This is a genomic window from Blastococcus sp. TF02A-30, assembly GCF_003319185.1.
Classification (GTDB): domain Bacteria; phylum Actinomycetota; class Actinomycetes; order Mycobacteriales; family Geodermatophilaceae; genus Blastococcus.
Window position 1 is genome coordinate 1 of sequence record NZ_QOHJ01000011.1, and the last position, 42,398, is coordinate 42,398.

General features: G+C 74.1%; 46 protein-coding genes, 1 tRNA gene and 1 riboswitch. Of the genes, 20 read left to right on the plus strand and 27 right to left on the minus strand.

Annotation, left to right across the window (positions count from 1 at the left end):
• The coding region (locus tag DQ241_RS21225) for a hypothetical protein (protein ID WP_233492589.1) at positions 1 to 223 on the plus strand (223 nt) is incomplete at its 5' end.
• A 90-nt stretch (positions 224 to 313) separates the two neighbouring features.
• On the opposite strand, the gene DQ241_RS19775 is transcribed toward DQ241_RS21225, so the two are convergent.
• Positions 314 to 1,450, minus strand: coding sequence for a diguanylate cyclase (locus DQ241_RS19775; protein WP_147252417.1), 1,137 nt, complete (start codon positions 1,448 to 1,450; stop codon positions 314 to 316).
• 120 nt (positions 1,451 to 1,570) lie between these two features.
• On the opposite strand from DQ241_RS19775, the gene DQ241_RS19780 reads away from it, so the two are divergent.
• Positions 1,571 to 2,464 (plus strand): maleylpyruvate isomerase N-terminal domain-containing protein, encoded by an 894-nt coding sequence (locus DQ241_RS19780; RefSeq protein WP_113831938.1) that lies wholly within the window; start codon positions 1,571 to 1,573, stop codon positions 2,462 to 2,464.
• Here DQ241_RS19780 and DQ241_RS19785 read toward each other — a convergent pair.
• Positions 2,451 to 3,116, minus strand: coding sequence for a TVP38/TMEM64 family protein (locus tag DQ241_RS19785; RefSeq protein WP_113831939.1), 666 nt, complete (start codon positions 3,114 to 3,116; stop codon positions 2,451 to 2,453). The two genes, DQ241_RS19780 and DQ241_RS19785, sit on opposite strands and share 14 nt — an antisense overlap.
• 33 nt (positions 3,117 to 3,149) lie before the next feature.
• On the minus strand, positions 3,150 to 4,358 hold the full coding sequence (locus DQ241_RS19790; protein WP_233492590.1) for a M23 family metallopeptidase: 1,209 nt from the start codon (positions 4,356 to 4,358) through the stop codon (positions 3,150 to 3,152).
• Positions 4,359 to 4,369: 11 nt separating this feature from the next.
• Positions 4,370 to 4,524: riboswitch (cyclic di-AMP (ydaO/yuaA leader) on the minus strand.
• A 170-nt stretch (positions 4,525 to 4,694) separates the two neighbouring features.
• On the opposite strand from DQ241_RS19790, the gene DQ241_RS19795 reads away from it, so the two are divergent.
• A tRNA-Ile gene (locus tag DQ241_RS19795) sits at positions 4,695 to 4,768 on the plus strand.
• Between the two features lie 18 nt (positions 4,769 to 4,786).
• Here DQ241_RS19795 and DQ241_RS19800 read toward each other — a convergent pair.
• Complete coding sequence (locus DQ241_RS19800; protein WP_113831940.1) at positions 4,787 to 5,122, minus strand: STAS domain-containing protein; 336 nt, start codon at positions 5,120 to 5,122, stop codon at positions 4,787 to 4,789.
• Between the two features lie 312 nt (positions 5,123 to 5,434).
• On the opposite strand from DQ241_RS19800, the gene DQ241_RS19805 reads away from it, so the two are divergent.
• The 4 genes from DQ241_RS19805 (at position 5,435) to fmdA (ending at position 8,363) form a co-directional block, all read left to right on the plus strand.
• Positions 5,435 to 5,851 carry a PaaI family thioesterase gene (locus DQ241_RS19805; protein ID WP_233492591.1) on the plus strand — a complete coding sequence of 139 codons (417 nt, stop codon included), beginning with the start codon at positions 5,435 to 5,437 and terminating at the stop codon, positions 5,849 to 5,851.
• Between the two features lie 207 nt (positions 5,852 to 6,058).
• Positions 6,059 to 6,343: a zinc ribbon domain-containing protein gene (locus tag DQ241_RS19810; protein ID WP_113831941.1), complete on the plus strand. Its 285-nt coding sequence runs from the start codon at positions 6,059 to 6,061 to the stop codon at positions 6,341 to 6,343.
• 27 nt (positions 6,344 to 6,370) lie between these two features.
• Positions 6,371 to 7,066 (plus strand): AmiS/UreI family transporter, encoded by a 696-nt coding sequence (locus DQ241_RS19815; RefSeq protein WP_113831942.1) that lies wholly within the window; start codon positions 6,371 to 6,373, stop codon positions 7,064 to 7,066.
• 43 nt (positions 7,067 to 7,109) lie between these two features.
• Positions 7,110 to 8,363 (plus strand): formamidase, encoded by a 1,254-nt coding sequence (gene fmdA, locus DQ241_RS19820; protein ID WP_113831943.1) that lies wholly within the window; start codon positions 7,110 to 7,112, stop codon positions 8,361 to 8,363.
• Between the two features lie 45 nt (positions 8,364 to 8,408).
• Here fmdA and DQ241_RS19825 read toward each other — a convergent pair whose 3' ends face one another.
• Complete coding sequence (locus DQ241_RS19825) at positions 8,409 to 9,683, minus strand: hydroxyacid-oxoacid transhydrogenase (RefSeq protein ID WP_113831944.1); 1,275 nt, start codon at positions 9,681 to 9,683, stop codon at positions 8,409 to 8,411.
• Between the two features lie 126 nt (positions 9,684 to 9,809).
• On the opposite strand from DQ241_RS19825, the gene DQ241_RS19830 reads away from it, so the two are divergent.
• Positions 9,810 to 10,778, plus strand: coding sequence for a cyclase family protein (locus DQ241_RS19830; protein WP_113831945.1), 969 nt, complete (start codon positions 9,810 to 9,812; stop codon positions 10,776 to 10,778).
• Between the two features lie 2 nt (positions 10,779 to 10,780).
• The gene (locus tag DQ241_RS19835; protein ID WP_113831946.1) at positions 10,781 to 12,433 is read left to right on the plus strand and encodes an AMP-binding protein; all 1,653 of its coding nucleotides are present in this window, start codon (positions 10,781 to 10,783) and stop codon (positions 12,431 to 12,433) included.
• A 20-nt stretch (positions 12,434 to 12,453) separates the two neighbouring features.
• Here DQ241_RS19835 and DQ241_RS19840 read toward each other — a convergent pair whose 3' ends face one another.
• Positions 12,454 to 12,879, minus strand: coding sequence for a hypothetical protein (locus DQ241_RS19840; protein ID WP_158545987.1), 426 nt, complete (start codon positions 12,877 to 12,879; stop codon positions 12,454 to 12,456).
• Positions 12,863 to 13,060, minus strand: a complete 198-nt coding sequence (locus DQ241_RS19845) for a helix-turn-helix transcriptional regulator (RefSeq protein ID WP_113831948.1) — start codon at positions 13,058 to 13,060, stop codon at positions 12,863 to 12,865. Before DQ241_RS19845 ends, DQ241_RS19840 begins: the two co-directional genes overlap by 17 nt.
• A gap of 108 nt (positions 13,061 to 13,168) precedes the next feature.
• Between DQ241_RS19845 and DQ241_RS19850 the strand changes: the two genes are divergently transcribed.
• Together DQ241_RS19850 and DQ241_RS20930 are read left to right on the plus strand one after the other, a co-directional pair.
• Positions 13,169 to 13,675 carry a DinB family protein gene (locus tag DQ241_RS19850; protein ID WP_113831949.1) on the plus strand — a complete coding sequence of 169 codons (507 nt, stop codon included), beginning with the start codon at positions 13,169 to 13,171 and terminating at the stop codon, positions 13,673 to 13,675.
• Between the two features lie 41 nt (positions 13,676 to 13,716).
• Positions 13,717 to 13,860 carry a hypothetical protein gene (locus tag DQ241_RS20930; protein WP_199584776.1) on the plus strand — a complete coding sequence of 48 codons (144 nt, stop codon included), beginning with the start codon at positions 13,717 to 13,719 and terminating at the stop codon, positions 13,858 to 13,860.
• Here DQ241_RS20930 and DQ241_RS19855 read toward each other — a convergent pair.
• On the minus strand, positions 13,857 to 14,966 hold the full coding sequence (locus DQ241_RS19855) for a glycerate kinase (RefSeq protein WP_199584777.1): 1,110 nt from the start codon (positions 14,964 to 14,966) through the stop codon (positions 13,857 to 13,859). The genes DQ241_RS20930 and DQ241_RS19855 overlap by 4 nt on opposite strands.
• Before the next feature lie 38 nt (positions 14,967 to 15,004).
• On the opposite strand from DQ241_RS19855, the gene DQ241_RS19860 reads away from it, so the two are divergent.
• A complete protein-coding gene (locus DQ241_RS19860) occupies positions 15,005 to 16,183 on the plus strand; it encodes an acyl-CoA dehydrogenase family protein (protein ID WP_113831951.1) in 1,179 nt (392 codons plus the stop codon).
• A gap of 56 nt (positions 16,184 to 16,239) precedes the next feature.
• On the opposite strand, the gene DQ241_RS19865 is transcribed toward DQ241_RS19860, so the two are convergent.
• Complete coding sequence (locus DQ241_RS19865) at positions 16,240 to 16,500, minus strand: hypothetical protein (protein WP_113831952.1); 261 nt, start codon at positions 16,498 to 16,500, stop codon at positions 16,240 to 16,242.
• 133 nt (positions 16,501 to 16,633) lie between these two features.
• On the opposite strand from DQ241_RS19865, the gene DQ241_RS19870 reads away from it, so the two are divergent.
• The 4 genes from DQ241_RS19870 to DQ241_RS19885 all read left to right on the plus strand — a co-directional run bounded on the left by DQ241_RS19870 (position 16,634) and on the right by DQ241_RS19885 (position 19,175).
• On the plus strand, positions 16,634 to 17,212 hold the full coding sequence (locus DQ241_RS19870) for a hemerythrin domain-containing protein (protein ID WP_113831953.1): 579 nt from the start codon (positions 16,634 to 16,636) through the stop codon (positions 17,210 to 17,212).
• 93 nt (positions 17,213 to 17,305) lie between these two features.
• Entirely contained in the window at positions 17,306 to 17,611 is a 306-nt protein-coding gene (locus DQ241_RS19875) for a hypothetical protein (protein ID WP_113831954.1), read from the plus strand.
• A 7-nt stretch (positions 17,612 to 17,618) separates the two neighbouring features.
• Positions 17,619 to 18,401 carry a triacylglycerol lipase gene (locus tag DQ241_RS19880; RefSeq protein ID WP_113831955.1) on the plus strand — a complete coding sequence of 261 codons (783 nt, stop codon included), beginning with the start codon at positions 17,619 to 17,621 and terminating at the stop codon, positions 18,399 to 18,401.
• A 75-nt stretch (positions 18,402 to 18,476) separates the two neighbouring features.
• The gene (locus tag DQ241_RS19885) at positions 18,477 to 19,175 is read left to right on the plus strand and encodes a DUF4383 domain-containing protein (protein ID WP_113831956.1); all 699 of its coding nucleotides are present in this window, start codon (positions 18,477 to 18,479) and stop codon (positions 19,173 to 19,175) included.
• Here DQ241_RS19885 and DQ241_RS19890 read toward each other — a convergent pair.
• The 11 genes from DQ241_RS19890 to DQ241_RS19940 form a co-directional block, all read right to left on the minus strand.
• On the minus strand, positions 19,172 to 19,801 hold the full coding sequence (locus DQ241_RS19890) for an ABC transporter ATP-binding protein (protein ID WP_113831957.1): 630 nt from the start codon (positions 19,799 to 19,801) through the stop codon (positions 19,172 to 19,174). The two genes, DQ241_RS19885 and DQ241_RS19890, sit on opposite strands and share 4 nt — an antisense overlap.
• Entirely contained in the window at positions 19,801 to 20,604 is an 804-nt protein-coding gene (locus DQ241_RS19895; RefSeq protein WP_199584778.1) for an ATP-binding cassette domain-containing protein, read from the minus strand. Before DQ241_RS19895 ends, DQ241_RS19890 begins: the two co-directional genes overlap by 1 nt.
• Positions 20,601 to 21,455, minus strand: a complete 855-nt coding sequence (locus tag DQ241_RS19900) for an ABC transporter permease (RefSeq protein ID WP_199584780.1) — start codon at positions 21,453 to 21,455, stop codon at positions 20,601 to 20,603. Before DQ241_RS19900 ends, DQ241_RS19895 begins: the two co-directional genes overlap by 4 nt.
• Positions 21,452 to 22,567 (minus strand): ABC transporter permease, encoded by a 1,116-nt coding sequence (locus DQ241_RS19905; protein WP_199584781.1) that lies wholly within the window; start codon positions 22,565 to 22,567, stop codon positions 21,452 to 21,454. The genes DQ241_RS19900 and DQ241_RS19905 overlap by 4 nt, the downstream gene beginning before the upstream one ends.
• Complete coding sequence (locus DQ241_RS19910; RefSeq protein WP_113831958.1) at positions 22,549 to 24,162, minus strand: ABC transporter substrate-binding protein; 1,614 nt, start codon at positions 24,160 to 24,162, stop codon at positions 22,549 to 22,551. Before DQ241_RS19910 ends, DQ241_RS19905 begins: the two co-directional genes overlap by 19 nt.
• A 78-nt stretch (positions 24,163 to 24,240) precedes the next feature.
• Positions 24,241 to 25,836, minus strand: coding sequence for a GTPase (locus DQ241_RS19915; protein WP_113831959.1), 1,596 nt, complete (start codon positions 25,834 to 25,836; stop codon positions 24,241 to 24,243).
• The gene (locus DQ241_RS19920; RefSeq protein WP_113831960.1) at positions 25,833 to 27,536 is read right to left on the minus strand and encodes an ABC transporter; all 1,704 of its coding nucleotides are present in this window, start codon (positions 27,534 to 27,536) and stop codon (positions 25,833 to 25,835) included. The genes DQ241_RS19915 and DQ241_RS19920 overlap by 4 nt, the downstream gene beginning before the upstream one ends.
• Positions 27,537 to 27,543: 7 nt before the next feature.
• Positions 27,544 to 28,125 (minus strand): hypothetical protein, encoded by a 582-nt coding sequence (locus tag DQ241_RS19925; protein WP_113831961.1) that lies wholly within the window; start codon positions 28,123 to 28,125, stop codon positions 27,544 to 27,546.
• Positions 28,126 to 28,138: 13 nt separating this feature from the next.
• A complete protein-coding gene (locus DQ241_RS19930) occupies positions 28,139 to 29,278 on the minus strand; it encodes a zinc-dependent alcohol dehydrogenase (RefSeq protein ID WP_233492594.1) in 1,140 nt (379 codons plus the stop codon).
• Between the two features lie 92 nt (positions 29,279 to 29,370).
• Positions 29,371 to 29,916 (minus strand): bifunctional adenosylcobinamide kinase/adenosylcobinamide-phosphate guanylyltransferase, encoded by a 546-nt coding sequence (locus DQ241_RS19935; RefSeq protein WP_233492592.1) that lies wholly within the window; start codon positions 29,914 to 29,916, stop codon positions 29,371 to 29,373.
• A gap of 52 nt (positions 29,917 to 29,968) precedes the next feature.
• Positions 29,969 to 30,337 carry a VOC family protein gene (locus tag DQ241_RS19940; protein WP_113831963.1) on the minus strand — a complete coding sequence of 123 codons (369 nt, stop codon included), beginning with the start codon at positions 30,335 to 30,337 and terminating at the stop codon, positions 29,969 to 29,971.
• A gap of 117 nt (positions 30,338 to 30,454) precedes the next feature.
• Between DQ241_RS19940 and aztD the strand changes: the two genes are divergently transcribed.
• From aztD to DQ241_RS19960, 4 genes are all read left to right on the plus strand, one after another.
• Positions 30,455 to 31,735 carry a zinc metallochaperone AztD gene (gene aztD / locus DQ241_RS19945; RefSeq protein WP_113831964.1) on the plus strand — a complete coding sequence of 427 codons (1,281 nt, stop codon included), beginning with the start codon at positions 30,455 to 30,457 and terminating at the stop codon, positions 31,733 to 31,735.
• Positions 31,732 to 32,604, plus strand: a complete 873-nt coding sequence (locus DQ241_RS19950) for a metal ABC transporter substrate-binding protein (RefSeq protein ID WP_113831965.1) — start codon at positions 31,732 to 31,734, stop codon at positions 32,602 to 32,604. The genes aztD and DQ241_RS19950 overlap by 4 nt, the downstream gene beginning before the upstream one ends.
• Positions 32,605 to 33,320: 716 nt before the next feature.
• Positions 33,321 to 33,632 carry a hypothetical protein gene (locus tag DQ241_RS19955; RefSeq protein ID WP_113831966.1) on the plus strand — a complete coding sequence of 104 codons (312 nt, stop codon included), beginning with the start codon at positions 33,321 to 33,323 and terminating at the stop codon, positions 33,630 to 33,632.
• The gene (locus DQ241_RS19960; RefSeq protein WP_113831968.1) at positions 33,629 to 34,693 is read left to right on the plus strand and encodes a helix-turn-helix domain-containing protein; all 1,065 of its coding nucleotides are present in this window, start codon (positions 33,629 to 33,631) and stop codon (positions 34,691 to 34,693) included. The genes DQ241_RS19955 and DQ241_RS19960 overlap by 4 nt, the downstream gene beginning before the upstream one ends.
• A 93-nt stretch (positions 34,694 to 34,786) precedes the next feature.
• Here the strand turns inward: DQ241_RS19960 and DQ241_RS19965 are convergent, their stop codons facing one another.
• From DQ241_RS19965 to DQ241_RS20725, 7 genes are read right to left on the minus strand one after another with little or no spacing between them, the layout of a single operon-like run.
• On the minus strand, positions 34,787 to 36,247 hold the full coding sequence (locus DQ241_RS19965; RefSeq protein WP_113831988.1) for an NADH-quinone oxidoreductase subunit N: 1,461 nt from the start codon (positions 36,245 to 36,247) through the stop codon (positions 34,787 to 34,789).
• 5 nt (positions 36,248 to 36,252) lie between these two features.
• Positions 36,253 to 37,851, minus strand: coding sequence for a NuoM family protein (locus DQ241_RS19970; RefSeq protein WP_199522329.1), 1,599 nt, complete (start codon positions 37,849 to 37,851; stop codon positions 36,253 to 36,255).
• A gap of 2 nt (positions 37,852 to 37,853) precedes the next feature.
• Complete coding sequence (locus tag DQ241_RS19975; RefSeq protein ID WP_113831970.1) at positions 37,854 to 39,791, minus strand: proton-conducting transporter membrane subunit; 1,938 nt, start codon at positions 39,789 to 39,791, stop codon at positions 37,854 to 37,856.
• A complete protein-coding gene (locus DQ241_RS19980) occupies positions 39,788 to 40,105 on the minus strand; it encodes an NADH-quinone oxidoreductase subunit K (protein ID WP_113800564.1) in 318 nt (105 codons plus the stop codon). Before DQ241_RS19980 ends, DQ241_RS19975 begins: the two co-directional genes overlap by 4 nt.
• Positions 40,102 to 40,683 carry an NADH-quinone oxidoreductase subunit J gene (locus tag DQ241_RS19985; RefSeq protein WP_113831972.1) on the minus strand — a complete coding sequence of 194 codons (582 nt, stop codon included), beginning with the start codon at positions 40,681 to 40,683 and terminating at the stop codon, positions 40,102 to 40,104. The genes DQ241_RS19980 and DQ241_RS19985 overlap by 4 nt, the downstream gene beginning before the upstream one ends.
• Positions 40,684 to 40,693: 10 nt before the next feature.
• Positions 40,694 to 41,632, minus strand: a complete 939-nt coding sequence (locus tag DQ241_RS19990) for an NADH-quinone oxidoreductase subunit H (protein ID WP_113831974.1) — start codon at positions 41,630 to 41,632, stop codon at positions 40,694 to 40,696.
• Positions 41,625 to 42,269, minus strand: a complete 645-nt coding sequence (locus DQ241_RS20725) for a hypothetical protein (protein WP_233492593.1) — start codon at positions 42,267 to 42,269, stop codon at positions 41,625 to 41,627. Before DQ241_RS20725 ends, DQ241_RS19990 begins: the two co-directional genes overlap by 8 nt.
• Positions 42,270 to 42,398 lie beyond the last annotated feature (129 nt).

Consider the following 42,398-nt stretch of genomic DNA (forward strand, 5'->3'; position numbering starts at 1 on the left):
GTCTGCACGATGGATGCGGGTTCGCGCCAGTGCGGATGCGACGGATGCGCCAGATGTGACGGATGAGTCCGCGCGCCGCGTCAAATCGCTGGTCAACGGCATTACCACGAGCGATGGCGACCCGTCTACAGCAGCGGGGTCGTTCCGGCGCGTGATCGCCACCACGCGGCGCCGGCCCGCGGGAGCCGTGCCGGTCAGGACCACGATCGCCGCCGGTTCGTGACTCACAGTAGCCAGCGACGAGAACGCCACGCGGACGCGACACGCGTCCGCGGCGGTCGGCGCAGGACCGGTGCTGACCCTGCGCGACCGGTCAGGAGGTCAGCGCGCCGACCCGGTCCCCGCCGGCGGCCTTGGCCCGGTACATGGCGGCGTCGGCCCGGTGCATGAGCTCGGCGACGCCGTCGCCGGGCTCGACCTCGGTGACGCCCACGCTCGCGGTGACGCCACCGCGGCTGCCGACCAGGGCGACCGCCTGGCGCAGGCGCTCGGCGAGCATGTCGCCGGAGAAGGCGGCGTGGACGTCGGCCAGGACGGCGAACTCGTCGCCACCGAGCCGGGCCACGGTGTCGGTCTCGCGCACCGCACCACCGAGGATGGAGGCGACCGCCTTGAGCATCGCGTCGCCCGCGGCGTGACCGGCGCGGTCGTTGACCCCCTTGAAGCCGTCGAGGTCGACGATGCAGACCACCGCCTGGTGCCCCCAGCCGGCCGACTCGACGGCCCGCTCCACCCGCTCCAGGAAGGTGCGCCGGTTCGGGATGCCGGTGAGCGGATCGGTGGCCGCCAGCGTCTCCTGCGTGCGGATGAGCAGCGTCTGCCGGTCGTAGGCGGCCCACGAGTTGGACGAGGCCATCGCGCAGATGAGCGTGAGCGCGGCCATCACGGTGAGGAAGAAGCCGCCGGAGGTGGTGAGCCCCGGCATCTCGACGAAGACGAAGTAGCTGCCGGTCATCGCCCCGCCCACGACGACCACGCCGACCGGCGAGTACGCGACGGCCATGAATGTCAGCGTCAGGAAGAGCAGCGCGTCCAGCGGGCTGGCCGGACCGCCGTCACGCCGGGTGCCGACGATGATCAGCACCGCGGTGCCCAGCGACCAGAGGTAGAACAGCGTGGGCCCGCGCCAGTCGCGCATCATCCGCGGCAGCGGCAGGAGCAGCAGCAAGGGGCACCCGGCGACCACGAGGCCCGCCATGCCGAGGATGACCGGGTCGTGCCGGCCGGGGCTGTCGGTCACCAGCGCGTAGACCAGGACGGCGACGGCGGAGACCTCGCTGAGCAGGACGCCGTGCCGCACGTGCCGGACCCAGTAGGCGACCCGTTCCTCGTCGCGCGCCAGCGGGCGGTAGAGGCCGGCCACGAGGGCGGTGAGCGCACGGCGCACCGGCCCGCGGTCGGCGGGCTGCGCACCGCCGGCGCGGCGGTCCCCGGGCACTCCTGCGCTCACACCCGAGCGATCGTCGCCCGGCGCGCTGTGCTTGATGCCACCCTCACCCCGAAGGGGCAGGGCCGCACCATGCCCGATGTCATGCCTGGCCGGGGGCGGGACGGGGTACGGGCGCCTTCCGTGGACCGACACCAGGGCATGGCCGACGCCGGCCGCGAACAGGTCAGCAGCATGGTGCTGGGCGCGTGGGACACCTTCCTCGCCCGGGCCGAGACCGTGGACCTCGAGCGCTCCTCCCGCCTCCCGGGCTGGCGGGCGCACGAGATCTGCGTCCACCTGGGCTGCTGGGACGACCACACGGCCCTGGCCGACCTGATCGAGTCGGCCCGCACCGGCGCGCACGGCACTCCCCCAGATCCCGACGCGGTCAACGCCCGGGTCACGGCCGCCCACCGCGACGCGTCCCGCGAGGAGGTGCTGGCCGCGCTGCGCCGCAACCGCGACGCGACCGCGCGCTACCTGGCCGAGGAGCCGGTCGAGCTCGACACCGCCCCGGCCGTCTCCGTCGTCGGCCAGGTGCCGCTGCTCAGCGTCGTGCTGGGGCAGGCCTACGAGCTCGCCGTCCACGGGCTGGACCTGGTGTCCTGCGGGGCCGAGCCGCCGCCGGCGGACGTGCTCCAGTCGGGGCTGGCCGCGCTGGTGGACGTGACCGGTGGCCTGGCCGCCGACCTCGGCATCGTCGGGCGGGTCACGCTGGCGACGCCGGACGGCGGGTGGGGCTTCGACTCCGACGCCCGCGGGTGGCGGGTGCGGCGGGTGCCGGCCGGCGAGCACGAGGGGCCGGCGGTCGAGGCGTCGGCGGACCTGCTCCTGGAGGCTGCGTCCGGGCGGATCAACCCGGTGCCGGCCGTGGCGATGCGCAAGCTCAAGGTGCACGACGTCGGTGGGCTGCTCACCCTGGCGCCGATCGTGCAGAAGGTGCCGGGCATCCCCGGCGGGCCGATCCTGCAGCTGGCCGCGCGGACCGTCGGTGGCGCGGGCGGCGTGCTGGGCCGGCTGTTCAGGAAGGGGTGAGCCGCGCCCGCCGGCGCCACACCGCGACGGGGACGACGACGGCGAGCGCCAGCAGCCCCGCCAGGAGCAGCGCCGTCCGCCCGGGGACGACGGCCGCGACGGAGGCCCCGACGCCGACCTGCACCAGCGTGCTGGGTACCAGGCCGACGGCGGTGGCGGCGGCATAGGGGGCGAACCGCATGCCGGTCAGCCCGGCGCCGTAGCTGACGACGACGAACGGGACGACCGGGACCAGCCGCCCGGTCAGCACCGCCGCGAAGCCGCGCCCGACGACCGCGTCGTCGAACCGGGTCAGCCGGGGGCCGGACAACCGCGCCACGGCCGCCCGGCCCAGCGATCGGCTGAGCCCGAAGGCGGCGAGGCCGGCCAGGATCCCTCCGGCGAAGGCGACGGCGAGCCCGGCCCAGAAGCCGACGACGACGGCGACGAGCACCGAGACGGCCGACCGGGGCACCGGCGCGAGAAGCACCAGCGCCACCCCGGCGACCAGCGCCGTCCAGCCGAGCGGTCCGGCGCCGGCCAGCGCGTCGCGGACGTCACCGACGGTGGGCAGCTCCAGCGTGAGGGCCAGGACCGCGGCGACGGCGAGCAGCACCGCCAGCGCGGCAGCGCGCACCCACACCGCCGTCGTCCCCGTCCGCACGCCGTCCATGGTCGGTCATGCCGCCGCCGGGACGGCGGAGGGTCAGCAGCCGCCGAGGGAGATGCCGCGCTGGGTCAGCCACGGCACCGGGTTGGTGCGGTCGGCGTAGAGGCCGCCGCGGTGCACCTCGAAGTGCAGGTGCGGCCCGGTGGACTGGCCGCGGTTGCCCACCTCGGCGATCTGCTCGCCGGCAGCGACGGCCTGGCCCGGCGTCACGAAGAACTGGTTGACGTGGCCGTAGAGGGTGATCGTCCCGTCGCCGTGCTGGACGGCGACGGCGAGCCCGAAGCCGCTGGCGGGGCCGGCCTGCAGCACGACGCCGCCCTCGGGCGTGAACACCGGGGTGCCGATCGGCGCGGCGATGTCGACGCCGGCGTGCAACGTGCCCCACCGGGCGCCGTAGCAGGACGTGACCCGGCCGTGGGTGGGTGCCACCGCTCCCCCGGCGGAGCTCAGCGTCGTGGCGGCCAGGCGGGCGGTCTGCTGGCCGGCCCAGGCGCGCTCGGCGTCCTCCTGGCCCTGCAGCTCCAGCAGCCGGATCTCCGCCGCCTTCAGCTGCTCGTCCAGGCGCGTCTTCTCGGCCGCGAGCGCGTCGAAGTCGGCCTGGGCGCCGGCGAGCTGGGCGTCGGCGGCGGCGCGCTTCTCGTCCGCCTCGCGGGCGAGCCGGTCGCGGTCCTCGACCGCAGCCCGGGCGTTGCGGTCGGCCTGCCGCTGCCGCTGCTCGTCGGCCTCGAAGGCGGCCAGGGTCCGGGAGCGCTCGTCGCCGAGGTGGTCGAGGGTGGCGGCCTGCTGGAGCAGCTCGCCGGGACCGTCGGCGTCGAGGATCAGCTGGACCTCGCCCAGCTCCTGCCCGCCGCTCATGTACGCCTGCCGGCTGATCTCGACGACCTCGTCGCGACCGCGCTCGACCGTGGCCCGGGCCTCGGCCAGCTCGGCGGCCGCGCGCTCGGCGTCCTGGTGGGCGGCGTCGAGGGCGGCCTGCGCCGCGAGCGCCTCACCGCTGGCGGCCTCGGCCTCCACGGTCATGCGCTGCAGGTTGTCCTCGGCCTCGGTGACCCGGGCGGCGATGGCCGCGACCTCGGCGGCGACGGCGTCGTGCGCGACGCGGGCGTCGTCCCGGGGCGCGGCGGCCGCCGGACCGGCACCGATGAGGACCCCGGCGAGCAGGCCGGCCGAGGTCAGCGAGATACCGAGACGGCGTCGGCGAGAAGTGCGGTGGGCAGGCGTGCGGGGGTGGTGCAGGGTCGCCAAGGCGACGGTTCTCCGTTTCCTCCGACCGCCTACCGGGTTAGCTGACGGGTTCGGGCGCGAAGGTGCCCTACCTGCCCGCACGCGTGCGGGCAGGACTCACCCCAGGACTGCGGTGGGTCCCCGGTCCTCCCGGCCGTCGGGCCGGGCGGTTCGGCGGGGTCCGGCCGAGGCCCTCGGTTGAGGGTCTAAGGCTCGGCTGGACCGCGGGCGACGCTACAAGCGGTTCGCCGGTATGTCACGGCCGGATAACGGAGCCGCCGGTCAGCGGGCTGCGTCCCGGCGCCGGCCGGGCGTGGCGCGGCCTCCCCACGGCGGTCTGGCAGGCTGTCGAGCACCGGGGCGGTAGCTCAGCCGGTCAGAGCATGGGACTCATAATCCCTGGGTCGTGGGTTCGAGCCCCACCCGCCCCACCGGCCCTCGAGGCGGCCTCAGCCCTGTCGCGGGAAGACGTCGCTCATGCCCGAGAGCATCAGCACCCGGTCCACCGGACGGGATGCCGCGCGCAGCACCGGACGGCGGCCCGCGCCGGCCGACGCCTCGACGGCGAGGATCATGACCGCGATCGCCGCGGAGCAGATGAACGACACCTCGCCGGCGTCGATGACGTCCACCACCACCGGCGCCCGCCCCTGCTCGACCTGGAACCTCGCGACGGTGGCCGAGTCGACGTCGCCCCGCAGCCACAGCACCCGCGGTCCGGCGGGTTCCTGCTCGACCACGAGCGATCCGGGAACGGGCGGCACCCCGCCCGCGTGGTCCGACATCGCTGCCTCCTCGCCTGCCGGGACCGGCGGCGGAGCGGGGCTCGGGACCGGTCGCACCCACCGCGGAGCCCCGTGATGCTCAACGCTACGCCGGGACCGACGGTGCCCGACAGGCCGCGCGACGCTCCCCGCGGGGGACCGGGTGGCGCGGACCGCAGGACGGTGCAAGGCTCCGTTGCGGGGCGGGGAACCCTGGCTTCAACCACTGGCTGGACGAGACCCCGCCCGCCAACGTCCGCCCCGGCCGATGCCCGGGCGGAGCCGGCGAGAGCACGTGCGAAGCTGCGGCCACCCCGACGAGAGGTGGCCGCCGTGCCCTCCCCCGACCAGCTGATGACCCGCGTGCAGGCCGTGCTGGACATCCCGCTGCACCGCTTCCTCGGCATGCAGCTGCGCGACCCCGCCGACCCGTCGGCCGGCGTCTGGTTCCCGGTCGACCACCCGGCGCAGAACCCGCACGGCATGCTGCACGGCGGCGTCGTCTACACGCTGGTCGACGTCGCGGCGTTCCTCGCCCTCCTCCCCCACCTGACCGACGACGAGCACGCCGTCACCCACGACCTCACCGTCTCGCTGCTCCGGCCGGTCAGTGCCGGCGCCCGCGTCGAGCTCACCGGCACCGTCCTCAGGAGGGGTCGCGCGGTCGCCTTCATGCGCACCGAGGTGACCGTCGACGGCGCGCTCGTCGCCACCGGACAGGTCACCAAGAGCGTCGTCGCCGCGGGCTGAGGGCTCGCCGCGCGGCCGCGTCCGCGTCGGCGCAGGCCACTCGCGGTCCGTTCTATGGCCGGACGTGGTCGTGACGGCGCGCCGGGCGCCCCGGGTACCGCGGCGGCGGGCGAACCCGGCGTGTTGACCGTGTCCGTGCAGGTGGAGGAGGCTCCGCCGTCTCCCGGGCGCACCCGCCCCCGGGCACGTCGCGCACGAGGATCGCCGATGGCCGTCTACGTGTACCGCTGTCCCGAGCACGGGGCCGTCGAGCTGGCGCGGCCGATCGGCACCGCCGGCGGCACCGAGCCGTGCCCGCTGTGCGGCTCCCCCGCCGGCCGCGTCTTCACCGCGCCCCGCCTGTCGTTCGGCGATCCCCGTCGCCGGGCGCTGATCGACCGCACCGAGCGCACCCGCGACGAACCGGCCGTGGTCGCGGCACCGCCCCCACGCCGCCCGCAGCCGCGTCCGGCAGCGATCGACCCTGCGTGGCGCCGGTTGCCGCGTCCCTGACCCACCCCGTCGGAAGGACGGTGCCCCATGGCCAGCGTCGGGCTCCTCTACGTCGGAGCAGTCCTCGTCCTCAACGGCCTCATGCTCCTGGGGCTGGTCGACGCCAGGGCCGCAGCACCGCTGAACTTCTTCGTCGGGGGGCTGCAGGTCGTCACCCCGACGTACCTGATCTTCACGTCCGGTGGAGACGCGGACGTGATCCTCGGCGCCTCCGGGCTCTACCTGTTCGGCTTCACCTACCTCTACGTCGGGTTCAACCTGCTGGGCGGGCTCGACGGCACCGGTCTCGGGTGGTTCTCCGCCTTCGTCGCCGGCTGCGCGCTCGTCTACGCGGGGCTGAACTTCGGCAGGCTGGATGATCCGGCCTTCGGCGTCATCTGGCTCTACTGGGCCGTGCTCTGGGGCCTGTTCTTCCTGGTCCTGGGGCTCAAGCGCGAGGAGCTGACCCGCTTCACCGGCGCCGTCGCCGTCGTCGCCGGGGTGATCACCGCCGCCATCCCCGCCTTCCTGCTGCTCACCGGCACCTGGGCCGAGCACACGACGCTCTGGGCGGTCCTCATCGCCGTCCTCTGCGTGGCCTCGCTGGCCCTCTACCCCCGCCTGCGGGAGCCCCAGGCCACTGCCGCCACCGCGCCTGCCCCGGAGCTGCGGGAGGAGGGGCCGCCGGCCCCGCGCCGTGGCCAGGCCGCCGGACGCCACGGGGGTGACGCCACCCCGCGATGACCGGACCCCGTTCCCCACCGACCCGCCGAGCAGGAGGCAAGCCATGCCCGATGTCGTGTTCCCGCTGGACTCCACGAAGAAGTTCACCGACCAGAAGTACGTCGGCCACAACCGCTGGCACCCGGACATCCCGGCGAACGTGACCGTCCGGCCCGGCGACTCCTTCCGCGTGCACTGCCGCGAGTGGTTCGACGGGGCCATCCACAACGACGACTCCGCCGACGACGTGCGCGACGCCCCGCTGTCGACGGTCCACGTGCTCAGCGGCCCCATCGCGGTCGAGGGAGCAGCACCCGGCGACCTCCTCGTGGTGGACATCCTCGACGTCGGGCCCATCCCGCAGGAGGACTCGGGGCCGCTCGCCGGCCAGGGCTGGGGCTACACCGGCATCTTCGCCACGCAGAACGGCGGTGGCTTCCTCACCGAGCAGTTCCCCGACGCGTACAAGGTCATCTGGGACTTCTCCGGCCAGACGGCGACCTCGCGGCACGTCCCCGGCGTCTCGTTCACCGGCATCGTGCACCCGGGGCTCATGGGCACCGCGCCGTCGGCGGACCTGCTCGCGCGCTGGAACCGCCGCGAGCAGGCCCTCATCGACACCGACCCGGACCGGGTCCCGCCGCTGGCCCTCCCCCCGCTGCCCCAGGACGCCATCCTCGGAACCCTCGCCGGAGCCGAGTTCGACCGCGCCGCAGCGGAGGCCGCGCGCACCGCGCCGCCGCGCGAGAACGGCGGCAACCAGGACATCAAGAACCTGACCAAGGGCAGCCGGGTCTTCTACCCGGTGTTCGTCGACGGCGCGAAGCTCTCCATGGGCGACCTGCACTTCTCGCAGGGGGACGGGGAGATCACCTTCTGCGGCGCCATCGAGATGGGCGGGTTCATGGACCTGCACGTCGACGTGATCAAGGGCGGGATGGAGACCTACGGCGTCGGCGAGAACGCGGTCTTCATGCCCGGGAACGTGGATCCGCGCTACGAACGCTGGCTGGCCTTCTCCGGCACGTCGGTGACGCTCGACGACGAGCAGCACTACCTCGACTCGCACCTGTCCTACCAGCGCGCCTGCCTGCACGCGATCGACTACCTGACCAAGTTCGGCTACACGCCGGAACAGGCGTACATGATCCTGGGCGCCGCCCCCATCGAGGGCCGGCTCTCCGGCGTCGTGGACATCCCGAACTCCTGCTCGACCGTCTACCTGCCGACCGCCATCTTCGACATGGACATCACGCCGTCCGCATCGGGCCCGGCCCGCATCGACCCCGGGATGGGCGTGCCGAGGTCCAGCTTCTGACCGCGCGGGCAGGGGCGACCGAGCCGCGCGGTCGCCCCTGCTCCCTCACCACAGCGACAGCGAGCGGGAGAAGATCCCGGCGAGGTCGTCCTCGGTGACCGCCTTCGGGCTGGTCGCCAGCAGCCGCTGCTGCTTCATCGCGCCCTCCACCAGGTCGGGGATGTCGCCCTCGGCGAACCCGACCGCGCCCACCCCGTTCGGGATGTCGATGTCGCGCATCAGGTCGGCCAGCACCATCGGCAGGAACTCCTCCGGCGCCGTGGGCATCCCGGCGTTCGGCGCCAGCAGCTGCGCGGCCCGCACGTGCCGCTCCGGCGAGGCGTCGAAGGTGAACCGGAAGGCCTCCGGCGCGGTCAGCGCCACCGACATCCCGTGCGGCACCATCGGCTCGTCGGCCGGGTAGTCCTTGGGGTGGAAGTCCTTCACCTGCCCGGCGATCGGGTAGGCGTTGGCGTGCGGGATGTGCACGCCGGCGTTGCCGAAGCCCATCCCGGCGAAGGTCGCCGCCATCGCCATGTCCGCCCGCGCCTGCGCGTCGTCGCCGTGCCGCACCGCCCGCCGGAACGAGCCGGCCAGCAACGACAGCGCCTTCTCCGACCACATGTCCGAGATCGGGTTGGACCCGCAGTAGGGCACCCGCTGCTCGGGCGTCTTGCGGTCGTAGGTCGTGTACCAGCGGGCGGTGTAGCTCTCCAGCGCGTGGCAGAGGATGTCCATCCCCGACGCGGCCGTCACCCCCGGCGGCTGGGTGAGCGTCAGGTCCGGGTCGATGACGGCGAGGGTCGGCCGCAGGCGGGCGTGGCTGATGCCGGTCTTCACCCGCGCCGCCAGCACGTCCATCACGCAGATCGTCGTGCTCTCCGACCCGGTGCCGGTCGTGGTGGGGACGGCGACCAGCGGCTTGAGCGGTTGCGACGGCGCCCGCCCCTGGCCCACCGGCACGTTGACGTAGTCCATCAGCTCACCGGGGTTCGTGGTGAGCAGGTTGATCGCCTTGGCGGTGTCGATGCTCGACCCGCCGCCCACCGCCACGAACGCGTCCCACGGCCCCGACGCCCGCGCCGCCTCGATCGCCTCGGTCAGGCTCACGTCGGTCGGCTCGACGTGCACGCCGTCGTACACCTGCGCCTCGATCCCGAACCGCCCCATCTGGTCGGCCACCCGCTGCGGGATCCCGGTCGCCGCCAGCCCCGGATCGGTCACCACCAGCACCCGGCGGACCCCGAACTGGCTGAGGTCGAAGCCGATCTCGTCGGAGGCGCCGGCGCCGAACTTCAGCTGCGGAGCGCCGTAGGTGAAGACGGACTCGGGTGTGGTCATCGCAGATCCCCCTCGGCGGAACGGTTGCCGGTTGCACCGAATGTTGCAGGTGGTTGTGAGAGCCACCACACGAGCGCAAGACTCGGGCCAGGTCAACCCCCGCCGACGACGCCTGGAGGAACACCCGTGACCGACACCCAGCCCACCGCCCCGGCCCTCGGCGAGCTGCTCAAGGACGCCCCGACCAACTGGGGCAAGTGGGGTCCGGACGACGAGGTCGGCGCGCTGAACTACCTCGGCCCGGAGGAGGTGCTGGCCGCGGTGCGCCTGGTCAGCCAGGGCAAGGTGTTCACCCTGCAGCGGCTGATCGGCGACCCGAAGGGCGACCCGGTCTGGCCCGGCCGCACCCCGGCCGTCCGCACGCAGGTGCTCGACGAGGGTGACTGGGACGAGGGCGGCAAGGGCCCGGCCTACCCCGGCGGCCTGCACTACGCCGACGACAAGATCGACGCCTACCTGCAGGGTTCCACGCAGTACGACGCCCTCGGCCACCTCTGGTACGACGGCAAGATCTGGAACGGCTACGACGCCCGCACCACCATCGGCGGCCTGGAGAAGGCCAGCGTCCAGCCCATCGCCGAGCGGGGCGTGGTCGGCCGGGGCGTGCTGCTCGACATGGCCCGCTTCCGCGGCAAGAACACCCTCGACAAGGGCGAGACGTTCACCCACGAGGACCTGCTGGAGTGCGCGAGGGCGCAGGGCGTGGAGATCCGGCCGCGCGACATCCTGATCATCCGCACGAACTTCCTGGCGCTCTTCCACGAGCAGGGCGAGGCATTCTACGAGGGCTTCAACGAGCCCGGCCTGGTCTACAGCCCCGCGCTGGTGCAGTGGTTCGCCGACATGGAGATCCCGAACCTGGTCACCGACACCATCGCCAACGAGGTGACGATGGACCCGAACAACGGCGTGGCCCTCGTCCTGCACAGCGCCCTGATGCGCAACCTCGGCGTGACCCTGACCGAGATCGCCGACCTCGAGCAGCTGGCCGCCGACTGCGCCGAGGACGGCCGGTACGACTTCCTCTACGTCGCCGCCCCGCTCAAGGTCGCCAAGGCCGCCGGCACCCCGGTCAACCCCGTCGTCATCAAGTAGCCGTGAGCGCGTACGACGACCGCCCCTGGCTGGCGCTCTACGGCGACCAGCCGGCGGACTACGGCATCGAGTTCGGCGACGCCCTGAGCATGTTCCGCGCCGGCGTGGCGAAGGACCCCGACGGCGTCGCGCTGCGCTACTTCGACGGCGTCGTCACCCGCCGGGAGCTCGACGAGCTCAGCGACGGCCTGGCCGCCGGCCTCCTGGCCAACGGGTTCACGCCCGGAGACCGGCTGGCGGTCTACCTGCAGAACGTGCCGCAGTTCGTCATCGCGATGGTCGCCACCTGGAAGGCCGGCGGCGTCATGGTGTCGATCAACCCGATGAGCCGGGTGCGGGAGCTCTCCTACCTGCTCAAGGACTCGGGCGCGACGGTGCTGCTCTCCCTCGAGGCGCTCTACGCCGAGGTCGCGCGGGAAGTCGTGCCGGAGACCGACGTGCGCCTGGTGCTCACCACCAGCGAGCTGGAGTTCCAGACGAGGGACGACCAGCGGCTGTTCGCCGGACTGTCCCGGCAACGGCACGAGGGGACGACCGACCTCGCCGAGTTCATCGCCGCGCACCGCGGCCGGGAGGTGCCACCGGCGCAGCTCGGCCCGGACGACGTCGCGTTCCTGACCTACACGTCGGGGACCACAGGGGTGCCCAAGGGCGCCATGAACACCCACCGCAACGTGGTCTTCACCGCGCAGGTCTACCGCGACTGGGTGCACGCCGGGGCGGACGGCGGGGCGATCTTCGGCATCGCGCCGCTGTTCCACATCACCGGCCTGATCGGGCACATCGCGGTGAGCATGCTGGTGCCCGCGCCGCTCGTGCTGGCCTACCGCTTCGAGCCGAACGTGGTGCTCGACGCCCTGCTCGAGCACCGGCCGACCTTCACCATCGGCGCGATCACCGCGTTCACGGCGCTGCTCAACTCACCGGCGTTCACGAAGGAGCACTTCGCCTCGTTCCGGTCGGTGTACTCCGGCGGCGCGGCCATCTCCCCCACCGCCGAGCAGCGGTTCCGCGACGCCACCGGCATCCAGGTGCACAACGCCTACGGCCTCACCGAGACGACGTCGCCGATGACGGTCACCCCGTTCGGCGCGCCGTCACCGGTCGACCCGACGTCGGGGGCGCTCTCGGTCGGGGTGCCGGCGCCGAGCACGATCGTCCGCATCCAGGACGACGACGGCGCCGACCTGCCCCTGGGCGAGATCGGCGAGATCGTCGCCGAGGGCCCGCAGGTCGTGGCCGGCTACTGGGGCAAGCCGGAGGAGACCGCGGCGAGCCTGCCCGGCGGGGCGCTGCACAGCGGCGACGTCGGCTTCATGAGCCCCGAGGGCTGGGTGTTCATCGTCGACCGCAAGAAGGACATGATCAACGCCTCGGGCTACAAGGTCTGGCCGCGCGAGGTCGAGGACGTGCTGGCCGAGCACCCGGCCGTGCGCGAGTCCGCCGTCGTCGGCGTCCCGGACGAGAAGCGCGGGGAGACGGTCAAGGCCTTCGTCAGCCTCGTGCCCGGGGCGACGGCCACCGCCGACGAGCTGATCGCGCACTGCAAGGAGCGCATGGCCGCCTACAAGTACCCCCGCAGCGTGGTGCTGGTCGACGAGCTGCCCAAGACGGTGACCGGCAAGATCCTGCGCCGCGAGCTGCGCGGCCGGTAGCGCCGGTCCGGCCCGGTCGGTCAGCTGCGCCGGGCGGCGTAGGAGTTCGCGGCCGCCCAGACCACGCACAGCAGCAGCAGCTGACCGATCGGGACCAGCTGGACCGCCGGCGGCCAGTCCCGCGCCGCGACGACGACGGCGATCACCACGAACTCCACCACGGAGAGCACCAGCGCGACGGCGCCCACGACCGAGAAACCGGCCCGGGCGATGCTCCGGTCGCGCTCGTCGCGGTACTCGATGGCGTTCACCCGGGTGATGTCGCGCGAGCCGGGGCGCCGGGCGTGCAGCGCCGAGCCGACGGCTGCGACGGACACCGCCGCGAGCAGCCAGGCCTCGAACCAGCGGCCGAGGACCCCGAGGGCCACGGCCCCGGCCACGACCACGGTCACGAGCACGGCGTTCGGGACCGACACGGGCAGCCGGCTCCTAGTGGGCGTCGACATCGAACATCTCCTCCACGGTGCTGTCGAAGTGGCGGGCGAGGTGCACGGCGAGCCGCAGCGACGGGTCGTACCGCCCCGTCTCGATGGCGTTGATGGTCTGCCGCGAGACCCCGACCGCTCTGGCCAGCGCCTCCTGCGACAGCCCCCTGGCCTGCCGCAGCTCGCGCACCCTGCTGTTCACGGTGACAAGCTTGCTTGACAACGGCCGGTGATGTCAAGCGGGCTTTACGTCAAGTCGGCTTTCCACGTCCGCCGGTGGAGCCAGGGCGCCGGCTGGGTAGGCTGCGGCATGAAGAGCTCCGAACTCCTCGCCTACGCCTACGCCCAGATCCACCAGACGCTGCGCCGCCAGCTCGACGGGCTCACCGTCGAGCAGCTGCACCAGCGCCCGGGCCCGGACGCCAACCCCATCGGCTGGCTGGCCTGGCACCTGCTGCGCGTGCAGGATGACCACGTCGCCGAGGTGGCCCGGCACGAGCAGGTGTGGACGGCGGAGGGCTGGGCCGACCGGTTCGGCCTCCCGTTCGAGCCGGGCGCCACCGGCTACGGGTTCGACGCAGACCAGGTCGCCGCGGTGCGGATCCCCTCGCTCGACCTGCTGACCGGTTACGCCGACGACGTCCACGCCCGCTCGGCGGAGTTCCTGCGCAGGCTCACCGACGCCGACCTCGACCGGGTCGTCGACCGGAACTGGGACCCGCCCGTCACGCTCGGCGTCCGGCTGGTCAGCGTGCTCTCCGACGACCTCCAGCACCTCGGGCAGATCGGTTACGCGCGCGGCCTCCTCCGCGGCTGATCCGACGCGCGCCGCGTCCCGCGGTCGGCGAAGGTGGGGCCATGACGACGCCGGATCCCGACGCCCCGCAGCCCCGCGACATCGCCCTCGAGCAGGAGACTCCCGAGATGGCGGCCGACCTGGAGGCGCAGAGCGAGCCCGACGACACCTCCGACGAGGCGATCGGCAGCGCCCACCCGTCCTAGACCAGCCCCGGGACCACGCGCGCCGCGAGCTCGGCCAGCAGCCGGGCCGGCTCGGCCAGGCACCGGGCGACATCGGGCTCGACCTCGGTCAGCGCGTGCGCGGCCGCGAAGCCGGCGTCGGCGAGTCGACTCGTCGACAGGTCGACCCGGCCGGCCAGCGCCAGGCACGGCACGCCCGCGACCCGTGCGCGGCCGGCCACCTCGGCCGGCGCCTTGCCGTGCAGGGTCTGCGCGTCCAGCGAGCCCTCCCCGGTGACCACCAGGGCCGCGCCGGCCAGCGCACCGTCCAACCCGACCAGGTCGCAGACCAGGGCTGCACCGGGCACCACGGAGGGGGCGAGGACGGCGGCGAGGCCCGCCGCCGTGCCCCCGGCCGCGCCCAGCGAGGCGGTCCCCAGGAGCTCCACCCCCAGGTCCCGCCGGACGACGGCGGCGAACCGGGCCAGGCCGGCGTCCAGCACCTCCACCTCCTCCGGCGAGGCGCCCTTCTGCGGCCCGAAGACGGCGGCCGCGCCGGTGGCGCCGGTGAGCGGGTTGTCGACGTCGGCGGCGACCACGATCGAGGTCGTGCGCAGCCGGGCGTCGAGCGCTCCCGCGTCGATCCGATCCAGCCGGTGCAGGCCGGCTCCCCCGGGCGGGATCTCGGCTCCGTCGGCGTCGAGCAGCCGCACCCCGAGTGCCTGGAGCAGGCCCGCCCCAGCGTCCGTGGTGGCGCTGCCGCCGAGCCCCAGCACGACGCGGCGCGCCCCGGTGTCGAGCGCGGCCAGCACCAGCTCCCCCACCCCGCGGGTCGTCGCCGTCATCGGCGCCGGCCGCTCCAGCCGGCCGAGCCCGGCGGCGGCGGCCAGCTCGAGCACCGCCGTCGTCCCGTCGACGGCGAACACCGCGTCCACCGGGCCGCCGTCGGGGCCGCTCACCCGCGCCGTCCGGGGCGTGCACCCGGCGCGCAGCGCCGCGGCGACCGTGCCCTCTCCCCCGTCCGCGACCGGGCGCAGCACCGGCTCGGCCGAGGGCAGCACCCGCACCACCCCGGCCGCGATCGCCTCCGCGGCGCGGTCCGCGGGCAGCGAACCCTTGAAGGAGTCGGGGGCGATCACGACGCGCACGCCGAGCAGCATGCCGCGCGGCGTCGTAGGTTCCGCCCGTGACCGCGCCGAGCACCGACTTCTACGCCGTCGAGGACCTGCTGACCCCCGAGGAGGTGGAGATCCGCGACCGGGTCCGGGCCTTCGGCGAGCGGGAGGTCCTGCCGCGCATCAACGAGTACTGGGAGCGGGCCGAGTTCCCCTTCGAGCTGGTGCCGGAGCTGGCCCGGCTCGGCGTCGTCGGCGGCACGATCGAGGGCTACGGCTGCCCGGGCATGAGCAACGTGGCCGCGGGCATCGTGGCTGCCGAGCTGGCCCGCGCCGACGGCAGCATCGGCACCTTCAACGGCGTGCACAGCTTCCTGGCCATGCAGTCGATCGCCCTGCTCGGCGACGAGGAGCAGCGCGAGCGCTGGCTGCCGGCCATGGCGCGGCTGGAGAAGATCGGCGCCTTCGGCCTGACCGAGCCGGCGCACGGCTCGGACGCCGTCGCCCTGGAGACCTCTGCCCGCCGCGACGGCGACTCCTACGTGCTGGACGGCCGGAAGAAGTGGATCGGCAACGGGTCGATCGCCGACCACGTCATCATCTGGGCTCGCGGCGAGGACGGCGCCGTCGGCGGCTACGTCGTGGACAAGGGCACCCCCGGCTACGAGGCCACCGTCATGACCGGGAAGACCGCCCTGCGCGCCGTCTGGCAGGCCGAGATCACGCTGACCGGGGTGCGGGTGCCGGTGGAGAACCGGCTGGCGAACTGCCGCTCGTTCAAGGACGTCTCCACGGTGCTCGACCGCACCCGGTACACCGTCGCCTGGCGGGCGCTGGGCCTGGCGACGGCGGCCTACGAGCTGGCCCTGGCGCACGCCCTGCAGCGCGAGCAGTTCGGCGCGCCCATCGCCGGCTACCAGCTGGTGCAGGACAAGCTCGCCCGCATGCTCGCCGAGATCACCGCCATGCAGCTGATGTGCTGGCGGCTCTCGAAGCTGGCCGACGAGGGCCGGATGACCGCCGCCATGGCCTCGCTGGCCAAGATGAACCACGCGGCGAAGGCCCGCGCGATCGTCGCCGACGCCCGCGACATCCTCGGGGGCGACGGCATCCTGCTCGACCACCACGTCGCCCGGCACTTCGCCGACATGGAGGCGGTGTTCACCTTCGAGGGCACCGACTCGGTGCAGGCGCTCATCGTGGGCCGCGAGATCACCGGCCTCTCGGCGATCAGCGGTCGCAAGCGCTAGCCAGTCGAGGCGTCACCGCGCTGGTGGTGCTGCCGCACCCCTGAGGGGCGCGACCGTCAGCGGGCGCTGGTCAGGCTGCGCGCACCCGCGGTGCGCTGGACGCACTCCGGGCAGGCGGTGCGACCGGCGCCGACGCGCTCCCACTTCTGCGATCCCCACACCTGGACGATGGCCCCGCAGATCGCGAGCTCGATCTCGCCGTCCAGCTCGGCCGGAGGGCGGTGCGCTTCGACGGCGTGCCACGGGTGGTCCTGCACCACGTGGTTCCCGCTGGACCAGCGATCGGGGCGGGCGAACCCCACTGCGTACGTGTCCACGGGATGACATGTGCCCCAACGCACAGAAGATGAACCACCACGAACGGGGGAATCCGGACGGCGTCGTCCGCACGTGTGCCGGCCCGCCGGGGCGGGCACACGGAGCGCACACCACCGCCCCAGGGAGCCCACCGTGACCGAGACGCAGCGCGACGTCGTGGACGTCCTGTCCGCCGACCACCGCGAGTTCGACCGGATCTTCCGGGAGCTCGAGCAGCTCCGCGGCCGCACCGACGCCGACGACCTCCGCAGGAAGCGCCAGCTCGTCGACGAGGTGACCATCGGCCTGGTCAAGCACTCCGTGGCCGAGGAGACCCGGGTGTACCCCCGGGTGCTGGCCGAGCTCTACGAGGAGGAGGCCCAGCACTCCAAGGAGGAGCACGCGGAGGCCGAGGAGACCATGAAGCGGCTCGAGCGCATGGACCCCGCCGACGCCGGGTTCGACGGCCTGGTCGCCGAGCTGATCGCCGAGATCCGGCACCACGTCGAGCACGAGGAACAGCGCATGTTCACCGAGCTGCGCGCCGCCTTCTCCCACGAGCAGCTGGTCGAGATGGCCGAGCAGGTGGAGGCGATCAAGAAGATCGCGCCCACCCGGGCGCACCCGATGACCCCGAACGAGGCCGGGGTCCGCCTCGCGGTCGGCCCGGTCGCCAGCCTGCTGGACCACCTGCGTGACGCGGTCAGCGGCCGCGGCAAGTCCGACGGATGACCGCTCCGGTCAGGGTCGGATCAGGGTGCTGCCGGAGGCCGGGGCCGGTCCGGGCGCGCTACCGTCGAGGACGCCGGATCGGAGGGATCGCGCATGGAACCGGTCAGCCTGCTGGTGGGCGCTGCCCTGCTCGCGTCCGGCTTCCTCGCCGGTCGCCTGGGGCGGCGACGGACCCCTCCCCCGCCACCGGTCACCCCGCTGTGCGGCTGCGGTCACGCGCTGAGCCAGCACGACCGCGACACCTCCACCTGCTACGCCGAGCTGCGCCGCGACACCTTCGACCGCAAGGGCCGGTGGGCCGGGCACACCTGGGTGCCGTGCACCTGCCGCCAGTACATCGGTCCGCGTCCCATCGACGAGGTGTTCGCCCCGCCGGTGCTGCCGCCCGTCACCGACTGAGCCGCCGGTGAGCGAGCGCGCGCCCCGGCGGCGCCGCGGGCTGCTGGCCGCCACCGAACCGGTGCGCGCGCTGGCCAGCGCCGGCGCCTTCGCCGCCGGCCTGCCGCTGCTGCAGCTGGCACCCAGGGGAGAGCCGCACCCCGTGCTGGTGCTCCCCGGGCTGATGGCGTCCGACCTCTCCACCCGCACGCTCCGGGTGTGGCTGCGCCGGCTCGGCTACCCGGTCGTCGGCTGGTCGCTGGGCCGCAACCGCGGTCCCACCCAGGAGGTCGTCGACGAGCTCCCCCGCCTGCTCGACCGGCTCGCCGCCGAGCACGGCACCGCCGTGAGCATCGTCGGGCAGAGCCTCGGCGGGATCTACGCGCGGCGGCTGGCCGTGCGGGTGCCGCGCCAGGTGCGCCAGGTCATCTCCCTCGGCTCACCGTTCGCCTCGGCCGACCGGCGGGTGGACGACGGCACGCCCGGCGCCCGTGCCTTCCAGCGCTACGCGCACCTGCACACGCCGCAGCGGCTCTCGCCCGCCCGCGGCTCGCTCGCCCGGGGGCTGCCGGTGCCCAGCACGGCGATCTACTCGCGGTGGGACGGCGTCGTCGACTGGCGGACGTGCCGCCAGCAACCCGGGCCGACCAGCGAGAACGTCGCCGTCCACGCCAGCCACCTCGGCATGGGGCACGACCCCGCCGTCCTGTGGGTGGTGGCCGACCGGCTGGCCCAGCCCCGGCACGACTGGCAGCCCTTCCGCCGGCCCACCCGGTTCGGCCTCGGCTCGCTCTTCCCGCCGGAGGACTGACCCGCCGCCCTCGCATCCGGACCGCGCGGCGCCCGCGAAGAGCAGGTACCAGCCGGCCGTCCCGAGGGAGTCGTCATGACCCTGCGCCCGCACCTCCGCCGCCCGCCCGCCAGCGCCGTGCCCCGCTCCGAGCAGGAACCGGGCGGCTCCCGAGTCCACGTCGTCCACCGCATCGGCGCCGTCGTCGTCGCCGCGGTGATCGCCGTGTTCGGCCTGCTCGGCTTCGCCGGTGGCCTCGACTTCTTCTCGACCGAGGGCGAGGAGATCCTCGGCCTGTCGTCCAACGGCCTGCTCTCCACGATCTCGGTGGTCACCGCCGTCGTGCTCGTGGTCGCCGCCCTGCGCGGCCCGCGGACCGCCTCCACCGTCATGATCGTGGTCGGGGTGCTCTTCCTGGTGTCCGCGCTGGCCAACCTCGCCGTGCTCGAGACGGAGTTCAACCTCCTGGCGTTCGGCATCAGCAACGTCGTCTTCTCGGTGGTCGCGGGCTTCCTGCTGCTCATGCTCGGCGCGTACGGACGGGTCAGCGGCAACCTGCCGCCCGACAGCCCCTACGCCCGCCGGGTGGAGGCCGACCCCGACCCGGCCGACGAGTACCCGTCGACGCCGGCGGAGTTCGCCGCGGAGCGGGCGATGCGCGCGGCGGAGATCGCTGTCGTGCAGCACACCGCGAACGCCGACCAGCGGCGCCGCGTCGAGGCGATGGCGGCGGTGCACACCCGCAGCGACCGCCGCCGGGTCTGGATGTCGTTCGACGGCGGCCCGCGGTCCTAGGCCGGGCCCCGGTCGGGCACCGGCGTCCGGTCGACGATCCGGCCGGCGACCTCCTCGAGCAGCAGGCGGTCGTGCGAGACGGCCAGCACGCCGATGCCCGCGGCCCGGCACCGCTCGAGCAGCAGCGCCCAGATCCGCGCCTGGGTGACCGCGTCCAGGCTCGCGGTGATCTCGTCCGCGACGACGAACCGGGGGCGGGTCAGCAGCGCCCGCGCCAGGTTGACCCGCTGCAGCTCACCGCCGCTGATCTCGTGCGGGTAGCGGTCCAGCCACGTGGGCCGCACCAGCTCCTCGTCGAGCGCCGCGATGGCGTCGTCCCCCGCGCCGGTGGCGGCCAGCGCGCGGCGGATGGTCCACCGCGGGTCCACGGCCCGCTCGGGGTGCTGGAGCACCAGTTGCACCGGGTGCGGTCCACGGCGGGCCCGGGGCTCGCTCCCGTCCACGGTCACCCGGCCGCGATCGGGGCGCAGGTGGCCGGCGAGGACGCGGGCCAGCGTGCTCTTGCCGCCGCCGCTGGGGCCGCACAGCCCCACCACCTCGCCGTCTGCGACCTGCAGGTCGACGCCCGCCAGCGTCCACGGCTGGGCACTGCCGTAGCGGAACCACACGTCGTCGGCGCGCAGCATCAGCGCACCTCCGGGACGCGGAAGCCGTTGCCGGGCAGCGCCTGCCACAGCGCCCGGGTGTACGGGTGGGCCAGCGCCGCGCCGTCCCCGGTGAAGCCGGCCGGGTCGGCGACGTCGACGGTGCGCCCGTCCCGGACGATCACCACGCGGTCGGCGACGTCCAGCGCCGCGCGCAGCTCGTGGGTGACCAGGACGACGGCGGCGCCGGCGTCGGCCAGAACGCGGAACTCGCGCAGCGTCGTCCGCACCAGGTCCGTCGGCAGGCCGGTGGTCGGCTCGTCGGCGAGCAGCAGCCGGGGCCGGGTGAGCACCGCCATCGCGACCAGCACCCGGCGGGCCATGCCGCCCGAGAGCTCGTGCGGGTACCGGCGCAGCACCTCGCGACCGAGCCCGCGCTCGGCCAGCGCCTGCTCGGCCGCGCGCCGGGGATCGGCGTGCCCCGCCAGCCGCGCGGTGCGGCGGACCTGCCGGCCGATCCGCGACAGCGGGTCGAGGAAGCTCGCCGACTGCGGCAGCAGGGTCGTGCCGTGGCCGGCCAGCCGGCGTCGCTGCTCCGGGGACAGCGGCTCGCCGTCGACGGCGACCGTGCCCCGCTCGACCGCGTTGGGCGGGAGCAGGCCCAGCACCGCGTGCGCCAGGAGGCTCTTGCCGGCGCCGCTCGCGCCGACCAGCGCCACCACCTCGCCGGCGCGGGCGGTGAGGTCCATGCCGGTCAGCGCCGGCACCGCGCGCCGGCGCAGCCCGCGCTCGTACTGGAGGAAGTCGACCTCGAGCCCGCGCACCTCGAGCAGCGGCGCGGTCACAGGTGGTGGCTCCGCGGGTCGAGCAGCGCCCGGGTGTTCTCCCCGATCGCGTCGACCAGCTTCACGACGACGAGCAGGCACAGCCCCGGCAGCACGGCGAGCCACCAGGCCCCCGCGGTCAGGTAGCGCATCGACTCCGCCAGCAGGATGCCGATCGACGGCTGGCCCGGGTCGACGCCCAGCCCCAGGAACGACAGCGCCGCCTCGTGCAGGATCGCGTGCGGGAAGAGCAGCACGGTGCCGACGACGAAGTGCCCGGTGAGGTGCCCGGCCAGGTGGTGGCGGGCGATCCACCACCGGCCGCGGCCGAGCTGCCGGGAGACCGCGACGTAGTCCGACGACATGACCTCTCGGGCCCGCCCGCGCAGCACCCGGGTCAGCGTCGGCCAGTGGGTGAGCGCGACCGCCGCGACGACCGCCCCGGTCCCGCCGCCGAGTGCGAAGGCCAGCAGGACGAGCAGGACCAGGTGCGGCAGGGCGAGGAACAGGTCGACCAGCCAGCCGACCGCCCGGTCGACCACGCCGCCGAAGACCGCCGCCGCGCTGGCCAGCAGCAGCGCGACGACCGCCGAGACGGCCGCCGCGGCGACGCCGACGACCAGGCTCAGCCGCAGACCGGCGAGGGTCCGGGCGAGCATGTCCCGGCCGAGCCGGTCGGTGCCGAACCAGTGCTCCGCCGACGGGCCGAGGTTCCGGTCGGCGAGGTCGGTCGTCTGCGCGGCGTCACCGGCCAGGGTCCCCGCGACGAGCACCCCGAGGACGACCAGCACGGCCAGGCCGACGTAGGCCAGGGTCCGGGTCCGCCGGTCCCCCAGCCGGCCGGGCACCGGCACCGCGACGGCGGCGCTCACCGGGCACCCCGCCCGGCCGGTTCGGGTTCGGGGACGACCGGGAGCGGCTCGACGGCGGGCAGCACGTCGGGATCGGGATCGCGGCGCCACCGACCGCGGCGGGCCCGCACCAGGTCGTCGACGACCCTCGGGTCGAGGCGGGCGTGCACCAGGTCGCCGACCTGGTTGCCCACGAAGACGAAGACGGTCGTGAACAGCGCGATGCCCAGCAGCAGCGGCACGTCCTGGCCGAGGGCCGCCGCGGTCGTGGCCGCCCCGAGCCCCGGGTAGGAGAACACCTGCTCGGCCAGCACCGAGCCGCCGAACAGCTCGCCCAGCGCGGCGAACTGCAGCAGCACCGCCGGCGCCGCCGCGTGCCGCAGCACCCGGTGCACGATCACGCCGGTGGGCGACTCCCCCTGCGCCCGGGCCAGCGCCACGTGGTCGCCGGCGAGCGCGTGGATCACCGCGTGCCGGGTGTGCAGCACGACGGGCGCGACGCCCACGATCGACAGGGTCAGCGCCGGCAGCACGAGGTGCTGCACGCGGTCCAGCAGCGTCACGTCCTCGGCCAGGGCGCCGACGGGCACCGCGCAGCAGACCGGCGCCCACCCGAGCGAGACGGAGAAGACGTAGAGCAGCAGCAGCCCGACCCAGAACGTCGGCGCCGACGCCAGCGTGTAGGCCCACCAGCACACGACCCGGTCGGTCAGCCGGCCCTGCCGGGCACCGGCCAGCACGCCCAGCCCGAAACCGACCAGGCCGGAGAGCACCCACGCGGTGGCCATGAGCGCCAGGCTGGTGAGGAACCGCTCGCCGATCACCTCGGTCACCGGCGCGTTGAACGTCAGCGACCGGCCGAGGTCACCCTGCACGAGGTTGCCCAGCCAGGCGCCGAAGCGCTCCAGCGGCGGGTCGTCCAGCCCCCACCGCTCGGCGATCTGCGCCCGCTGCTCGGGACCGATGGCCGCGATGTCGCCGCCCACGTAGGCGTCCACCGGGTCGACCGGCGAGTGCGCCATCAGCGCGAAGGACGCCGTCGCGACCGCGGCCAGCAGGAGCAGCAGCCGCACCAGGCGGCCGGTCAGCGCCCGCAGCATGGGGGCGGCACGGGTCAGCAGGTCCACTGCCACCCGGCGATCCCGGCGGTCACCGGCCAGCCGTGCCCGTGCGGCTCGATCTGCGGCGTGCCGACGTCGAGGCACTCGTCGACCAGGTAGGTGTGGTCGAGGTTGACCAGCCAGGCCCAGGCGGCGTCGCCGGACGGGCCGAACCCGGTCCCCGCACCGTCGTACTGGGCGGCCCGCCACTCGCGGTTCGCCGTCTCCTCGTCGGTGGCGGCCATCGCCGCCTCGAGGTGCGCGTCGACGGCCTCGTCCGCGTAGAAACCGGGGTTCCAGTACTCCACGCCGGCCCGGGTGGACGAGTACAGGTTGTACATCTCCGTCGGGTCGTGGCTGCCCCAGCCGAAGAGCACGGCGTCGGCGTGCAGCCGCTGGTCGATGACGTCCCAGCTCTCGCCCGCCGCGTCCACCTCGATGCCGACCGGGCCCAGCATGTCGGCGACCGCCAGCGCCAGGCCCTGCCGGAGGCTGTCGTCGGCCGGGTAGAGCAGCGTGAACGCCGCCCGGACGCCGGCCTTCTCGCGGACGCCGTCGCCGTCGCCGTCGACCCAACCGGCCTGCTCGAGCAGCTGCTCGGCGCGGTCGGGGTCGGCGTCCTCGACCGCGGCGGCCGGCTCGCCCCACGGCAGCCCGTCGACCGGGCCGGTGGCCGGCGAGCCGTGCCCCTCCAGCACGCCGTCGACCAGCGCCTGCCGGTCGACGGCGACGTTGATCGCCTGCCGGACGGCGAGATCGGAGGTGACGTCGTTGCCGATGGGCGTGCCGTCGTCGGTGGTGCGGCCGTCGTCGGGCAGATACGGGAAGACGATGCCGCGGTTGTCCACCGAGGGCACCGCGACCAGCCGCATGCCCGGGACCTCGGTGCCGGCCAGCTGCGACGGCACGGCGACCATGTCCACCTGGCCGGCGGAGGCGGCGGCCAGGGAGGCGTCCTCGCCGGTGAACTGGAAGACGATGCGCTCGAAGGCCGGCTGCTCGCCGTAGTAGTCGTCGTTGCGCTCGACGATCAGCTGCTGGCCAGGGTCCCACTGGACGAGCCGGAAGGGGCCCGAGCCGATCGGGTCGCGGGCGTAGTCCGGCCCGTGCGCGTGCTCCGGGACGATGCCCAGCGAGACCAGCCGGTTGACGAAGGTGCTCTGCGGGCGCTCCAGGCGCAGCTCGACGGTGTCCTCGTCGACCGCGACCGCCTCGCGCAGCGCCGTGACGTCGGTCAGCCCGCCGCTGCGGCTGGCGGTGGTGAAGGTGTAGGCGACGTCGGTGGCGGTGACCGGCTCGCCGTCGGTGAACACGGCGTCGGTGCGGATGTCCACGGTCCAGACCAGGCCGTCGTCGCTGACCGACCAGTCGGTGGCCAGGTCGGGGACGACGTCGAGGTCCTGGTCGCGGGCGAGCAGCGTCGACTGGAACAGCGGCGAGCCGTACCGGCCCCAGCCCAGCGTCGGGTCGTAGCCGTCCTCCGGCTCACCGCCGATGGCCAGGCGCAGCTCCGACGGCGCGCCGCCGCCGCCCGTGGTGCCGGCCGTGCCCCCGCCGCAGGCGGTCACCGCGGAGACGACCACCGCACCGATCGCCACGGCCCGCGCCGTCCGCCCGTGCAGACCCACTGCTGCCCCCTCCGTCGACCGGCACGAACTCTATTGCAAAGAGCTCGCAACAAGCCGCGCGGGGCGTCGGCGGTCGGGTCAGCTGCCGGCCCGGCGGACGGCGGCGCAGAACGCGCGGGCCGCCGCGAGCGTCTCCTCGAGCGGGGCCAGCACCGAGGTCCGGGCGACGTCGGCCACCCGGGCGGTGAGCCGCTCCCGCGCCCGCCTCCCCCGGCGGCGGGCGCCCGCGCGCACGAGCGGCCGGGCGAGGACCGCCAGGAGCAACCCCGCCAGCAGCCCGGCCACGAGGAGGAGCGTCGGCACGGGGAAGCCCTCCACCCGGGGCAGCGGGACGACGTCGTCGAGCTGCAGCCAGCCCAGGACGACGAGCCCGAGCAGCCACACCGCGCCGACGAGCGCGGCGAGCAGGAACAGCCACTGCAGCCCACCCACGGCCCGCTGCCACAGCGGCACCCGCGCCGGGCCGAGATCGGCACCCGTCACGGCCCGGTCCAGCCGGTCGGGGAGCTCCGCCTCGGCGTGCTCGGCGGTCCGCCGCAGCTCGTCGCGCCAGGCCTGCGGCAGCCCGTCGGCGGCGTCGGTGCGCGCCTGGCGGAGGGCGGCGGCCATCGCGGCCTGCTGCACCGCACCCGCCACCGGGAGCGAGGAGCGGGCGCGCTCGTCGCCCAGGTGCAGCCGGTCGAGCGGATCGGGGCGCACCCGGCGCACCCAGCGCAGCAGCGGCCAGCCGGTGCGCGCGACCCCGTCCCGGACGGCCGACCGCTCGACCGCGGCGACCACCACCGGGACACCCGCCGCGTCGGCCAGCGCGCCAGCGAGCCGGTCCTCGTCCGCGCGCCCGGCCGCGGTGCCGGCGTCGCCGTCGGGGCAGTGCGCCGCGAGCGCCCCGGCCGCGGCGCGCACGTCGGCGGTCAGCCGCTCCGTGGCCGCGCGGCGGGCGCCCACCCGCCGGGCCAGCGCCGCGCGCAGCTCGGGGAGACCGGCGCCGGTGCGGGCCGACGTCGCCACGACCGGCGTCGACGCCAGGCCCTCCTCGTCGAGCAGCCGGCGCAGGTCGGACAGGCAGGCCTGCGCCGCCGGCTCGTCGAGCCGGTCCACCTGGTTGAGGACGACGACGAGCACCCCGGCGTGGCCGGCCAGGGGCACGAGGTAGCGGGAGTGCACGGCGGCGTCGGCGTACTTCTGCGGGTCGAGTACCCAGACCAGGACGTCGACCAGCTCCACCAGCCGGTCGACCTCCAGCCGGTGCTCCAGCCGGACGCTGTCGTGGTCGGGCAGGTCGAGCAGCACGAGGCCGTCGAGCGCTCGATCGGAGTCGGCGACCCGGTGCCGGCGGGGGACCTCCAGCCAGTCGAGCAGCCGGTCGGCGCCGTCGTCGGCGGCTCCCCAGACGGACGCGTGCGCGACGCCGGTGGTGGGACGGCGGACCCCCGGAGTGCTGACCTCCGCCCCGGACAGGGCGTTGAACAGCGTCGACTTCCCGCTGCCGGTCGCCCCGGCGAGCGCCACGACGGTGGCGTCGCCGAGCGCCTCCCGGGCGCCGGCCTTGGCCAGCAGCGCGCGGGCGCGGCCGACCTCGGGCACCTCCAGCCGGTCCTCGGCGAGCTCGACCGCCTCGCGGAGGGCGGCCAGCCGCTCGCCCAGGGGGAGCCCGTCGCGGTCGCGGCGCCTCACCGCTGCCCCGCCCGGGCGGCGGCCAGCCCGGCCGCCGCCTCGCGCAGCGCCCCGAGGGTGCCCTCCGGCGGGGCCGCGGCGTCGACCAGGGCGTCGAACCGGCCGCGCTCGTAGGTGAGCAGATCGTCTGCGCGCCGCTCGAGGTCCTGGCGGGCACGGGCGGCCAGCGACCGCACCGCGGCGTCGCCGAACACCGCCTCGAGCACCCGCTGACCCAGCGCCGTCGTCCCGCCCGCGACAGCGATCTCGCCGCCGGTGAGACCGCCGGTCGAGGCGAAGACGGCGACCATCACGACCGCCCCGGCGCCGTTGACCCCCCAGGACAGCGTCCGGGCCCGGGTGCGCTTCCCGGCACCCTCGCTGCGGACCAGGTCCAGCACGGCGCTTTGCCAGTCGCGCACCTGCGCCGCAGCGCCGAGCCGGAAGTCCGGGGAGGCGTCCTCGAGGTCCTCGTCGGCCGCGGCGAGCAGCGCCGGGCCGCCCGGGGTCGCCTGCCAGGCCTGCACGGTGCGCTCCGCCGCGGCCTCCGCGGCGTCGCGCAGCAGCACCTCGACCCCGGACTCGAGCGCCTGCTGCAGCCCGTCGCCCGCCGTCGGCCGCCCGGTCAGCGCGGTGGTGACCCGGTCACGCAGCCGGCTCACGTGCCCCTGGAGCGAGCGCATCCACTCCCCCGTGCCGACGAACTCCTGCCACCGGGCCAGCACCTCGCCGCGCAGCAGGCTGCCGTTGCCCACGCCCTCGGCGACCTCCGCGCAGGACCGCGCGTAGGCCGCGTCCGCGGCGTCCCGCAGCGCGTCGGCCGCGGCCGCCTGGCGGGCCACCGCCTCGGCCACCGCTGCCACCCGCGCGTCGAGGCTGTCGAGCGCGCCGGCCAGGGTCTGCCGGACCACCGCGGCGCGCTGCTCCTGGTCGGCGGCGAGCTCGTGCAGCCAGGACCGCAGGGGGCCGACCTGGTCGTCCGGGAGCAGGCCGTCGGCGAGCGGCCGCTCCTCGACGACGAAGAGACGGGCACCGGCCAGCCCCGCGGTGCGCAGCATCCCGGCGAGGTCGTCGGCGATCTCGCGCGCGGCCTCGGGCGGCACCCGGTCGAGGACCACGGCCAACGCGGTGCCGCGCTCCTGCGCGGTGCGGAGCAGGTCCCAGGGCACGGCGTCCGCGTACCGCGCAGCGGTGGTCACGAAGACCCAGAGGTCGGCGGCGGCCAGCAGCTGCCCGGCCAGCTCGCGGTTGCTCTCCACCACCGAGTCGACGTCGGGAGCGTCGAGCAGCGCCAGCCCGGCCGGCAGCGCGTGGCTGACCACGAGCCGGAGGCCGCTGGTCGCCATCCCCTCCCCGGTGGTGCGGGCCAGCCCGGGCAGCACCCGGTCGCCGGCGAAGGCGTCCCGGTCGTCCGGTGCGCAGACCAGCACCGGCGCGCGGGTGGTCGGGCGCAGCACCCCGGCCGTGGTCACGTGCGCGCCGAGCAGGCTGTTGACCAGCGTCGACTTGCCGGCGCCGGTCGAGCCGCCGACGACGGTCAGCAGCGGCGCGTCCAGGTCGCGCAGCCGCGGCAGCAGGTAGTCGTCGACCTGGTCGACGACGGCGTCCGCCGTCCGCCGTGCCTCGTCCCGGCCGGGGACGTCGAGGTGCAGGGGTGCTGCGGCGAGCCGGTCGCGCAGCGCCTGCAACGCGTCCGGCAGCCGGGGCGCGGGAGTGCTCACGGCCGGCTCAGCGGCCCAGCGCCCGGGCCGCCTTCCGCACCCCGAGCACCGCCGCACCGGCCGCGGCCAGCCACGGACCGGCGACGACCACCGGGTCGAGCACGTGGTGGCGGGCGTCCGAGCGGCCGCGGCGGGAACGCAGCCCGCCCCGGGTGAGCTCGGTGCGCAGCCCGGTCGCCGGCACGTCGGGCCGGGCGGAGGCGAAGGAGCGCAGGTGGTGCTCGGCGGCGTCGATCCGGTCGCCCGCCACGAGCAGCAGCCAGTGCGCCAGCCGGCCCTCGCTGAACCGGGCGTAGGCGAACTTCCGGACCACCCCGGACAGCCCCTTCGGCGGCTGGGCGGTGCCGAAGACGGGGGTGACGAAGGCGTGCTCGATGGACCGCTCGCGCGGCCACTTCTCCGGCTGACGCTCCGGGAAGTCCCAGTGCGCCCCGGTGTCGGCGGGGTACTGGAGCTTCGGGTAGGACGGCCGGTCCGCCGGGTTCAGGTCGACACCCCACCCGGGGATCCGGGCCCGGAGCTCGTCGCGGCTCGGCGTCGGGGTCCGCTTGTCCCGGACGTAGGCGCTGGGGATCGCGGGATCGGTCATGTCGGGCTCCTCGTCAGGCCGCGCTGGGCAGGATCAGCGGCTTGATGCAGCCGTCCAGCTTGCTGGAGAACACGTGGTAGGCCTCGGGGATCTCCTCCAGCGGGAACCGGTGGGTGATCATCTGCCGCGGGGTGAGGTGGCCGTTGCGCACGTGCTCGAACATCCGCGGCCACTGCCGCTTCACCGGCGTCTGGTTCATCCGCAGGGTCAGCCCCTTGTTCAGCGCGTCACCGAACTTCACCGCGTTCGGGATGGGCCCGTAGGCGCCGACCACCGAGACGGTGCCGCCCTTCCGGACGCCGTCGATCGCCCAGTTCAGCGCCGTGGCCGAGCCGCCCTGCAGCTTCAGCTTCGGTCCGGCGAGCTGCTGGGTGACGTTGCCGTCGGCCTCGGCGCCCACCGCCTCGATGACGACGTCGGCACCCAGGTAGTCGGTCTGCTTCTTCAGCTCGACGACGACGTCGTCGTGCTCGTCGTAGTCCAGCGTCTCCGCGTAGGCCATCGTGCGGGCCTTCTCCAGCCGCTCCTGCAGGTGGTCGACGACGATCACCCGGCCGGCGCCCATCAGCCAGGCGGACTGCGCGGCGACCAGGCCGACGGGTCCGGCACCGAGGACCACGACCGTGTCGCCCTCGGCGATCTCGCCGAGCTGCGCGCCGAAGTAGCCGGTGGCCGCCGCGTCGGTGAGCAGGACCGCGTCCTCGTCGTGCATCCAATCGGGGATCTTCACCGGCCCTACGTCGGCGAAGGGGACCCGCACGTACTCGGACTGGCCGCCGTCGTAGCCACCGGTGGTGTGCGAGTAGCCGTAGATGCCGCCGACCGCCGTCGCGTTCGGGTTGACGTTGTGGCAGTTGGAGTAGAGGCCACGGGCGCAGAACCAGCACGACCCGCAGAAGATGTTGAAGGGCACCATGACCCGGTCCCCCACCTGCAGGTTCTGCACCGAGGACCCGACCTGCTCCACCACGCCGATGAACTCGTGGCCGAACGTGTGCCCGACGCGGGTGTCCGGCATCATCCCGTGGTAGAGGTGCAGGTCGGAGCCGCAGATGGCGGCCAGGGTGACCCGCACGATCGCGTCGTTGGGGTGCTCGACGACCGGCATCGGCTTGTCCTCGACGCGGATCTTGTAGGGGCCGCGGTAGACCATCGCGCGCACGCGGAGCTCCTTGTCGTCCTGCGCCTCCGAGCGGCGCCGCCGGCCCCGACCCTGCCCGGCACGCTCCCGGCCGAAACCGGCGCTCAGCGCAGGCGCTGCGGCAGACCGGCCGTCACCAGCCACACCCGCTGCGCGTCCCCCCCCACCCGGGCGTTGAGGACGCCGAGCTCGTCGCGGAAGCGGCGTCCCGACGGGGTGGCCGGCACGACACCGCTGCCGACCTCGTTGCTCACGGCCACGACCCGGCGGCGGGTGCCGGCCCAGGCCGTCACGAGGCCGTCGACCGCGGCGGCCAGCCGCCGGTCGGCACCCGGCTCCCCCGCCCAGACGCCGACGGCGTCCATGGTCCCGGCCAGCCAGGTGGTCAGGCAGTCCACGAGGACCGGCGGGCCGGGCCGCCCGAGGACGGCGGCCAGGTCGAGCGTCTCGACCGTGCGCCAGGACGCCGGCCGCCGGGCGCGGTGCAGCGCGACCCGGGCGGCCCACTCGGGGTCGTCGTCCCCGGGCGGCAGCCCGCAGGCGACGTAGTCGACGCTGCGCTCCCGCGCGAGCAGCCGCTCGGCGTAGGTGGACTTCCCGGAACGGGCCCCACCGAGCACGAGCACACGACGGGGACGGCGGAGCTGCACGGTCCGCAGTCTGCCGGGGCGGGGGGACGCGGCAGGTGACCGGCGCGGCCGGTCAGCCCGGCCCGGCCGCCGGCGTACGCCGTTCGACCAGCTCGTACAGCTGGCCGTCGGGTGCGGTGAAGTGCACGTAGCGCTCGCGCTCGTTGCCCGACACGGACGGGTCGACGGCGACGCCGGATCGGACGAGTTCGGCCACGGCGGCGTCCAGGTCGTCGACCAGGAAGCCCAGGCTCCGCTGCGTCGGGCCCATGCCCTCGGGCGAGGCGATCGCGAACGACGACCCGTCCGGCAGGTCGAAGAGGTCGGCCTCCACGCCCTCGACGGGCGCCGGACGCATCCCGAGCACCTCCTGGGCGAAGACCCGCATCTCGGCTCGCGCGCTGGTCGCCGTTCCGGCGAACACGATCCCGCGGATGTCCACCCGGCACCTCCTGGCAGTGGTCGGTCCGGCCACACTATCCGCCCCCGCCTTAATGAGAATGATTCCCGTTCCTATATGGTCCTCGACACCTACCGGAACCACCCGAGGAGCTGCACCATGCGTCCCGCCCCCGCCCTCCGCGTCGCCGCGCTCAGCGCGGCGCTGCCGCTCGCCCTGGCGACCGGCTGCGCCTCCACCGACGGCGAAGCCGCCGCGGCGCCCACCAGCGAGGCCCCCGCCTCCGCCGAGCCGACCGAGGTGGCGGCCGGCGCGCCACGCCTGGCGCTCACCTACGACGGCGGCATCCAGGTGCTCGACGCGACCACGCTCGAGGTCCTCGCCGACGAGCCGCTCGACGGCTTCAACCGGCTCAACCCCGTCGGCGACGGCCGGCACTTCCTGGTCTCGACGCAGGGCGGGTTCCAGCTGCTCGACGGCGGCGCCTGGGCCGAGCCGCACGGTGACCACGCGCACTACTACACCGCCGACCCCCGGCTGACCGACGTCGTCTTCGCGGCGGAGAAGCCCGGCCACGTCGTCGCGCACGCCGGCCGGACCGTGCTGTTCGACGACGGCACCGGCGCCGTCACCGCCTTCGACAGCGCGCACGTCGCCGACGAGGACGTCGAGCTGCGCGAGCTGTCCACGCCCGAGGCCCACCACGGCGTGGCCGTCGAGCTGGAGGACGGCACGATGCTGGTCTCCGACGGCGACGAGGAGTCGCGCTCCGGCGTCCGCATCCTGGACGCCGACGGCGAGGAGATCGCGGCCCGCGACGACTGCCCCAACGTGCACGGCGAGACCGTCGCCGCGGACGACGCCATCGTCATCGGCTGCCAGGACGGCGCGGTGCTCTACCGCGACGGGGAGCTGACCAAGATCCAGAGCCCGGACGCGTACGGCCGGATCGGCAACCAGTTCGGCACGGACGGGTCCCCGATCGTCCTCGGTGACTACGAGCGCAGCGCCGAGGACCGCTCCAGCACCGTGGCGCTGATCGACACCACGACCGCCGAGCTGCGGTTGGTCGACCTCCCCGCGCCGTACTGGTACCGCTCCTTCGCCCGCGGCGCCGAGGGCGAGGCACTGGTCCTCACCTACGACGGGTCCCTGCAGGTCATCGACCCGGTCTCCGGCGCGATCACGCGCTCCATCCCGGTGACCGGCCAGTGGGAGGAGTCCGACGACTGGCAGGACCCGCACCCGCAGGTGTTCGTCGTCGACGGCATCGCCTACGTTGCCGAGCCGGCCACCCAGGAGATCCACGCCGTGGACGTCGCCGGCGGCACGGTGTGGAAGTCCGCCTCCCTCGACGTGACCCCCAACGAGCTGTCCGGCGTCTCGGGCGACGTCGAGCACGGCGCCGAGCACGACCACGAGGGCGAGCACGACGAGTGAGCCGCCCGTCCGCACTGGGGACCGTGGCCCTGGCCTGCTGCCTCGCGTGCGGGCTCGCCGGCTGCGCCGGCACCGCGGGAGCTGACGACGACGGTCGCGTCGACGTCGTCGTCAGCTCCTACCCGCTGGAGTACGTCGCCGAGGAGATCGGCGGCGAGCACGTCGACGTCGCGAACCTGACCCCACCGGGCGGTGACACGCACGGGCTCGAGCCGAGCCCGCAGGACGTCGCCACCCTGGGCGAGGCCGACGTCGTCGTGCACGTGACCGGGGGGCTGCAGGCGGCCGTCGACGAGGTGGTCGAGCAGCAGCAGCCCGAGCACCTGGTGGACGCCGCACCGCTGGCCGACCTCCCAGGGGATCCGCACTTCTGGCTCGACCCGCTCCGGATGGCCGCGCTCGGGCGGGACCTGGCCGACGAGCTGGGTGAGATCGACCCGGAGCGAGCCGGCGAGTACGCGGCCAACGCCGACCGGCTGGAGGAGTCGCTGGCGGCGCTCGACACCCGGTTCGCCGAGGAGCTCGCCCCGTGCCGCGGGGCGACGCTGGTCGCCTCGCACGAGGCGTTCGGCTACCTCGCCGACCGCTACGGGCTGCACCAGGTGGGCGTCGCCGGTCTCGACCCGCACGTCGAGGTCTCCCCCGCGCGGCTGCGCCGGGCCGCCGCGGAGGTCCGGGACACCGGCGCGCGCACGGTGTTCTTCGAGCAGGCGGCCGGGGACGACGTGGCCCGGGCGCTCGCGGACGAGCTGGGTCTGGCCACCGACGTGCTGCACCCGATCGAACGGGTGGCCGAGGGCGACAGCTATCCCGAGCTGATGGAGGCCAACCTCGCCGCCCTGCGCGCCGGCCTGGCCTGCGCCGCCTGAGCACCCACGACGGCCCCGATCGGCGCGACTGCCGGTCGGGGCCGTCGCGGGTGCTGCCGGTGGAGCCCCGTCCGGGAACGACGAAGGCCCTCGACTGGAGAGGTCGAGGGCCCTGCGGGGAGCTCCCCCGATTGGACTCGAACCAATAACCCTGCGATTTGATCTTGAGGCGATTGCTCGCGTTGGCACGCGTTGAACACGCAGGTCAGATACGGTGCGGAGCGTTGGCTGCGACGGTTGCGAGCGACTGGTTGCGAGAGTATTGGGTGCCTAAAGAGTGCCTGTCACAGTGGCTCGCCGGCAGCTTCGATCACCGGGTCCGGCGCCTCGGTGGGCCGCCGAAGATCCACTCTTCGCCACTGACTTCACCCCTTCCTCGACGGGTGTCCCACCGGGGCAGCGTGACACCCCGCGCGGCTGACATCCCGTCGTCGCGATCGAGACAGAAGCAGAGTTCCTCGTAGCCACTCCCCCACGGACCAACGAAACCCCACGACGCGACACGACTCGCCTCGACCGGAGCTTCGCTAGACATCTGATCCATCGCCGCCGGACCCGACTTTTCGGCGGGGTGTCACCAAACGGCTCCGAAAAGCGCCTTCTCCCGGTGAGAGCAACTACTCACCAGCGGAGCAGGGATGTGCGGTCAGCCGAGACGACGGACGGCGGCAGCCCCTGCGCTGGCACCGTCCCACGTCTCCCCTGCTTGCTGCGGCGTGCTGCAGGACCTCGTCGACTGCTACAGCGGCGACACCCACCGTCTGCTCACCGACCTGGCCGACGTCATCGGCGCCAGCATCGCCTACGTCGACCGGCCCACCGTCGAAGCGCACCTCGAGCGGCCCCTGTCCGACCGGGAGTGGGCCGTCACCGCCCAGCAGTTCACGGCCATGGCCTTCGACGACCACGTCGGAGACGCCGGCAGCCTGCGCACCGACTGGATCGAGGACGTCCTGGGCAGGGCCGGCGTACCCGGTCGTGGCCACACCGGTCAGCCCGTCGCCGCATCTCCATTGGCCGGGGCATGAGCGCCACCCGTACCTGCCCGGCCTGCGGCTACAGCAGCACGTACGCCAGCGACGCCCTCGCCGACCTTCACCACGCGCGCCATTCCTGTGCGAAGCACCAGCGGGCCACCGAGCGAACACGTCGCCGTGTCCAGCGCGCTCAGAGCCGGGTGAGGCGGGACTGCACCCATCCGCGTGCTCGGCATGTGCACGGAACCCGTGCCGCCTATGTCAAGGACCGCTGCCGATGCACCGACTGCACCGCCGCCAACACCGCGTCCGGCCGTGCCGTGCACCGCGCGCAGACCTTCGGCCGCTGGCGGCCGTTCGTGGACGCGGCCCCGGTGCGCGAGCACCTCCGCGCGCTACGGGCCGCCGGCATCGGCGTCGAGCAGATCGCCATGCTCGCCGGCCTCTCCACCAACCACGTCCGCGAGCTGGCCAACCCCGGGCGCGACGGCAACCCAGGCATCCGGCGGGTCCGGCCCGAGACCGCCCACCAGGTCTTACGCGTTCGCGTCGACGAGGCCAATCGTGCACCGCGCAGTCACGTCGGCGCCACGGGCACTCGTCGCCGGCTGCAGGCCCTGATCGCCATCGGATGGCCCCACGACGAGCTGGCCGCCAGGCTCGGCCGAAACTCAGCTGGTCTCCGACGCAGCATGCTCAGCGACGCCGTCACCGCGCGAACCGCCCAGGACGTCACCGCCCTCTACGAACAGCTGTGGAACCTCCGCCCACCACACTCCACCGACGACCAGCGCGCCGCCGCCGACGCCGCCCGCGCCTTCGCCGCCGAACGCGGCTGGCTGCCACCTCTGGCCTGGGACGACATCGACACCGACCCAGAGCCTCAACACCACGCTCGGCGCGTAGAGAAGGACGACGACCTCGACGAGATCGCCATCGAGCGCGCCCTCGCTGGCGACGGCGTCCGCCTCGAGCACCTGACCCTCGCTGAGCAGGACGAAGTCGTCCGGCGCCTCACCGAACGCGGCGAGTCCATCCGCGACATCGCCCGGCAGCTTGCCACCACCAAACGAACCATTTCCCGCCGGCGCGCATCCATCAACGCCGCGTGATCATGTGCGGCACGGCGTCGTTGAGGGGCAGCGCCGGCACGGCCGCCGCCCTGTACGGCACGCCATGAACTCCGGCGACCGGGTGGCGGACAGTCAGCCCGGCAGGAGAACAGCGAGCCAGACGCCCGACCAGATGCCGAGAAGCAGGGACGCGACGGCGGCCGTATGGAGAACGACGACCGGCTCGAGCACGACACGCTGCACCGTTCCCGCGGAGGTGCCCGGCCCCGTCCCCCGGGCAGCCGCCGTCGTGCTTTCGCTGGCGGCGACTCCCGTAGCGGCGGGAGCGATCCAGCGCAAATAGTAGAAGAGGCTCGCTACCGTGTTGATGGCTGCTACGACCACCAACCAAGCAAGCCCGCCATCCCAGGCCGCCGCGAAAACGGCGAGCTTGCCGACGAAGACCGCCGTGGGTGGAGTGCCGACGAGGCCGAGCAGGCAGACGACGAGGCTGACGACGAGCCATCGGTGGCGTCCGACCGCGGTCGCCCAGTCGGTGATCGTCCGGGCCACCGGGACCGCCGCGACGGCGGCGAAGGCGCCGATGTTGGTCACCGCGTAGCCGGCCAGGTAGATCGCCAGGGCCGGAACGGCGAGATCGGTGCGCGCGGCGACGGCGACGACCATGAAGAGGTAGCCGACCTGGCTGACCGTGGAGTAGGCCAGCAGGCGGAGTACGTCGGTCTGGTTGAAGGCGGCCAGGTTGCCCAGGGTCATGCTGGCCGCGGCGATGACGGCGACCAGGAGTGGCACGTCGAGCGGGACGTCGGCGAAGGGCTCGGCGAGCAGCCGGAAGGCCGCTGCCACCGCGCCGATCTTCGGGATCGTGGTGATGTAGGCGGCCATCGGCGGAGTGGTGCCGGCCGTGACGTCGGGAACCCAGAAGTGCACCGGGACGGCACCGGCCTTGAAGGCGACCCCGGCGAGCACGCCGAGGACGCCCACCGCGAGCAGCGCCGGCGATGCCTCCGGGAGCTGCGCGGCGAGGTCGGGGTATCCGGTTGTACCGGCGGCGAGCACAAGGGCGGCGACGCCGACCAGCATCAGCACGCCCACGAAGGCGCCCATCAGGTAGTACTTCATCGTCGCCTCGACACCTGCGGGGTCCTTGGCGAAGCCGGCCAGCGCGTACAGCGGGACGCTGGCCAGCAGATACGCGGCGACGAGCAGCAGCAGATCGCCGCTGGCGGCCAGCGCAATGCTGCCGAGCCCGCCGAGCAGCATGAGGACGTAGGCCTCGGTCTCCCGCGGATGTCCGGCCAGCGAGGCCGATGCCAGCCAGACCAGGACAGTCACACCGAGCGCGACCACGATCCGGACGACGCCGGTGGTGGTGTCAACGACCCAGGTGCCCTCAAACACCCGCTCCGCCGGCTCGGACAGCGCGACAGCAGCGGCGATCGCACTGGCCAGGCAGGCGGCGGTGACCAGGAGCCGGACCCGCCACTGCCGGTGCTGCGGGGTCCAGAGGCCCAGCAGCAGGCCGCCGACGGCGCCGAGGAGCAGGAGCAGTTCGGGGAGCAGGGCGAGCACCCGCTCCCCGCCGCCGGACATGCCGGTCACCGGCCCACCAGCTCCACCACCGCCATGGCGGCCGGCTCGAGCACGTCCAGCAGGGCACGCGGGAGCAGGCCCAGTACCAGCGCGAGTACGAGGAGCGGGACAACCGATGCCACCTCGTGACCGCGCAGGTCCTGCATCCGGGTCGCTGTCCGCGGCTGGACGGCGGTCGCCGTCGTGCCGTCCGCACGGTCCGGACGCGGCCCCTCCGCCGGCTTGTCGGGGTCTGTCTCGGATGGGACGACGGTGTCGCCGGTGAAGAGCCGCTGCAGGGCCAGCAAGAAAAGTCCGGCGGTCACGAGAATGCCGACGACGGCGATCACCGTGGCCACCGGCGCGGCCTGAAGCGCACCGGTGAACACCTGAAACTCGGCGATGAACCCGGAGAAGCCGGGCAGCCCCAGGGAGCCGAACGCGGCGACCGCGAAGCAGGCGGCGAAGACCGGCGCCGGCCGGGCCAGTCCACCCCACCGGTCGAAGGCGTAGGTGCGTCCACGGGACCACAGGACGCCGCTGAGCAGGAAGAGCGCGCCGGTGAGCAGGCCGTGGCTGACCATCTGGTACATCGCCCCGACCGTGGCCACGGTCCGTGCCCCCTCGTCGGCGGAGGCGACCAGGCCGGCTGCGCCCAGTCCGAGCAGCACGTAGCCCATGTGGTTGACCGAGGTGTAGGCGATCATCCGCTTGACGTCGGTCTGGGCCAGCGCCACGAACGCGCCCCAGAGCACGCTGATCACCCCGACGACGGCGGCGACCATGGCCCACCGCTGCCAGGCGTCGGGGAGGATCGGCATGGCGATCCGCACGAACCCGTAGGTGCCGAGTTTGAGCAAGATCCCGGCGAGGACGGCGGACCCGGCGGCCGGTGCGTCGGTGTGCGCGTCGGGCAGCCAGGTGTGGAACGGGAACAGCGGCGTCTTCACCGCCAGCCCCAGACCGATCGCCAGCAGGACCAGCCCTCCGGCGACCGGGGAGTCCGCGAGCGGCGGGTTCGCCGCCAGCGCCACCATGTCGAAGGTGCGCTCCTCGCTGCCGAGGAACAGCCCGATGAAGCCGACGAGCAGCGCGAGTGACCCGATGAAGGTGTAGAGGAAGAACTTCAGCGCGCTGCGCCGGGCGTTGCCGTGACCCCAGCCGGCGATGACGAAGTACATCCCGACGATGGACAGGTCGAAGAAGACGAAGAACAGGATCAGGTCGAGCGAGGCGAACGTGCCCATGCACGCGGTCTGGAGGAAGAGGAACAGCGCGGCGTAGGTGTGCGGCCGGTCCGGTTCGCGGAGTGAGTAGATGGCGCAGGCCAGGAACAGCACCCCGGTCAGGGCCAGCAGCGGCAGGGAGAGCCCGTCGACGCCGACGTGGTAGCCGGCGTCGACGGTGGGGATCCACTGCAGGTCGGCCTCGTACGCCAGGCCGTCGACGACGCCCGAGGCGCCCTCCCCTGGCTCGAAGCCCCACCACATCCAGCCGACCAGCGCCAGGTCGACGGCGGAGGCAGCCACCCACACCCCGATCGCCGCGCGACCGGGGACCCTCGGGACTGCCAGCAGCACACCAGCAGCCAGCAACGGCAGGAAGATCACGACGGTCAGCAGCACGACTACCTCACCACGAGCAGGAGGACGAGCAGGAACCCCAGACCGACGACGGCCTGGGCGTAGTACTGGTGCAGCAGCCCCGTCTGCGGACGGCGAGCAGCGCCCCCCGCGTGGCGGAACGCCCGCGCCATGCCGCGGACGGCGCCGTCCACCACGTCGGTGTCGATGCGCGCGGAGCCGGCCGCGGTGCGGCGGGTCGCTGCGGCGACGCCGGACACCGCGCCGCCCAGGACGCCGTCGTCCGCCCGGGATGCCATGCCGGCGAGCCGACGGGCGCCGAGGGCCACCCCCACGACCGCCCGGTCGATCACCCTGTCGTCCACGGTGGCCAGCGCCCGGGCTAGCGCCATCGCCGGTCGTGGCGAGAGCAGCCGTCCCAGCCCGGCCCACGACGCAAGCGGCCCCCGGGAGAGCTGCTCCGTGACGGCAGGGCGGGCCCGGACCACGGCGACGGTCAGCCCCAGGGCCACCAGCGCGAGCGCCCCGGAGAGCAGCAGCTCCCCCAGCCCCGGGGACGGCTCCCCTCCCACATCCAGGACCGCCTTGAGTTGCTCTGCCACGGCCGGCAGCGCGAGCACACCCAGCCCGGCGGCGAACACGGCCAGCACGCCGGCCACGACCGTGGTCAGGGCCGGGACGCGCCGGGTGCCCGGCTCCTCCTCGTCGAACGCCTCGTCCCCCGCCGGCCTGGCGAGGACGACGGCCAGGATCCGACCGGCGTAGACCGCCGAGACCGCGGCGGCGGCGAGGCCGACGATGTTCAGCGCGGTCCCGTCGACACCGGCGAGTACCTCGTCCTTGGTGGCCCACAGCGATAGCGGCGGCACGCCGGCCAGCGCGAGGGCGGCGACGGTGGCCGCTGCCCCGATCCCCGGATACCGACGGGCGGCGCCACGCAGGCCGGCCAGCTGCTTGGTGCCCAGCGCGGTGAGCCAGGCCCCGGCGGCGACGAACAGGCCGGCCTTGACCGCGGCGTGCGCGACCAGCTGGGCGGTGCCGCCAGCGGTGGCACCCACCCCGGCGGCGAGGACGACGAAGCCGATCTGCGCGGCGGTGCTGGCCGCGAGCAACTGCTTGAAGTCGGTCTGCGCCACGGCCACCGCACCCAGGACCAGCGCGGTCATCGCCCCGGCCCACGCCGCCGCCGTCGCGGCCCAGCCGGTCGCGGCGAAGAGCGGCTGCATCCGGATCAGCAGGTAGCCGCCGGCGGCCACCATCGTCGCCGAGTGCAGCAGCGCGCTCACCGGGCTCGGTCCCTGCATCGCCGCCGACAGCCATCCGGAGAAGGGCAGCTGCGCGGACTTGCCGAGTGCGGCGACCAGCAGGCCGGCGGCGGCCACGTCCGCCCAGCCGCCGCCCGCAGTGTCCAGGTCTGCCAGCACCAGGCTTCCGGGCGCGGCCAGTGCCGCCCCGGCGGCGACGTACAGGCCGAGGTCACCGGCCCGGGTGGTCACGAACGCCCGGGTGCCGGCGGCCAGCTTGCCCGGCTCGTCCCAGTGGTAGCCGATGAGCGCGTAGGAGGTCGCGCCCATCACCTCCCAGGCCAGCAGCAGCGCGGGCAGGGTGGCCGCGGTGACCGTGGCCAGCATGGCCGCGACGAACAGCAGCAGGTAGCCGAAGAACCGCCCCCGAGCGGCATCCGCCGGCAGGTCCACGACGGCGAACACGGTGACCAGCAAGGCGATGCCGGCCACCAGGACGACGAGCACGGCGGAGAGCCCGTCGACGACGAGGCGCAGATCCCCGCCCTCGACGATCCCGAGGAACGGCATGGAGACGCTCGGTCGGGCAGCCGCCACCAGGATGGCGAGGACGATGGCGACGCCGGTGGCACCAACGGCGACCGGACCGGCGGCGCGGTCGGCCCGCCGACCGGTAGCCAGCAGCCCCGCGCCAGTCAGGGCGGGAAGCAGCGCCAGGGCGCCGAGGACGGCGCTCATCCGCGCAGGTCCGACGCCATGTCGATCATGTCGAGCTGTCGAGCTCGGTAGAAGGCGACGGTGACGGCGAAGCCCATGGCCATCTCCACCGCCATGACCACCAGGGCGACGACGACCAGCACCTGGGCGTCGGGCAGCTCCGGCGCGAGGAAGTACCAGGCCGCTCCCCCGGCCAGCAGCACACCATTGAGGACGAGTTCGAGGCCCATCATCACCATGACGATCGTCTGCTGGGACAACGCCCCGAACAGCCCGACACCGATCAGGCCGGCGGCGACGGTCAGCACGATCTGCAGCACCAGCTCGGCGGTCATCGGCGCAGTCCCCCGGACACCGGGTCATCCGGGCGCTGCGAATCCAGCCGCGGGCCGAAACGGTCGTAGCGGCCGCGCGCGGTGGCCAGGACGGTGCCGGCCAGGATCGTGGCGAACAGCCCGATGCCGATCACCAGCATGACGAGCATGTGGCTGCCCATGATCGCCTCACCGAGCTGGCGGGTGCTGTCAGCCGGGCGGGAGGTGTCCCGGGTCGGCCAGTCGATCGTCCAGATGCCGACGACGAGGACGACGAACGCACCCGCACCCGTCACGGCCGAGCCCTTGGCGTTGTGCACCATCGTCATCGGCATAAGCCCGGCCGGGTTCATCATGAACATGATCATGAAGACGGCCATGATCGCCATCTCGATCGTCATCATCAGCGCGGTCACGACGGCCAGGTAGACCAGGTCGAGGGCGAGCAGGATGCCCGCCACGGCGAGGAACGACGCCAGCAGGGCGAAGGTCGCCCGTGCCATCGAGTCGACGACGAAGACGGCGACCCCCGCGGCGACCGACAGGACCCCTAGGACGGCGACGGCCGTGATTGCCCAGCCGGAGAGATCGCTCAGCATCGGCTCCTCCTCACGCGTAGAACCCGTTCAGGACGAGGACGGCGACGACCAACGCCTGCAGCAGCGTCAGCGGGACGAGGACCATCCAGCCGACCTCCACCGTGCGGTCGGGCCGCAGCACCGGCATCCGTCGTCCCACCCAAACCAAAGCAGCGACGACGGCCAGCGTCTTCAGCAGGTGCCACAGTGGGCCGGGCAACCAGGGGCCGGAGTCGCCCCCGAGGAACAGCGCCGCCGCCATGGCCGCGCTCGCGCCGAGGAAGACGGCACGACCGGCCTCCACCAGCAGCCGGTCCACCCCGGACAGTTCCGAGGTGACGCCGCCGGCGATGTCGGCTGCGGCGGGTGCGGCGAACGGCCCCCAGAAGGCGAAGGCCGCGGCGCTGGCCACGAAGATCACGAAGGCGACCGGCATCGTGACCACGAACCACAGGCCCTCCTGCGCGGCCACGACGTCCGTCGTGCGCAGTGAGCCGGCCGCCAGGCCAGCCGTGATGAGCGCGAACATCAGCGGCAGCTCGTAGGCCAAGCCCTGGGCGAGGAATCGGTATCCACCGGTCAGCGCATGGACGGCGTTCGGGCCCCAGCCGACCAGCCACACCGCCGCCCACAGCAGTGCCTCCATGGCGTTGAACCACACGAGATCGGCGCTGGTCGACCACAGGGTCCGGCCAGCCACGGGTACCACCGCCAGAGACAGCAGCGCCAGTGTCGGCACAGCGACGCAGCCGATCCGCCACAGCAGCCGATCCGCCGCCAGCGTCGTCCGCCGCTGCTCGACCAGCAGACGCGCGCTCGAGCGGATCGGCTCGACAGCGGCCCCCGATGCGCCGAAGACGACGACGCGGTCGACCACCGCCACCACGAGACCGAGGACAAGTCCCAGCCCCACGACCCCGAGGACCGCCGGGGCCAGCCCCCACGCCTCCGCCAGAGTCCGCTCAGGCATGCAGGTGCTCCGGAGCCGACACCGCGGACACGGGGCTGAGGTCGAGGCTGGCCACGAGGAGCCGGGCGCTCCCGACTTCCGCGCCCTCCACCAGAGCCGCGACCTCGTCCAGTGACATCGCGGGCAAGTCCTCGACCGGCTGCCCCGACGCCATGTCGCACCAACGCCTGACCCGGTCCAGGGCGTCTCCCCCGGACCCGCGCCTCCCAATGCCCCCGGCCGTCCACGCCAAGGTCCGCGAACGGCTCACCCGCCGCGCCACGGCCTTAGCGAGCCGTTGCGCCTCATCTCGATCGGCCCCTTCGGCTACCCCGTCCCGGGCGCGGCGCGCGTCTCGGGCGGCGGTCGGCCAGCCGGCCACGTCCAGGAAGCGGGCGAGCCGGTCGAGTGCGGCCCCCTGGGAGTCGGACTGCTGTTGAGCGGCTGGGAGGATGCCGGCGTCGAGCCAGGTCAGCTCTGCAGAAGTGAGGACGTCACCCTGCAGCTCCGCCCGCAGGACCAGCCCCGTCGGCCAACCCGGCAGCACTGGCCCGAGCGCCACCTTGAGGACATCGAGTTCGAGGCCGTCCCGATCGGGGCCTGTCATGGCCATGGGCAGCCCGGCGACCTCACCACCGTGGTGCATTCCGTGGTCCATGCCCTCGTGACCACCACCGCCGTGGTCCATGCCCTCGTGACCACCACCGCCGTGGTCCATGCCCTCGTGACCACCACCGCCGTGGTCCATGCCCTCGTGACCACCACCGCCGTGGTCCATGCCCTCGTG

Coding starts and splice junctions, on each gene's coding strand:
- DQ241_RS19785 (WP_113831939.1), bottom strand. CDS start 3,116: ATGGACGGCGTGCGGACGGGGACGACGGCGGTGTGGGTGCGCGCTGCC.
- DQ241_RS19800 (WP_113831940.1), bottom strand. CDS start 5,122: ATGTCGGACCACGCGGGCGGGGTGCCGCCCGTTCCCGGATCGCTCGTG.
- DQ241_RS19810 (WP_113831941.1), top strand. CDS start 6,059: ATGGCCGTCTACGTGTACCGCTGTCCCGAGCACGGGGCCGTCGAGCTG.
- DQ241_RS19815 (WP_113831942.1), top strand. CDS start 6,371: ATGGCCAGCGTCGGGCTCCTCTACGTCGGAGCAGTCCTCGTCCTCAAC.
- fmdA (WP_113831943.1), top strand. CDS start 7,110: ATGCCCGATGTCGTGTTCCCGCTGGACTCCACGAAGAAGTTCACCGAC.
- DQ241_RS19825 (WP_113831944.1), bottom strand. CDS start 9,683: ATGACCACACCCGAGTCCGTCTTCACCTACGGCGCTCCGCAGCTGAAG.
- DQ241_RS19840 (WP_158545987.1), bottom strand. CDS start 12,879: ATGTCGACGCCCACTAGGAGCCGGCTGCCCGTGTCGGTCCCGAACGCC.
- DQ241_RS19850 (WP_113831949.1), top strand. CDS start 13,169: ATGAAGAGCTCCGAACTCCTCGCCTACGCCTACGCCCAGATCCACCAG.
- DQ241_RS20930 (WP_199584776.1), top strand. CDS start 13,717: ATGACGACGCCGGATCCCGACGCCCCGCAGCCCCGCGACATCGCCCTC.
- DQ241_RS19875 (WP_113831954.1), top strand. CDS start 17,306: ATGGAACCGGTCAGCCTGCTGGTGGGCGCTGCCCTGCTCGCGTCCGGC.
- DQ241_RS19885 (WP_113831956.1), top strand. CDS start 18,477: ATGACCCTGCGCCCGCACCTCCGCCGCCCGCCCGCCAGCGCCGTGCCC.
- DQ241_RS19890 (WP_113831957.1), bottom strand. CDS start 19,801: ATGCTGCGCGCCGACGACGTGTGGTTCCGCTACGGCAGTGCCCAGCCG.
- DQ241_RS19925 (WP_113831961.1), bottom strand. CDS start 28,125: ATGACCGATCCCGCGATCCCCAGCGCCTACGTCCGGGACAAGCGGACC.
- DQ241_RS19930 (WP_233492594.1), bottom strand. CDS start 29,278: ATGGTCTACCGCGGCCCCTACAAGATCCGCGTCGAGGACAAGCCGATG.
- aztD (WP_113831964.1), top strand. CDS start 30,455: ATGCGTCCCGCCCCCGCCCTCCGCGTCGCCGCGCTCAGCGCGGCGCTG.
- DQ241_RS19960 (WP_113831968.1), top strand. CDS start 33,629: ATGAGCGCCACCCGTACCTGCCCGGCCTGCGGCTACAGCAGCACGTAC.
- DQ241_RS19965 (WP_113831988.1), bottom strand. CDS start 36,247: ATGTCCGGCGGCGGGGAGCGGGTGCTCGCCCTGCTCCCCGAACTGCTC.
- DQ241_RS19975 (WP_113831970.1), bottom strand. CDS start 39,791: ATGAGCGCCGTCCTCGGCGCCCTGGCGCTGCTTCCCGCCCTGACTGGC.
- DQ241_RS19980 (WP_113800564.1), bottom strand. CDS start 40,105: ATGACCGCCGAGCTGGTGCTGCAGATCGTGCTGACCGTCGCCGCCGGC.
- DQ241_RS19985 (WP_113831972.1), bottom strand. CDS start 40,683: ATGCTGAGCGATCTCTCCGGCTGGGCAATCACGGCCGTCGCCGTCCTA.
- DQ241_RS19990 (WP_113831974.1), bottom strand. CDS start 41,632: ATGCCTGAGCGGACTCTGGCGGAGGCGTGGGGGCTGGCCCCGGCGGTC.
- DQ241_RS20725 (WP_233492593.1), bottom strand. CDS start 42,269: ATGGACCACGGAATGCACCACGGTGGTGAGGTCGCCGGGCTGCCCATG.